Raw genomic sequence first — 56,873 nt, 5'->3', positions numbered from 1 at the left:
CGGCCATGGCGGGCTCGGACTCGATCCACCCTTCGAGGACCTCCTGGTCCGACTCGTCGTTGCAGGCCAGTGCCAGCGACGGTCCCGCCGCCGACCCGGCGGTGAACCGGTCCCACCGGCTGTGCCAGTACTGGCGCAGCTCCTCGTCGTCGAACCGCTCCAAGTCCCGCAGCACCACCGGGTGTTTGCGGCCGAGGCTGGACCAGGCCTTGCGGGTCCAGGGCTTCCACTCGTCGAAGTCCTGCTCCATGAGCTCCTGGGGGACGATCAGTTCGACCATCACCGGGTCGCCGCCCGACCGGCCCAGGAGGGCGAGCTGCTCCGGCAGCATGCTCCGGGCCCGCTCCAGCGCGTCCACGAGCGGGAGGGCGTCCGACTCGTGGCCGGCGGGCGAGATGGCGTCCGGACCCTCGTAGCGCCACATCGCCACCGTGTAGCGGGCCGGATCGACCGCGGAGGGCTTGAGGCGGATCATCACCGAACGCGGGACGGCGGGCTGCGCGGCGGCGGCCGGCAGGCTGTCGGTCAGGTCCTGGACGTCCAGTCCCAGCGCGTCACCCTGCGTGTCGATCCACCACCGCAGCTTCTCGGCGGCGCCGCCGGACGCCGTACGGGCGACGGCCGCCGCGTGCAGCAGGCCGCGGGGTACGCGTTGATCCGCCGCGCCGAGCGCCTCCAACTCGCTGACGACGTCGCGGTGTTCGTGCAGCGGCAAGGCGGGTGCGGCGGCATAGCGGCCGGCCGCGTCGTGGAAGGCCGGCAGCAGGCCGCCCGGCTCGGGCGAAGGGACGGCGGCCAGCAGGCCGAACAGCGTGCGGTGCCCGCGCGGGGACAGCAGCGGCCGCCCGAGCGGCGTCCCCGCGGGCGCCGGCGCGGTGGGCCACCGTACGTCCGTGGCGTGGAAGGCGTCATGGGCGCGGACCAGCGCCCGGTACGCCGTCGGGTCCAGGCAGCGCAACGCGCCGACCGGGGTGGCCAGACCGCCCATGTCGGTGCCGTCCATCCGGGTGGCCTTGACCACCGCGCAGATGCCGTGGGTGCCCAGATCCACCACCGGGCCGCCCGACATGCCGGGGGTGACCTCGTCGTGCTTGAGCCGGAACATCAGCCCGCCGTCGAAGAACTGGTCGCCCTGGTACGCGAAGACGGCGGTGACGATCTCGGGCTCGACGCGGTACTTGTCGGAGTAGCCGATGGCGGTCAACTGCTGCCCGCCCCGCGGGATCTGGTCGTGCCACCAGGCGCAGGGGTGGCCCTCGGGCGGGTCCTGGAGCGCCACGATCGCCAGGTCCGGAAACGGCCACAGGCCGCCGTGGGCCGGGGCCGCGGAGGCGGCCAGCACCGAGCCGCCCAGCTCGCGGCCCTGCCAGCTCACCGTGACCGGTCCGCCCCGCTCGCCCGCGACATGGGCGCAGGTGACCACGTAGCCCGGCGCGGCCAGGAACCCGCTGCCCGCCGTCCGGCCCCGCACCCGGACCAGGCACTGCTGCGCCGGCCCGGTCAACTGCGCTGTCCGCAAGGGCAGTTCGACCGCACCGGTAAGCGGGTCCCGGTCACTGCGGCGCCCCGGAGCCGGGCTGCTCGCCGCCCCACTCGAGCGTCACCTTGACCGCCGCGGTGCCGCTCGTCCCGGCCAGCGCGGCCACCAAGCCGTCCTTGCCGAGGGCGAGTTCGACGCCGAACTCCACGCTCACCTTGTCGGGGGCCGCCTGCGCCACGGCGTCGCGGACGTTGGTGGCCACCGTCCGCAGCGTCGTCTCGAACCCGCGGAGCGCTCGGGCGCCGCCGTCGAGGAGGCCGGAGTCCTGGGGTCCGCCGGGGGATTCGATCCGGGCCCAGATCGCCTGTCCGTCCGGGAGTTGAACCTCCACCAGCTGCCGCATGTCCCCCACCCGAACCGTGCCGACTCTCCAGGTTTCCACGATAGAGCCGCCGCGCGGCGCGGCGCAGGAGGTTCGTCCGTATGAGACTCCCGGCAGCCCTCCGCCCGGGGCCGGCGTGGCTTCGGCCGGGGTCGCCCTGGATCGCCCGGGATCGGCGGGGCGTTCGGCGCCCGCGGTCAGGCGCCCGCGGTCGAGCGGTGACGGTCAGGCGGTGACGGTCAGGCGGTGACGGTCACCAGGAGGCCGCCGCCGGGCGCGGGCCGCACGCTCACGTGCTCCAGGGAGGGGGCGTGCGCGCTGGGCTGGTGGGCGGCCGCGCGGGGGCCGACGCCGACGACCCGCATCCCCGCCGCGCGGGCCGCCGCGATGCCGACCTCGGCGTCCTCGAAGACCAGGCACTCCTCGGGGGCGAAACCGAGTTCGGCGGCGCCCTTCAGGAAACCCTCGGGGTCGGGCTTGCTGGCGCTCACGCACTCCGCGGTGACCCGGACCGCCGGCATCGGCAGTCCGGCGGCGTCCATGCGGGTCTGCGCGAGGCCGATGCTCGCGGAGGTGACGAGGGCGTGCGGGTGCCCCTGGAGCGCGGCGAGGAAGGCGGGCGCGCCGGGGACGGGCACCACGCCGTCGGTGTCGGCGGTCTCCTCGGCGAGCAACTCCGCGTTCTCGGCGAGGTTCTCGGCCACCGGCCGGTCCGGGAGGAGCACGGCCATCGTGGCGTGGCCCTGGCGGCCGTGCACGACCGAGAGCACGTGGACCGGGTCGAGCCCCTTGCGCTCGGCCCAGCGCCGCCAGCAGCGCTCCACGACCGCGTCGGAGTTCACCAGGGTGCCGTCCATGTCCAGCAGCAGCGCGCGAGCGCGGAACTCGGTGGAGGGGGCGGACGGCGTCATGGAAGTGCTCCCTGGGGTGCGAGACGGTGCGGGGGCGGCCGCCTCGTCTGGTGCCGCGGCGGCCGCCCCCGGCGGTAACTCCGTACTCCGTGGTCCCGCCCGCCGGTCAGGGGTAGCGGGCGGAACCACTTTGTTCCATCACGATACAAAAGATGTGGCCGCTGCGCCAGTCCCCGCCCCGACCGCCCTAGACTCGCCGCATGCCCACGGAACCCTTCGGGCCGCTCCAGTTCCAGCTCGTGCTGCTGCGGCGGATGGCCGACCACCAGCCGGGCCTGGTCGACGACGCGCTGCGCACGCTGGGCGTGAACCACACCGATCTGCGCGAGGCGAACCGCCGGTGGCAGGCGCGGCTGCACAGCCGCACGTTCCCGCGCGGCGAGGCCCGCTACCGTACGGCGCTCGGGCCGCCGGAGGACGTCAGGGAGCAGCGGGCCGGGGATCTGGAGCTGCGGGCGGCGCTGTGGCCCGTGCCGCTCTGGCCCGACCTGCGGTTCGAGGTGGTCACGCTGCCCGGCCCGGGGGGAGGCGGCGCCGGGGCGGTCGTCAACGAGTGGCTGGTGCGCGCGCCCGGGGCGGAGCCGCCGCGCCCGGCGGCCGTCGCGGACCTGGCGCCGTGGTCGTGCACCGTGGACGACGCGGCCCGCGCCTTCCCGCCGGCGGCGCCGTTGCCGCCCGACGCGCCGTCCCGGGCCCGGCTGGCGCTCACCGACCCGCTGACCGGGGGCCGGGTGATCGCGCACTTCACGTGGGGCCTGCTCCAGTACGTGGAGCCCGCGGGGACCGCGCCGGGGCGGCCGTAGCGCCGGAGGCCGGCCTGGCCCGCCGGCTGCCGGGTGCCCTCGTCCGAGCCCCGGGCCGGCGTTCGGCTCGTCCTACGAGTCGCCCTGCGTCTGGCGTTCGAGGGCGGCGCGGGTCTTGGGCCCGTACACGCCGTCGTGGCTGCCGTCGGCCGCGTCGGTGACCCAGTACCAGACCTGGAAGGTGGCCACCGCCAGCCGCGTCTGGCTGTTGAAGACGCCGTTGATCGGCCCCGCGTAGACCCACACCTCGCTCAGCCGGCGCTGGAGGTCGGCGACGGCCGGGCCGGAGTCGCCGAGCTGGAGCACCTGCGTGGCGGCGGACGAGGCGTCGCTCGCGGGCGGCGTGGAGGTGTCGGTGCCCGAGCTGGTGGCGGGGTCCGAGGGCGCCGCGGGGGTGCCCGGCGCGGCCGAGGTGGACCCGGCGACGTGGGCCGATGTGCCGCCCGAGCCGGCCGGAGTGGCGCTGTCGGTGGCCGGCGGCGTGGTGGCCGACGTCGAGGGGGTGGCCGACGGGCTCGCCGCGCGGGTCGTGGTGGTCGTGGCGCGCGGGGCACCGGGGTCGGCCATGGCCGGGGCCGACGACGCGGTGGACTGCGTGGCGTCCGTCGGCAGCACCACGTCCGGCATCGACGAGGACTGGTCGGGCAGCGCCCGGTCGGTGCTGCCCTGCTCCTGGCCGATCTGGCCGCTGACCGCCACGGCGCCCGCGGCCAGCGCGGACGCGGCGACCGCTGCCGCCGCCACCACGATGCCGCGCTTGCGCCGCCGGTGCCGGCCCCGGGCGGCCGCCACGGCGTGCGCGTGGGCCGCGTCGCGCCCCCCGTCGTGCGGGGCCTCGGCGTACTCCACACCCGCGTACCTGGCGGGGAACAGGCCCAGGTCGGCGACGGCGGGCCCGTCGTCGTCCACCGGGCCGGGCGGGTCGGTGTCGATCAGCCGCCGTACGGTGCTCTCGCCGGCCGCGTCGCCGTGCGGATCGGTGACGTAGGGGCGCAGCCGCAGCGGGTGGAAGCCCTCCACGGCCGCCACGGCCGCCGCGCGCTGCGCGGACCGCTCGGCGGCCCGTATCCCGCCCGCGTCGTCCTCGGCGGCCGGGCCGGGGCTGGTGGGCCCGGTGCCGTCGGCGGCGGTCGGGACGCCGTCCGCGCCGCCGCCCCCGATACGGTCCTCGGTCATGCCGTCACCCCTCGCGGCGCGGTCGCCCTGGGCGTACGCGTACGGCCGGTACGACGGGTCCGGCCGGTCGTCCCGGCCGTCCTGTCCGTTCGGCTGCTCCGGCGCCACTGGGTCCCCTCCCGCCGTTCGTACCCGGGTCCGCACGATCCGTTCACACGGTGCGCGCGAATTCTCCGGTGATTATGCCGATCCGACACGCCTCCGGCACAGCGCCCGGCGGTAGTGGTGACCGGTTCCGCAGGCCATAACCGTACAAAGGGTGGGAATATGAGTTTCTGGCCCTCGGGGAAGCGAGGCGAGGAGCTGCCACATGGCCCAGGACACCAGCACCGCCGCGGCACCGGCGGCGGCACCGGGCGAGCAGCAGGACAAGCGCGCGGTACGGATCGCGATCGGCGCGCTCGCCCTCGGGCTGCTGCTGGCCGCGCTCGACCAGACCATCGTGTCGACCGCACTGCCCACGATCGTCAGCGACCTCGGCGGCATCGACCACCTGTCATGGGTCGTGACCGCCTACCTGCTGGCGTCCACCGCGGCAACTCCACTGTGGGGCAAGCTCGGTGACATGTACGGCCGCAAGCGGCTGTTCCAGTCCGTGATCGTGATCTTCCTGATCGGCTCGGCGCTGTGCGGGATCTCGCAGAGCATGGGCGAGTTGATCGCGTTCCGGGCGTTGCAGGGGCTGGGCGGCGGCGGGTTGATCGCGCTGTCCATGGCGATCGTCGGCGACATCGTGCCGCCTCGCGACCGCGGCCGCTACCAGGGCGTGTTCGGCGGGGTGTTCGGCGCGGCGAGCGTGCTCGGGCCGCTGCTGGGCGGGGTGTTCACCGAACAGCTCTCCTGGCGCTGGGTGTTCTACATCAACCTGCCGATCGGCATCGTGGCGCTCGCCGTGATCGCCGCGGTGCTGCACATCCCGGTACGCCGCACCGCGCACCGCATCGACTACGCCGGCATGGCGGTGGTGGCCGCGGCCGCGACCTGCCTCGTGCTGGTCACCTCGCTCGGCGGCACCACCCTGGCGTGGAGCTCGCCCGGCATCATCGTGCTGGCGGTGGTCGGGGTCGCGCTGGTCGCGGTGTTCGTGATGATCGAGCGGCGCGCGCAGGAGCCGGTGCTGCCGCCGGGGCTGTTCAAGGTGCGCACCTTCGTCATCTGCTCGGGCATCTCCTTCATCATCGGCTTCGCGATGTTCGGCGCGATGACCTACCTGCCGACCTTCCTCCAGGTCGTGCACGGCTACTCGCCGACGCTCTCCGGCGTCCACATGATCCCGATGGTGGTCGGGCTGCTGCTCGCCTCCACCGGCTCCGGCCAGATCATCAGCCGCACCGGCCGCTACAAGGTCTTCCCGATCCTCGGCACCGCCGTCACCGCGGTCGGGCTGATCCTGCTGCACCAGCTCGACGAGTTCACCGCGACCTGGGTGATGAGCCTGTACTTCTTCGTCTTCGGGTTCGGCCTCGGCCTGGTGATGCAGGTGCTGGTGCTCGCGGTGCAGAACGCGGTCGGCTACGAGGACCTGGGTTCCGCCACCTCCGGCACCACCTTCTTCCGCTCCATCGGCGCGTCCTTCGGCGTCTCGGTGTTCGGCACCGTCTTCACCAACCAGCTCTCGGACAAGCTGGGTTCCGCGCTGCGCGGGGTGCGGGTGCCGGCCGGCTTCGATCCGGCCAGGCTCCAGGCCGACCCGACGGCCATCGCCGGACTGCCGAGTGCCATCAAGGCGCCGGTGCTGCACGCCTATTCGCAGTCGATCACCACCGTCTTCCTGTGGGCGGTGCCGGTCGCGCTGCTCGGCTTCGTGCTGGCCTGGCTGCTGAGGGAGCAGCCACTGCGCGGGTCGGTCACGGCGCCGGACGCCAACGAGACGTTCGGCACCAATCCGGTGGAGCGCTCCTCGCTCGACGAGATCGCCCGCTGCCTGTCGGTGCTGGGCAACCGGGAGACCAAACGGGACCTGTACATCCGCGTCACCGACAAGGCCGGCGCCGACATCCATCCGGCCACCAGCTGGCTGCTGCTGAGAATCGCCCACCAGGGCGAGGCCGACCCGGTGGAGCTGGCCGAGCACGCCACGGTGCCGAGCGCGATGATCGAACGGTCCGCGGTCGAGGCCGAGACCCGCGGGTTCGCCGTCCGCGACGGCAACCCCCTGCGGCTCACCGAGTCCGGGAAGGCCATGGCGGCGCGGCTCGGCGAGGCCCGCCGCAACGTCCTGGCCGACCTGCTCGGCGACTGGGACCCCTCCCGGCACAGCGAACTCGCGGCGCTGCTGACGAAGTTGAGCGGGGAGTTGTGCGGCGGCGACCATGACCGGCCGGAGCGGCCCGAACGGCCGGCGCACGCGCACCGGGTGCTCTGAATCCCCTTCCCGCGGCCCCCTTCCCTTCCTCCGTCCTTTCCTCCTTCCTTCCCCGCCGCCGGGCGGTCCGGGTTTGCGGGTGGTGACGCGGGCAAGGCGAGCCCGCGAGGGAAGGGAGGCCCGACATGTCGACAGGAGCCGTCATCGCGATCGTGGTGGCAGTCCTCGTAGTGATCGCTGTCGTCGTCGTATGGAGCATGTACGGCGGCACACCCGGCACCGGCCGTCTCAAGCACCGGTTCGGACCCGAGTACGACCGGGTGCTCGCCCGGCACGAGGGCGACACCAAGGCGACCGACAAGGAGTTGGCGGACCGCGTCAAGCGGTACGGCGACCTCGACCGGCGGCCGCTGTCCGAGGCCGACCGCGCGCAGTACGCGCAGCGCTGGCAGGCCGTGCAGGCACAGTTCGTCGAGGACCCCGCGGGGGCGCTGGGCGCGGCCGACCGGCTCGTCGGCCAGGTCGCCGCGAACCGGGGCTTCCCGGAGGCCGGTTCGCCCGAGCACTTCGACGCGCTGTCCGTCCACCACGGCACCCGGCTCCAGGGCTACCGCCGCGCCCACGCGCTGGCCGAGCACGCCAGTGCGGGCGGCGAGGGCGCCACGGAGGACCTGCGCCAGTCGCTGATCGGCGCACGGGAGCTCTTCGACGAGCTGACCGGAGCCGACGGCGGTACGTCCGCGGTCGCGCGGCCCGCGCAGGTGCCGGACGCACCCGAACCGACCGCGGAGCCCCGGGAACCCGCGGCGACCGCCGGCCCCGCCAGGACTGCTGAGTCCGCCGAGCCCGTCGAGCCCGCCGCGGGCGACGACGACGTACGCGAGGCCGACCGCGGGCACCACACGCTCGGGGGCCGCTTCGCCGCGCTCACCGGCAGTACCCGCAAGAGCGACGACCCCGGCCGCGGCGAGGCATGACCCCGCGACCGCCGGCACCCACGACCTTTCCGCACACCTGGAGGCGAAGACGATGACGCCGAACACCCCGCACGGCCGTACCGGGACCGAGACCGAGATCAGGACCGACGACGTGGACGAGACGAAGAGCGAGAGCGAGGGCAGGAACCCGACCGGGAAGTACGAGAAGCGCGACGCCGGGACGACGACCGGGACCGGGACGACGACCGGGACCACGACCGGGACCGTCACCGGTACGGGCGCAGAGCGGAGCGAGACCGTGCCCGACGAGGCCGGGCCGCCCCCCGCGAGCTCGTCGGCGGAGCCGACCGGGCGGACCGCGCCTGACCGGCCGACCGAGCCGAAGCACCCCGCGACCGCGACCACGGCCACTCCCGCTGCCCCCGCCACTCTCGATACCCCCGCCACTCCCGCCGGCGACGGCGGTCTGAGCGAGCGGATGGAGCACGCCGTGGGCGGCTTCGTGGACGACCCGAGGGGCGCCGTACGCGAGGCCGAGACCGTGCTCGACGAGGCGGCCCAGCGGCTCACCCGCATGCTGGAGCAGCGCCGCGAGTCGCTGCGGGCGAGCGTGCACGGCGGATCGGAGCCGGACACCGAGGAGTTGCGGGTCGCCCTCACCCACTACCGCGACATGACCCGCAAGTTGCTCGACTTCGCGTAGCCGCCCCGCCCCGCGCTCGGCGCGGCCCTTTCCCCGCACCCCGGTCAGGGGCGCGGGGAAACCGCGCGGGCGGCATCGCGCCCGCAGGCGGTCCTCACCCCACGGAACGCTGCACCCGGGCGGGTCCGGCCACCGAAGCCGTCGAGGTCGGCGCGGCTTTGAGGAAGCGCAGGAACCGTGCCAGGTCCTTGCGTGTGGTGGTCAGCACCACGGTCGGATTGTCGCTCTCGCGGAGGAGGACCGCGCCCCCGTGGGCGGTCAACTCGACACAGTCCCCGCTGTCTTGCGAGTACGTGGACTTCTGCCAAGCCAGGGGCGCGGTCATGGGATGAGGGCCCTTTCAGAGGTTCAGAGGTCTCGGGAGATGGAGTGCATGAAGTCGCGTGACTTTTCCCGGTCCAGCGCCACCTTCGTGAGGATCTCGAACCGGTTGAGGTAGTTGGCGAGTTGCGTGGCCGCGTGCAGCAGGATCACCCCGTGTGCGGAGTCGATCTGCACGGTGTCCAGCTGGGGGACGGTCCCGCTCGCGTAGAGCATCGCGTGACTGGAGCCGACGTGGCCCTCGGAGGCGAACGGAATGACCCGCACGCTTATCTGCGGCAGCCGGCTCAGCTCCTGGATGTGTTCCAGTTGGGCCTTCGCCACCTTCGCCCCGCCGAACCGCATCCGCAGCGCCGCCTCGTGGACCAGCGCTTCGTACGGCGGAGCGGCCTCGCGGTGCAGGACGTTGGCGCGTTCCATCCGGTGGGCGACCCACGCCTCCAACTCGTTGGCGGGCAGCGGGGGGACCGCGTGGCCGACCACGGCCCTGGCGTACGCCTCGGTCTGGAGCAGTCCGGGGATGTGGCTGACCTGGAGCGGGCGCAGGTGGACGGCGTAGTGCTCCATCTCGGAGATGTCGAGCATGCCGGCCGGCACCACCCCGCGGTACGCCTCCCACCAGCCCTTGCGGCCATGGCCGTTGGCCATGCCGACGAGGGCGTCGATCAGCGCGGCGTCTCCGCATTCGTAGAACGCGGCGAGACGTCGTAACCGCTCCTCGCTGACACCGAGCCGACCCGCCTCGATGTGACTGACTTTCGCCGGGTCGGTGCCGAGCAGCCGCGCGGTGTCGCGGGCGGTGATCCCCGCGGCTTCCCGCATCTTCCTCAGCTCCGCGCCTAGGCGCTCCTGACGGGCGGTCGCGGTGCTTCTGAGCGGCATGGTGTCCCTTCTTGGTGCTGGTTCCGAGTGTGCCGTTCCGCTCTCGCGGGGTCCAGATCGTTTCTGGAAATTTCGGCGACAATGTTGCAGTGGTGCACTATTGCCCCATAATGCCTCGGTGGTGTTGCTCCCGCACAGTCAACTCCCTTGCTGAAGTGCTGCGTTGGGCGGGTGTGCCGGTAACGGGAGCGATCCTGACGCCCCTGTGGCGGGGCTGATCAATGCGGCGGAAGGGTCGGACGAGAAGGCGCGTTCACGCTGGGCGAACACCGAGGGCGTCCGTGAGGGAACGCACGGTGGCGGCCGTATGTCATGTGATCCGGCTGTCCGACATATGCGTTCCGCATGGCGATGAGGTGACAACGGTGACTTCTCCCGATTCCGCTCCCGTGCCAATCTCGGTCCCGTCACCGCGAAAAGGGGGGATCGATGGACAACCGCTACGAGGTCTTCTGCCTCACCGACCCGCACTTCTACGAGAGCCTGGACCGGCTGTCCGCGACGACCGGAAACGGAAACGGGAACGGGGCCGCGAACGGGAACGAGTCCGGGAACGGGTCCGGGAACGGGTCCGGTTCCGCGAACGGCGCCGGCCCGGGCACCGCCGGCGTACCGCTCTTCGACACCGCGCGGCGCCCCGTCCCCGACGGCTGGCACACCCTCCGCAACGGCGACTGGCTGCACCTCGATCCGCCGGCCGGCGAGCGGGCCTACCCCGCGCAGGGCTGGAAGGTGCACGCCTCGGCCACCCTGGAGTGCGCCGACAAGGTGGCCGCGAAGGTCTGGGACTACTGCGTGCCGCGGAACATCCCGTTCAAGTTCGTGCCCGGGCCGCAGCTGCTGCATCTGCGCAACTCCAAGTACGCCGGCCGCGACACCTCCGGGAAGTTCGTCACGATCTACCCGGCCGACGAGGAAGCGCTGCGGGTGGTCCTCGACGAGCTCGGCGCGCTGCTCGACGGCGAACCGGGACCGTACATCCTCACCGATCTGCGCTGGCGGCAGGGCCCGCTCTACGTCCGCTACGGCGCCTTCGCCAAGCGGTACTGCGTCGGCGGGCGCGGCACGCTGGTGCCGGCGGTCGAGGACGGCGAGGGGCGGCTGGTGCCCGACGACCGGTCGCCGGCCTTCCACGTGCCCGACTGGATCACCCTGCCGGACTTCCTCGCCCCGGAGCTGGCCGCGCGCAACGCCACCACCGTCGGCGACCTGCCGTACCGCATCGAGAAGGCCCTGCACTTCTCCAACGGCGGCGGTGTCTACGCCGGCACCGACACCCGCACCGGCGAGAAGGTCGTGCTCAAGGAGGGCCGCCCGCACGCCGGGCTGGCCTCCGACGGTGCCGACGCCGTCACCCGGCTGCGCCGCGAACGCGACGCGCTGCGGCGGCTGTCCGGACTCGGCGTCGCCCCCGAGATGCGCGACTGGTTCACCGTCGGCGACCACCGCTTCCTGGTGATGGACTTCGTCGAGGGCAAGCCGCTCAACTCCTACTTCGCGCACCGCCATCCGCTGCTGCGCCCCGACCCCGACCCGGCCGACGTCGCCGACTTCACCCGCTGGGCGCTGCGCATCCACGCCGGCGTCGAGGAGGCGGTGGCCGCGGTGCACTCGCGCGGGGTCGTCTTCAACGACCTGCACATGTTCAACATCATGGTCGCGCCCGACGACGAGACGGTGTCCCTGCTGGACTTCGAGGCCGCCGCGCGCGCCACCGACAACGGCCGCCAGGCCGTGGCCCACCCCGGCTTCGTCGCGCCACCCGACCGCCGCGGCACCGCCGTCGACCACTACGCCCTCGCCTGCCTGCGGTTGGCCCTCTTCCTCCCGGTCACCACGCTGTTCGCCATCGACCGCGGCAAGGCCGCGCACCTGGCGGAGGTGATCGGCCGCGAGTTCCCGGTGCCGGACTGGTACCTGGAGGAGGCGGTGGCCGAGATCACGAGGACCGCCGACGACGCGGCGGGCACCCGGAGCGCCGCCGTGGACGGCGCGGGACCCGGCGGAGCGGCCGGCCTCGGGGGAGCGGTGGGCGCCCGGCCGGTCAACGGCACCGACCTCCGCGCGAGTTCACCCTCGCCCGACCTGCACGTGCAGGTGGGGGAGCCCGAGCGCGGCGCCGGCACCGGCCGCACGGAACCGTCCGGCGCCCCCGGCTCCCGGCGCGCCTCCGGCGACCTCGGCGGAAGCGGCCTGCCCGCGGGCACCCGCCCGGGACCGCCGCGCCGCTACCTGCCCGCCGAGCCGCGCGACTGGATCACCGCACGCGACTCCATGGCCGCGGCGATCCTCGGCTCCGCCACCCCCGACCGCGAGGACCGCCTCTTCCCGGGCGACATCGCGCAGTTCTCCGACGGCGGCGGCCTCGGCATCGCCCACGGCGCCGCCGGCGTGCTGCACGCCTTGGACCAGGTCGGCCTGCCCCGCTACGACGAGGGCGAGCAGTGGCTGCTGGCCCGCACCGCGCACCTGCCGAACGGCACCCCGCTGGGCCTGTACGACGGCGTCGCCGGCGTCGCGTACGTCCTCGAACAGCTCGGCCACACCGAACGCGCCCTCGCCCTGGTCCGCTCCCTGCTCGGCGAGAACTGGCAGCGCCTGTCGTCCGACCTCAGCGGCGGCCTGGCCGGAATCGGCCTGGTGCTCGACCACCTCGCCCATGCCACCGGCGAAACCGACCTGGGCGAGAGGGCGTTGGAGGCCGCCGGGATCGTCGCCGGACGGATCGCCGCCGAAGCCGAGCAGCTCGAACAGGCGCGACAGGCGCAGGGGTCCGGGTTGTTGCCGCACCAGGCCCAGCAGAGCCCGCAGGCCCAGCAGAGCCCGCAGGCCCAGCAGGGCTCGCAGCGCGGCGGCCCCCCGCGCCGGGCCGGCCTGATGCGCGGCGCCACCGGCCCCGCCCTGCTCTTCCTGCGGCTGTACGAGCGCACCGGCCTGCCCGCGCTGCTCGGCCACGCGGCCCGCGCGCTCGCGCTCGACCTCGACTCCTGCGTGGTCACCGCGAGCGGAAGCCTCGAAGTCGACGAGGGCTGGCGCACCATGCCCTACCTCGGCGGCGGCAGCGCCGGCATCGGACTGGTCCTCGACGACCTGCTCGGCCTGGCCGGTTCCGGTGACCTCGACGAGGCGGCCACCGCGCGCTTCGAGCAGGCCAGGACCGGCATCGTCCGGGCGGCCACCGCACGGCTGTACGCGCAGCCCGGGCTCTTCGTCGGCCGGGCCGGGATGATCCTGCACCTGGCCCGCACCACCGCACCGGGCGTCCCCGACGGCGCGCTCGCCGCGCAGATCGACGCGCTCGGCTGGTACGGCATGGCCTACCGCGGCGAACTCGCCTTCCCCGGCAACCAGATGATGCGGCTGTCCATGGACCTCGGCACCGGCACCGCGGGCTGCCTGCTCGCCCTCGGCGCCGCCAACGCGGGCCAGCACCCCACGCCCCGGCTGCCGTTCCTCCCCCCACCGCCCGCGTCCTGAACGCGGGCCCCACGAACCGGTCCGGGCAGCGACCCGGGCCGTGCCTCACCCTGCCGAATTCCTCGGCGACACCAATGGAAAGGAAACACCTGACATGGCCCTTCTCGACCTTCAGGACATGGAGCCCGCCGAGTACGGACACGGCGGCGAGAACGCCAGCTCGCTGAGCCTGCTGAGCTGCGTCAGCACGGTGAGCTTCCTCATCTGCCTGTGACGTCACGGCGGTTCGACCGGTGACCAAGCCCCGCCCCCCGCACCTGGGGGCGGGGCCCCGGCATGCCCGCCCCCGCGCCCGTCCCAGCCTTCGCCTTGGCACCCGTCTTCGGCCCCGCCTCGGCCCCCGCTCACCCGCACGCCGCCGCCCGCCGGAGGAGGAACGCATGGCCGACCCTGACGCGACGCCGCCGCCCCGCGTGGTGCGGCCCGCGACCCGCGGCAGCCGGGCCGCCGTCTGCGCGGTCGCGGTGCTCGCCGGGCTGTCCGTCGGGCTCGGCCTGCTGCTGCCCACCGCGCTCGGGCACGCCGTGGACCAGGTGCTGCGCGGGCGGGGCGGCGGGCGCTGGGTCTGGGGGTGCGCCGCGGTCGTCGCCGGTCAGGTGCTGGTCGGCGCCGCGAGCGACGTGCTCGCGGCCGTCTCCGGTGCCCGGGTCACCGCGGCGGTACGGCGCCGGGCGGTACGCCACGTGCTGGCCGCCCGGGTGACCGGAGGCGGCGACCTGGTGACCCGGCTGGTCGGCAACGCGGCCGACGCGGGCGGCGTGCCGGCCGCCGTCGCGACGTTGCCCGCCGCCATCGGCACCCCGCTCGGCGGCATCGTCGCCCTCTTCCTGACCGACCCGTGGCTGGCCGCGGCCTTCCTGCTCGGCGCCCCGCCCATGGCGCTGCTCGTCCACCGCTTCGCCCGTGCCTCCTCCGACAGCGTCGCCCGCTACCAGGACGCCCAGGGCCGGATCGCCGCCCGCCTGGTCGAGGCGATCGGCGGCGCCCGCACCATCGCCGCCGCCCGCACCGAGGAGCGCGAGGCCGCCCGGGTGCTGCGGCCGCTGCCCGAACTCAGCGCCCAGGGACACCGGATGTGGCGGGTCCAGGGCCGGGCCACCGCGCAGGCGGCCGTCCTCGTACCGCTGCTACAGATCCTCGTCCTCGCGGTCGGCGGACTGCGGCTGGCCCAGGGCGCGTTGACCGTCGGAGGGCTGCTCGCCGCATCCCGCTACGCGCTGCTCGCCACCGGAATCGGCTCGGTGGTCGGGCAGTTGGGCGCTCTCGTCCGCGGCCGGGCCGCCGCCCGCCGGATCGCCGGCGTGCTCGCGGTGCCCGCGCCCGCCCACGGCACGTCCCGGCTGCCGCAGGACGGCTCCGGCACGCTCGAAGTGCGGGGCGTCACCGTCACCCGCGGCGGCGAGACCGTCCTGGACCGGCTCGACCTCACCGTGCCCGGCGGCAGTTGCGTCGCCGTCGTCGGGCCGTCCGGCGCGGGCAAGTCCGTGCTGGCCGCACTCGCCGGACGGCTCACCGACCCCGACGAGGGCATCGTCCTGCTCGACGGCCGCCCGCTGTCCACCCTCAGCCGGCTCGAACTGCGCGACGCCGTCGGCTACGCCTTCGAGCGGCCGGTCCTGCTCGGCGACACCCTCGCCGACGCGATCGCCTTCGGGCCAGGGGAGTTGACGACCGAGACGGTCACCGGCGCTGCCCGCGCGGCCGGCGCCGACGGCTTCCTGCGGCGGCTGCCCGACGGTTACGCCACCCCGCGCGCCGCCGCCCCCCTGTCCGGCGGCGAGGTCCAACGCCTGGGCCTGGCACGGGCGTTCGCGCACGGCGGCCGGCTCCTCGTGCTCGACGACGCCACGTCGAGCCTCGACACCGTCACCGAACTCCACGTCGCCCACTCGCTGCTGCACGACCCGCTCGGCCGCACCCGCCTGCTCACCACCCACCGCGCCGCCACCGCCGCCCGCGCCGATCTCGTCGCCTGGCTCGACTCCGGCCGGCTGCGCGCCCTCGCCCCCCACCGCACCCTCTGGCAGGACCCGGCCTACCGCGCCCTGTTCGCGACGCCGTCCGACGACCCGGGTGGGTCGGTTGCCGCCGTGGCGGTTGGCGGGGAGGGGGAGTTGTGAGCGGGGACGGGGTGGTGCGGATGCGTGGGTATCTGCGGCGGCGGGCGTGGGGGCTGGGGGTGCTGGCCGGTTGGTCGGTGGTGGAGTCGGTGCAGACGTTCGTGGTGGGTTACGCCGTCGCGAAGGCGCTTGATGACGGGTTCCTGCGTGGGCGTGACGCGGCCGGGTTGTGGTGGCTCGCGCTGGCGGCGGTCGCGGTGCCGATCGGCGCGTACGGCACCGCGCGGGTCTTCCGCGGGCTGGCCGGACTGGTCGAGCCGCTGCGGGACACCCTCGTCACGCGGGTGGTGCGCGGCGGGCTGCGGGCCGCGGTGCGCGGGCGCGGCGCCGGAGACGGCGCCGTGGTCTCCCGGCTGACCCACCAGGTGGAGATCGCCAGGGACACGTTCGGCGGCCTGGTCCTGGTGCTGCGCTCGTTCGCCTTCACCGCGGCCGGCGCGCTCGCCGGGATGTGCGCGCTCGCCCCCGTGCTGCTGCTGATCGTGCTGCCGCCGCTGGCCGTCGGGGTCGCGCTGTTCGCGGCGGGCCTGCGCCCGCTGGCCCGACGGCAGCACGCCTACCTCGCCGCCGACGAGGCGCTCGCCGAGGAGTGCGGCGCCCTCGCCGGCGGCCTGCGCGACATCACCGCGTGCGGCGCGGAACCGCTGATGTCCGCCCGCGCCGACGCCCGCACGGCGACCGCGCTGGACACCGCCCGGGCGCTCGCCCGCTGGGGAGTGCTGCGCGCCGCCGCACTCGCCGTCGGCGGTCAACTTCCCGTGCTGCTCATGCTGGTGGCCGCGCCCTGGCTGATCCGCACCCACCGGCTCACCCCGGGCGACCTGCTGGGCGCGCTCACCTACCTCACCCAGTCCCTGCAACCGGCCCTCCAGAACCTCGTGCACACGCTGGGCGCGGCAGGCACCCGGCTCGGCGTCGTCCTGCGGCGGATCGGCGGCGACGCGGACCCGCTTCCCGCCACGGACCCGGTGGTGGAGCGCCCCGACGCACCCGGCTGCGTGCTGCACCTGCGCGAGGTGACCTTCGGCTACGGGCCCGGCGCGGAACCGGTCCTGCACGAACTGGAGTTGACGGTCGCGGCGGGCGAACACCTCGCCGTGGTCGGCCCGAGCGGCATCGGCAAGTCCACCCTGGCCGCCCTCGCGGCGGGCCTGCTGCGCCCCGACCGCGGCGACGTGCGGACCGCGGGCCGCCCCGCGCTCGTGCCGCAGGAGGCGTACGTCCTGACCGGGACGGTGCGGGAGAACCTGGCGTACCTGCGGCCCGGGCCGGGGGAGTCGGGGGACCCCGCGGAGCCGGATGCCCCGGGGGAGCCCGGGGACGGTGAACTGCTCGCCGCCGCGGACGTGGTGGGGGCCGGGCCGCTGGTGGCCGCGCTGGGCGGGCTGGACGCCGAGCTCGACCCGGCCCGGCTGTCCTCGGGCGAGCGGCAGTTGATCGCGCTGGCCCGAACGTATCTGTCCCCGGCGGGACTTGTGGTGCTGGACGAGGCGACCTGCCATCTCGACCCGGCCGCCGAGGCCGTCGCCGAGGAGGCGTTCGCCCGGCGGCCGGGCGGGACCCTGGTGGTGATCGCGCACCGGATCAGTTCGGCCCGGCGGGCCGGCCGGGTGCTCGTGCTGGACGGCACGCACGCGGTGTGCGGTACGCACGAGGACCTGCCGGCCCGCTCGGCGCTCTACCGGGACCTGGTGGGCGGCTGGTCCGAAGCCGAAGCCGAAGCCAACACCGAAGCCGAAGCCGACGCCGACGCCGAGCCCGAACGTGGCGTTGACGTCGAGTCCGACGCCGCCGCGGCGGCCGATCCCCAGGACGCGGCCGCCGCGGCCTCCTCACACCCAGCCGGCGACCTGCGAGATGCGGATCGCGTCCACCCGGTTGCGGGCCCCCGTCTTCCGGGTGATCGCGGCGAGGTAGTTGCGCACGGTGCCGTCGGACAGGTGCAGCCGGTGCGCGATCTCGGTGACCGGGGCGCCCTCGGCGCTCAGTGACAGCACGCTCAACTCCCGCCGGGTCAACGGCATCTCGGCCGCGTGCAGGAACTCCACCGCGAGCGACTCGTCGACGAACCGTTTCCCCTGGGCGGCCTGGCGGACGGCGGTGGGCAGCCGGTCGGCCGACCGGTCCTTGTTCACGAAGCCCAGGGCGTGTGCCTCATGGGCCCGGCGCAGGTCGCCCGGCTTTCCCGCCCCGGTGAGCACGACCAGCGCGCACCGGGCGCGGGCGAGCCCGCTGCCGGGGCCGACGGTGGCCGTGCCGTGCGTGGTGGGGTGGACCGGGCCGGACAGGCCGCTACCCCCGCTACTGGTGCCCCCGGCGCCGCTGTTCCCCGAACCGACCCCCGCACTACCGCCGTTCACCGGTCGGCCTCCTCCCCGCGCCCCCGACCCGCCGACGCCGCCCACCCCCGAGCCGCCGCCGGACCTGGACCCGAGGCCCGCCCCCGTTCCGGCGCCCGTGCCGAAGCCCGCGCCTCGCGCACCGCCCCTGCCGTGGACGGCGCTCGCGCCCGCGGTGGCGCGGCCCGGTCTGCCGAGCGCGCCGCTGAGCGGCCCGCCCGCTCCGCCGATGTGCCGCCGCCACCCCGTACAGTCCGCGTCGACCACGCAGACGTCCGGCCGTAAGTCCCGCGCGGACTCGGCCAGGCGCGGCCAGGCCGTGTCCGTCACCTCGAAGTCCGCCTCCCGGCCCAGCAGAGCCGCCAGTGCGGAGCGCAGCAGGCAGGTGTCATGGGCCACCAGTACACGTATCACCGGGCATTCCCCTCGCGTGGTCGCTTCGGTGCGCCGCCCTCGATCCCCCTGCGGGTGATGTCCGCGACCCCCGGGACGAACGCGAACCCATTCATACCCGGCGGATCACCCCGTGCGGGTGAACTTCACCTCCTGCCGGGTGCAGAGATGGAGTGGTGGGAGGCGCCAGGAGCGCGCGGTGCGCGGACGCGCGCCCTCCCATCGGAGTAATTCACCGTAGTCGAGCTGATACCGAACGTAGCGACGTGGTAGTGGTGCGCGCGGGGGCGTGGAGCGGTGGCCCGGAGCGGGGGCCCGGAGGTGTTGGCGCCCGCCCGCCGTCCGCCCCGGGGGCGCCGCCGTGCCGACCGTGCGGGAAGCCGCCGCGCGGTCGATCCGGGTCGCCGCGGTGCCGTCAGTTCGGCGTCGCCGCCATGTCGAGGAGGCCGCAGGCCGTGCGGATGTCCTCCGTCACCTCGGCGACCGAGGCACGGCCCGAGATCCAGCCGACCAGGGCCGCGTGCCAGGTGTGCTCGATCACCCGGACGGCCGAGAGCAGCTCGGCCGGGAGTTCGGCCGGAAGCCCGGCCGGAAGTCCGGCCGGGAGTCCGGACGCCGGGTGCGCCCCGCCCGTGCCGGGTTCCCCGGTGCCGTCCCCGCCCTGCTGCGGCGTCCCCGGTCGGCCCATCGCCTCCACGATGATCGAGGTGGTCAGCCGGGACACCGTGTCGACCTGGGCGCGTACCGAGCGGTCGGCGAAGATCATCGCCCGGAACATCGCGTCGGCGATCAGCGGCTCGCGCTGGAGCGCGCGGAAGGCCCGCAGCAGGGTGTCGGCGACGCGGTCGCCCGGAGCGGACGCGGACGGCGGGCGGGTGCGCAGCGCCGTCTGCAACTGGCCGAGCTGGTCCTCCATGACCGCCACCAACAGGTGGATCTTGGACGGGAAGTAGCGGTAGAGGGTGCCCAGGGCGACCTCGGACAGCTCGGCGACCTCCCGCATCTGCACCGCGTCGAAGCCGCCGCCGCAGGCCAGCTCGGTGCTGGCGGCGAGGATGCGGTTGCGCCGGGCCTCCTGCCGCGCGGTCAGAGCCGAGGCCGGTGGTCTGGGGTGTGCGCTCATCCGTACTGTCCTCTGCCGTGCCGGTGTCGTACCTGTGCCGTACCTCGGGGTGGTGCCTGCGGGGGTGCCGTCGGCCTGCCGGCGCGGGTCCGGGCGGGAGCCGGTTCGCGTGCCGCGCGCCCCGGCTCATGGTGTGTGCATGATGGCAGCCGGGTGCGAGGGGCCGAACCAGCCCCCTGTACGATCCAGTCTGAAACTTGTTCTAGATTAGCGCGACCGGTTACGCTCCGGCCCAATCGCAGCGAGAAGGGAGCCGGAGTGACCTCTCAGTCCGGGCCACTGCGGATCGCGCTGCTGAGCTACAAGGGCAATCCGTTCTGCGGCGGCCAGGGTGTGTACGTCCGGCACCTGTCCCGCGAACTGGCCGCGCTCGGCCACCGCGTCGAGGTGATCGGCGCGCAGCCCTATCCCGTACTGGACGCGCTCGGCGAGGGCGTCACCCTCACCGAGCTGCCCAGCCTGGACCTGTACCGGCAGCCCGATCCGTTCCGCACCCCGCGCCTGGCGGAGTACCGCGACTGGGTCGACGCGCTGGAGGTCGGCACGATGTGGACCGGCGGATTCCCGGAGCCGCTGACGTTCAGCCTGCGGGCACGGCGCCATCTCGCCGCCCGCCGGGCCGACTTCGACGTGGTGCACGACAACCAGACGCTCGGGTACGGCCTGCTCGGCCTCGGCCTGCCGCTGGTCACCACCATCCACCACCCCATCACCGTCGACCGCCGCCTGGAGTTGGCGGCCGCGGCCGACCGCCGCAAGCGGCTGTCGGTACGCCGCTGGTACGGCTTCACCCGCATGCAGAAGCGGGTGGCCCGGCGGCTGCCGTCCGTGCTGACCGTCTCCGGCTCCTCGCGCCAGGAGATCGTCGCCGACCTCGGGGTGCGGCCCGACCGGGTGCACACCGTGCCGATCGGCGCGGACGCCCGGCTGTTCGCCCCCGACCCGTCGGTGCCCGAGGTGCCCGGGCGGATCGTCACCACCTCCAGCGCGGACGTGCCGCTCAAGGGCCTGGTCTTCCTCGTCGAGGCGCTGGCGAAGGTCCGCACCCAGCGGCCCGAGGCGCATCTCGTGGTGGTCGGCAAACGGCCCGAACGGGGGCCGGTGGTCCGCGCGATCGCCGACTTCGGGCTCGCCGACGCGGTCGAGTTCGTGAAGGGGATCAGCGACGCCGAGCTGGTCGACCTGATCCGCGGCGCCGAGGTCGCCTGCGTGCCGTCGCTGTACGAGGGCTTCTCGCTGCCGGCCGCCGAAGCGATGGCCACGGGCACGCCGCTGGTGGCCACCACCGGCGGCGCGATACCGGAGGTGGCCGGACCGGACAACGAGACCTGCCTCGCGGTGCCGCCCGGCGACCCGGGCGCGCTCGCCGTCGCGCTCGAACGGCTGCTGGGCGACGCGGAGTTGCGGGCGCGGCTCGGCGCGGCGGGGCGGGCGCGGGTGCTCGCCCGGTTCACCTGGACGCGGGCGGCCGAGGCCACCGCCGAGCTGTACCGCGCGGCGATCGCGGCGCATCCCGGGCCGGTACGGGTACGCGCGCCGGGTACGGCCGGCGCCGGTACGGGCCTGACGGCCGCGGGTGCCGGCGGACACGGCGGTGGCGCGGGCACCGGACACCCCGACGCCCCCGAAGAACCTGAAGCCGTCACACCTGCCGGACCCGCCGGAGCCGACCAGGCACCGGGGGACGGCCACCCCAAGACCGCACATCCGGGAAACCCCGTGGGGAGCAATCGCTGATGCTGACCGTCGACTTCACCCGTTTCCCGCTCGCCGCGGGCGACCGCGTCCTCGACCTCGGGTGCGGGGCCGGGCGGCACGCCTTCGAGTGCTACCGGCGCGGCGCGCAGGTCGTCGCGCTGGACCGCAACGGCGAGGAGATCCGCGAGGTCGCCAAGTGGTTCGCGGCGATGCGGGAGGCCGGGGAGGCCCCGGCGGGCGCGTCGGCGCTGGCGATGGAGGGCGACGCGCTCCAACTCCCGTTCCCCGACGAGAGCTTCGACGTCGTGATCATCTCCGAGGTGATGGAGCACATCCCCGACGACAAGGGCGTGCTCGCCGAGATGGTCCGGGTGCTGCGGCCCGGCGGCCGGATCGCCGTCACGGTGCCGCGCTACGGCCCGGAGAAGATCTGCTGGGCGCTGTCCGACGCCTACCACGAGGTCGAGGGCGGCCACATCCGCATCTACAAGGGCGACCAACTCCTCGACCGGATGCGGGAGGCGGGCCTGAAACCGTACGGCACCCATCACGCGCACGGGCTGCACGCGCCGTACTGGTGGATCAAGTGCGCGGTCGGCGTGGACAACGACCAGGCGTTGCCGGTGAAGCTGTACCACAAGCTGCTGGTGTGGGACATCATGAAGAAGCCGCTGGCCACCCGGCTCGCGGACCAGGTGCTCAACCCGGTGGTCGGCAAGAGTTTCGTGGCCTACGCGACGAAGCCGCGGCTGCCCGAGCAGGCGGTGCGCCCGGCGCGGTCGGGCGCGGCCGGTGCGTCAGACGCGTCCGCTGGGTCCGGCGAGTCCGGGGAGTCCGGTGGGTCCGGTGGGTCCGGTGGGTCCGCCGAACTCGCGGGCGAGGCGGTCGGGTTCGCCGCGGACCGCGCCAAGTGACCTCGCCCAGCCTCGGGGGGCAGGGCCGCCGCACCGACCGCCTGGTGCTGCCCGGGGTCCTCACCGCCGAGCAGGCCGAGCAGACCGTCGCCGCCATGGCCGCGGCGCAGCGTGCGGACGGGGCGATCCCGTGGTTCCGCGGCCACCACCTCGACCCGTGGGACCACACCGAGGTGGCGATGGCCCTGGACGCGGCCGGCGAACACGACCGCGCGGAGGCCGCTTACGACTGGCTGGCCCGGCACCAGAACCCCGACGGCTCCTGGTACGCCGCCTACCACGACGGCAGCGCCGACCACCCCACCGACCTCGGCCGCGAGTCCAACTTCTGCGCCTACGTGGCCGTCGGCGCCTGGCACCACTACCTCGCCACCGGCGACGACGCGTTCATCGACCGGATCTGGCCGACCGTGCACGCGGCCGTCGAGTACGTCCTCGCGCTCCAGCGGCCCGGCGGCCAGATCGGCTGGAAGCGCGACCCCGACGGCACCGCCGTGAACGACGCGCTGCTCACCGGGAGTTCCTCGATCCACCAGGCGCTGCGCTGCGCCCTGGCCATCGCCGAGCACCGCGAAGAGCCGCAGCCGGACTGGGAGTTGTCGGCCGGCACGCTCGGCCACGCGGTGCGCCGGCACCCCGAGCGGTTCCTCGACAAGTCCCGCTACTCCATGGACTGGTACTACCCGGTCCTCACCGGCACCCTGCGCGGGCCCGCGGCCCTCGACCGTATCGACGCCGGCTGGTCCCGGTTCGTGGTGCCCGGGCTCGGTGTCCGCTGCGTCGACCCCAACCCGTGGGTCACCGGTGGCGAGTCCGCCGAACTGGCCCTCGCGCTCTGGGCGATCGGCCAGTCCGACCGTGCGATCGGGGTCCTCGCGGACATCCAGCACCTGCGCGCCGACGACGGCCTCTACTGGACCGGCTACGTCTTCGCCGACCGCGCGGTCTGGCCCGCCGAACGCACCACCTGGACCGCCGCGGCCCTCCTCCTCGCCGTCGCCGCGCTCTGCGGCGACACCGCGACCGCTGCCGTGTTCTCCACCGACGACCTCCCGACCACCCTCCCGTCCCCCTGCTGCTGAACCCCTCCGGGCGGCCACGCCCTAGGCTGGGCGGATGAGTGAAGCGAGCGGTGGGCGGGGGGAGCGGGGGGAGCAGCCCGTACGCGTGCTTCTCGCCGAGGACCAGGGGATGATGCGGGGGGCGCTGGCGCTGCTGCTGAACCTGGAGGACGACATCGAGGTCGTCGCGCAGGTGGAGGCGGGGGACCGGATCGTGGCCGAGGCGCTGGACGCGCGGCCGGACATCGCGCTGCTGGACATCGAGTTGCCCGGGCGCAGCGGGCTGGACGCGGCCGCGGAGTTGCGGGAGAAGCTGCCGTCGTGCCGGGTGCTGATCCTCACGACGTTCGGCCGCCCCGGTTACCTGCGGCGGGCGATGGAGGCGGGTGCGGCCGGGTTCCTCGTGAAGGACGGGCCGGTCGAGCAGCTCGCCGACGCGATCCGCAAGGTGCTGCGCGGGGAGCGGGTGATCGACCCCGCGCTGGCGGCGGCCGCGCTCAGCGCGGGGCCCAGCCCGCTGACCCCCCGCGAGCAGGACGTGCTCAACGCCGCGGCTGACGGTGCGACCGTCGCGGACATCGCCCAGCGCGTCTTCCTCTCCGAGTCCACCGTGCGGAATTACCTCTCCGCGGCCATCGGCAAGACGGGGACCCGCAACCGCATCGAAGCGGTGCGCTGCGCTCGGCAGAACGGTTGGCTCTAGCTAGCCCCTCCCCGGGCGGCGCCCCTCGCCCTCCCCGGAGCGGGGGCCCTTCGCGGGCGGCGGTTCCTTCCAGGGGCGCGGGGAACTGCGCGGCCAGCCGTATCGGTGGCGCGCTGGGCCCGCCGGCCCTGCCCCCGCGGCGGGTTTGCCGGACCACCGGCCGGTGGCCGGTTGCGCGCGCAGTTCCCCGCGCCCCTGGGGGTGATCGTCTTCCGTGGGGGTGCCCGCGTCGGCGGGGGTGGGCATCGCACCCACAGCGGTGGTGTGCTGGGCCCGCCGGCCCTGCCCCCGCGGCGGGTTTGCCGGACCACCGGCTGGTGGCCGGTTGCGCGCGCAGTTCCCCGCGCCCCTGGGGTGATCGTCTTCCGTGAGGGTGCCCGCGTCGGCGGGGGTGGGCATCGCACCCACAGCGGTGGTGCGCTGGGCCCGCCGGCCCTGCCCCCGCGGCGGGTTTGCCGGACCACCGGCTGGTGGTGGGTTGCGCGCGCAGTTCCCCGCGCCCCTGGGGGTGATCGTCTTCCGTGAAGGTGCCCGCGCTGGCGGGGGTGGGTGCCCCTGGGGGCGCGGGGAACTGCGCGGCCAGCCGTATCGGTGGTGTGCTGGGCCCGCTGGCCCTGCCCCTGCGGCGGGTTTGCCGGACCACCGGCCGGTGGTGGGTTGCGCGCGCAGTTCCCCGCGCCCCTGATGGTGAACGTGTTCCGTGGGGGTGACCGCGTCGGCGGGGGTGGGGAACGTGTTCCGTGGGGGTGACCGCGTCCGCGGGGGTGGGGGAACGTGGGCCGTGGGGGCACCCCGGGGCGGCTGGGCACTCCGCAGGAGCTACGCCGGTTTGGGGGTCGGGTTGGGGAGGAGGGCGATCAGGGCCGTGCCGACCGCGAGGAACCCCGCGGCGATGAGGAACGCGAGACCGTACCCCGCGGTGAGCGCGTGCGCGGCGTCCGCTCCGTGCTCGCCGCGGGTGGACGCGCGGTCGGCGGCGGCCGTCGCGAGGATGGTGAGCCCGAGCGCGCCGCCGAGTTGCCGCGAGGTGTTGAGCAGGCCGGAGACGATGCCCTGTTCGCTCATGGCGACCCCGGAGGTGGCCGCCGCGGCGATCGGCGTCATCAGCAGCCCCGCCCCGAACATCGTGACCACGCCCGGCCCGAGGATGGTCCCGGCGAAGCCGCCGTGCACGGTGAGCGTGCTCTGCCAGGCCAGACCGACCGCCGAGAGCGCGCCGCCGGCCGCGCCGACCAGTCGCGCGTCGACCCGTCCCATCAGACGAGGCGCGAGCTTGGAGCCGATGATGATGGCGACGGTGTGCGGGAGGAAGGACACCCCGGCCCGTACCGGGCTGTAGTGCAGCACGTTCTGCATGTAGAGGGAGAGGAAGTACCAGGTCCCGAAGGTCGCCGCGCCGCACCCGAGCAGCACGGTGTTCGCCGCGGACACCGACCGCACCCGGAACAGCCGCAGCGGCATGAGCGGCGCCGCCGTACGCGCCTCGACCAGCGTGAACGCCGCGAGCAGCACGGCGCCGGCGATCAGCGGCAGCAGCGAGCGCGTCGAGGTCCAGCCGTGCGACTCGCTCTGCGCGATGCCGTACGCCAGCCCGGCCACGCCCGCGGTGACCAGGACCGCGCCCGGGATGTCGAGCCGGCGGGCCCGGTCGGCGCGGCTCTCGGTCAGGCACAGCGCGGCGCCCACCAGCACCAGCGCACCCACCGGCACGTTGACCAGCAGCACCCAGCGCCAGGACAGGTAGTCGGTGAGCAGCCCGCCGACCAGGCCGCCGGCCGCCCCGCCGCCGGCGCCGACCGCCGTCCACGTGCCGATCGCCCGGGTGCGCTCGGAACCCTCGGGGAAGGACGTGGTGAGGATGGACAGCGTGGTCGGGGCGAGCACCGCCGCGCCGAGGCCCTGCACCGCGCGGGCGCTGATCAGCATCCAGCTGTCCTGCGCGAGGCCGCCGGCCAGGCTCGCCGCGGTGAACAGGCCCAGCCCGACCAGGAAGGTGCGCTTGCGGCCGAAGAGGTCGGCGGCCCGGCCGCCCAGCAGCAGGAAACCGGCGAAGGTCAGGGCGTACGCGTTCACCACCCACTGCTGGCCGCTGTCGCTGAGGCGCAGCGCCGTACGCATCGACGGCAGGGCCACGTTGACCACCGAGACGTCGAGCACGACCAGGAACTGGCCCGCGCAGACCGCCGCGAGCACCGCCCATGCGGGAGGCGCGGTACGGCGGGTGCGGGAGGCGGGCGCGCGCCGCCCCAGGAGTTCGCTCATACGACCATCCTCTCGGTTGACCCGCCGCCGGGCATCGGGATTTCGACCTACCCGGGACCTACGCCCCCGGTCGGCCCCGAGGCGGACCTCCGCCGTCGCCGTCGCCTCCGGCATCCGCCCGCCGTCGCCCCCAACACCCCACCCCCCAAAGGCCGCCGCGGGAATTCCCGCCCCGGAAATCCGCCCGGTCGCGATAATCACCACTCCGCGATAATCCGGAAGGCACAAGATCCGATCGGAGCCATCACCCCGCGCGGCTCTATCGCACCCCGCTGATATCCGGAGCTGCTTCACCGAAAACGTCGCCCGAACGAGCGACTTCCGGGCCGGAGTGGCAGTCACCGGAGGCCGGCGGACCATCATGTACGCTGGCCCACGCCGAAGTTAAGGTGCGCCCGGCGCGGGGTCGACCACGGATCAGCAATGGCATGGATCGTCCGGGAACCCTCATGCGAATACGGGCTTCGACGGGTGGGCGTCGTCACCGATTTCCCGCTCCGACCACTGATATCGCCCCCGAAAACCCGCGGGCGGTACGCAGATCGCCTCGGCCGGTCGCGGTGTCGGTGGATTACCGGCCCGCTTACCGGTCCGCACCGCGCATTCCGCTTCCCTGGCTCCTCGCCGTGCCTCCAACCGATCACGAGGACCGATAGATGTCAGATCGTTCACCCGCCGGCCGGCCGGCCGGCACGCGCTCGCTCCCCGGAACCCCGGCCCTCGCCCTCGGGGCGGTGGTGGTCTGCGGGCTGGCCTGTGCCGGACTCGCCCTGGGCGGCCCGCGGGACGCGCGGACCTGGGTGCAGGCGGTCGCGATCGGCTACGGCGTGCTGCTGGTGGCGGCCGTCACGTGGGCCGGGAGCATGACGCACCGCGGCCGGGCCGCGGCCGCCCGGCTCGCCGACGCCGACAGCAGGACCGCCGAACTGCGCCGCCGGATCGCCCAGTCGGACGCGTACATCGACGGGCACCAGCGGCGGGTGGCGCAGATGGCCGCCGAGGCGGACGCGGTGGGCGCCGAACTGATCGCGGCACGGGCGGAGTCGGAGCGGCTGCGGAGCCGCCTGGAGGAACTGGGCGCCGACGCGGCCGTGTTGGTGGAGCAGGCGATCCCGGAGATGGTCGGCCGGCTCGGCGCGGGCGCCTCCGCGGGCACCGCGCTGGCCGGCGCGCCCGCACTCGCCGACCCGCGGCACCGCCGGGTCCTGGAGGTCTTCACCGGCGAACTCGCCAACGGCTCACGGCTGCGCGCGGCCACCCTCGCGGCGTGCGCCAACGCCGCGAGCCGGGTCCAGGCGCTGACCACGACGATGATGGCCGACCTGCGCGAGATGGAGAACCGTTACGACCAGGAGGTTCTCGGTGATCTGCTCAAGCTGGACCACGCCACCGCCCAGACCGGACGGCTGGCCGACAGCATCGCGGTGCTCACCGGCGGCCGGTCCGGGCGGCGCTGGACGAAGCCGATCGTGATGGAGAGCATCCTGCGCGGCGCGATCGGCCGGATCAGCGCCTACCAGCGGGTCCGGCTGCACTCGACGAGCAAGGCCGCGGTCGTCGGCCACGCGGCCGAGGGCGTCATGCACGCGCTCGCCGAACTCGTCGACAACGCCACCCGGTTCTCGCCCCCGACCGAGACCGTGCACATCTACGTCGAGGAACTGACCACCGGCGTCGTGATCACCGTCGAGGACGCGGGCCTGGTGATGAGCCCGCCGGCGCTGCGCCGCGCGCAGCACGCCGTCTCGCACGACCCGCTGCGGCTCGGCACCCTGTCCGGCACCCGGCTCGGCCTCGCGGTGGTCGGCGGTGTGGCCGGGAAGTACGGGCTGACCGTCAACTTCCGGCCCTCCTCGCGGGGCGGCACCGGCGTGCTGCTGCTCATCCCGCAGCACCTGATCACGCGGCCGCGGGAGGACCCGGAGGGGTCCGCGGCGTCCCGGCAGTCGGGCGAGCCGCGGACGGGCGCGCCCGCCGGGAGCGGTCCTGCCGCGTCCGGCGAACCCGTGATCGGGCCCGGCGGGCTGCCGATGCGGCAGGCAGGGCAGGCCGCCCGGGGCACACGGACCGTGCCCGCGCCGGCCGCGCCCGCCGAGGGGAGCGCCTGGTCCGCCCCGCCGCCCGGCGCCACGGCAACCGGTTCCACGGCCAGGCCCGCACCCACGGTCTCGCCCGCATACGATCCCGCGCCCGCGCCCACGCCCACGCCCACGCCCACGCCCGCGTACGATCCCGCGCCCGCGTACGAGTCGAGGCCCGCGTCGGCCCCCGAGCCCGAGTCCGCGCCCGACCCCGCCCCCGACGCCCCGCCCCCCGCCGACGGCACCGGCGACGACCTGTTCGTCCTGCCCAAGCGGGTCCGCGGCCGTACCCTCGCCGACGCCGACCACCCCATGCCCGCGCAGGCGCCGTCGGCCGAACCCCGGCCCGCCACCGGCGACATGGGCGCCCGCTTCGGCGCGTTCGTCGCTGCGGGCAAGCGCCAGCGCGAGCAGGCCGCCCGTGGCCGCGCCGCCGCGCCCGAGGACGTACGGCCGCAGGCGCCGCGACCCGGCTCGCGTGACGCGCGGCGGGACACGCCGCAGGACGACGCCCCTTCGCCGTAAAGACGTGGCAGCCACGCCCGAACCCCCGTCAGGACGACAGATTGGAGGAAGGGGCCCGCGACCCGGAGCAGTGCCGGGCGGCCCCCACCGCGATGCAGACCACCGATCGCAACCTGGACTGGTTGCTGGACAGCCTCCTGGAGCGCACCCCCGGTAGCCGGTACGCCCTCGTGCTCTCCCGGGACGGCCTCAAGATGAGCCGCTCCGCGAGCCTGACCGTCGACCAGGCCGACCAGCTCGCCGCCATCGCGTCGGGCATCCAGAGCCTGTCGCACGGCGCGTCCGTGGAGTTCGGGGACGGCAGTGGCGGCGTGCGCCAGTCGATGACCGAGTTCCACGGCGGACTGCTGGTGATCGTGGAGGCCGGCGAGGGCGCACACCTCGCCGTGGTGGCCGCGCAGGACGCCGACGCCGGGATGATCGGCCACAACACCAGCGAGCTGGTGGAGCAGTTGGGCGACTACCTGACCGCGCCGCCGCGAAGGCCCGGTGAGGACTCCGTATGACGCGCGGGTCCGTCGCAGGCGAGAACCCGGACCGGCTCTACACCGTCACCGGGGGCCGCAGCCGTGCCGACGACGCGCGGCTGGACCTGGTCGCCCTCATCGTCAGCGAGTCGCAGCCGTCGGCCGGCATGCAGTCCGAGCACGTCGCCATCCTGCGGATCTGCCGCACGCCGACGGCGGTCGTGGAGCTCTCGGCCGACCTGCGGCTGCCGGTGAGCGTGGTGCGCATCCTGCTGGCCGACCTCCTCGACGCCGGCAAGGTCACCGCCCGCCACCCCCGCACGTCGGCGGGTGCCAAGCTGCCCGACTCCGCACTCCTGAAGGAGGTGCTCGTTGGACTCCGCAGGCTCTGAACCGTTCGCGCGTGCGCCGCTGGCCGACACCGCGGACGACGGACTGAAGATCGTCATCGTGGGCGGGTTCGGCGTCGGGAAGACCACCATGGTCCGCTCGGTCAGCGAGATCCGCCCGCTGAACACCGAGGAGACGATGACCCAGGCCGGCGTCGGCATCGACGAGACCACCGGTGTGGACGGCAAGGTCACCACCACGGTCGCGTTCGACTTCGGCCGGATCAGCCTCAACGAGCGGATGGTGCTGTACCTGTTCGGCGCCCCCGGCCAGGAGCGGTTCTGGTTCCTGTGGGACCGGCTCTTCTCCGGCACGCTCGGCGCCGTGGTGCTGGTGGACCCGCGCCGGGTCGCCGACTCCTGGTACGCCATCGACCGGTTGGAGCACCACGGCCTGCCGTTCGTGGTGGCCCGCAACAACTTCGGGCCGCCGCTGCACACCCTGGACCAGATACGGGACGCCCTCACCCTCGACGACGCCGTCCCGCTGATCGACTGCGACGCGCGCGACCGGGAGTCCGGCAAGACCGTCCTGATCACGCTCGTCGACCACCTCTACGCCCTGTCCCGTGCCCAGGAGATGGCCCTGTGACCGACCACGCCCCTGCGGGTCCCGTGCTGTCCGCACCGCCCGCGCACTGCCCGGCCCGACCCGGCGCGGTGGCGCTGGGCGGCCTGGAGTTCCAGCAGACCCCGGCCCAGCTCTACCTGCAACTGCGCCGCGCGCACGGCCCGGTGGCGCCCGTGCTGCTCGACGGCGGCGTGCCCGCCTGGCTGGTGCTCGGCTACCGCGAACTGCACTACGTCACCACCAACGACGAGCTGTTCGCCCGCGACTCGCGCCGCTGGAACCAGTGGGAGGCCATCCCGGCGGACTGGCCGCTGCTGCCCTACGTGGGCTACCAGCCGTCCGTGCTCTTCGCCGAGGGCGCCGAGCACCGGCGGCGGTCCGGGGTGATCAGCGACGCGCTCGCCGAGGTGGACCAGTTCGAGCTGAAACGCCACTGCGAGGAGGTCGCCGACCGGCTGATCAACGTCTTCGCCGGCCGCGGCCGCGCGGACCTGATGGCCGACTACGCCCACCGGCTGCCGCTGCTGGCGGCGATCTGGATGTGCGGGCTGCCCGAGTCCCAGACCGCCGACATGGTGCGCGACCTGACCCTGTCGCTGGACGCGGCCGAGGGCGAGGACCCGGTGGCGGCCTACCTGCGGGTCCAGCAGCGGGTCCAGGCCCTGCTGGACAGCAGGCGCGTGGTGCCGGGGCCGGACGTGACCTCCCGGATGCTCGCCCACCCGGCCGGGCTCGCGGACATGGAGATCGTCCAGGACCTGATCTCGGTGATCGCCGCCGCCCAGCAGCCGACCGCGAACTGGATCGGCAACACCCTGCGGCTGATGCTCACCGACGACCGGTTCGCCGTCACCCTGTCCGGCGGCCGCGGCAGCGCCGGCCAGGCGCTCAACGAGGTGCTGTGGGAGGACACCCCGACGCAGAACTTCATCGGCCGGTGGGCCACCCGGGACACGCAGTTGGGCGGCCGGCAGATCCGGCAGGGCGACTGCGTGGTGCTCGGGCTGGCCGCGGCCAACACCGACCCCGAGGTGCGCCCCGACGGGCACGCCGGCACCGGCGGCAACAGCGCGCACGTCTCCTTCAGCCACGGCGAGCACCGCTGCCCTTACCCGGCACCGGAGTTGGCCGAGGCGATCGCCGGCACCGCGGTGGAGGTGCTGCTCGACCGGCTGCCCGACGTGGAGTTGTCGGTGCGGCCGGAGGAGCTGGCCTGGCGGCCGTCGATCTGGATGCGCGGCCTGGACGTGCTGCCCGTCCACTTCACCTCGGCGTACGTCGGTTGAGCGGCGCACGCCGGACGAGCCGCTGATGTCGGCTGAGCCGCTGACGTCGCCAGGGCGGCCGGTGCCGGCTGAGCGGCCTATGTCGGACGAGCGGCCTATGCCGGACGAGCCGCCGGTGCCGGCCGGAGGTCACGCCGGGTCGAACTCCACCCGGACCGACGCCGGGCCGCGGGTGAACACGCCCCGCTCGACCGGGACTTCACCCGGCGCGAGCCTGACCCCCGGCATGGCGTCGAGCAACTGGTCCACCCCCACCTCCACTTCCGTCTTCGCCAGCAGCGCGCCGACGCAGAAGTGCCGGCCCAGCGCGAACGCCAGGTGGTCGGCGGCGGCCGAGAACGCGTTGGTGCTGTTCAGGTCGGCCCGGAAGATGTCGAACGTGTCCGGGTCGGCGTACCGCCGCTCGTCGCGGTTGGCCGAGCCGATCAGGCAGGTGACGGTGCTGCCCTTGCGGATGACGCCGCCTGCCACCGGCACGTCCTCGGCGGCCTGCCGCATGATCATGTGCACCGGGGGCGTGTAGCGCAGCGTCTCGGCGAACGCGCGGGGGATCAGGCTGCGGTCCTCCCGCACCGCCGCCAACTGGTCCGGGTGGCGCAGCAGGTTGGCGAAGACGCTCGCGATCGCCTTGTCGGTGGTCTCGCCGCCGGCCGCCAGCAGCAGGCTGCAGAACGCCTTGATGTCCTCGTCGTCCATCGCGGTGCTGTCGACCTCGGCGCGGCACAGCGCGGAGAGCAGGTCGTCGCCGAGGTGCTCCCTGCGGTGCCGGATCACCGGCAGCAGGTAGGCGGCGAACTCCACCCGGGTCCGCTCGCCGGCCGCGGTGACCTCCGGGTCCTGGGCGAGGTTGCCGAGGAAGGCGATCACCGAGGTGTACCAGCCGTGGAACTTGTCGTGGTCGGCCTGGTCCAGGCCGAGCATGTCGGCGATCACGTTCACCGGGAAGCGGGTGGCGTACTGCCCGACCAGTTCGGCCGAGCCCGACCCGCGGAAGCCGTCGATGAGCCGGCGGGAGTTGCGCTCGATCACCGGCAGGAACTTCTCCTGGAGTTCCCGGCCGCGGAAGGCGGGCGCGACCAGCGCGCGGCGCACCGAGTGCTCGCGGCCGCTCATCTGGAGGATGGTCCGCCCGTGCACGGGCTCGATCTGCCACCCGTAGTTGTCGGTGGTGAAGGTGCTGTCCTTGAAGGCGCGTTCGACGTCCTCGTAGCGCGACACGATGTAGCTCTGCATGGCCTCGTGCCAGACGAGCGGCGTCTCCCGCCGCATCACCCGGTAGCTGGCGTAGGGGTCCTCGGCGAACTCCGGCGACAGGATGTCATGGGCCTGACCAGGTGCGGACATGAGACTCCTCGGGCTTGGTGAACCTGCGGAACCTGCCGGAACGTACCCGGCCAGGGTAGGCACGAACTTCCCTCCAGGCCATACGAGTTGACCTGTCACTGCTGGTCACGGCCGGATGCGCGGAGCGGCCGCGGGGCGCCGGAGCGCCTACGCTGGCGGCATGCACAAGGACGTACTCGCCGCCTTCGAGGCCGCCAAGGGCTTCATGCCGCTCGACGAGGGCATGGCCCTGCACGCCGCCGCGAAGGAGGCCGCGGCCGGTCTCGGGCTGCCCCTGCTGGAGGTCGGCACGTACTGCGGCCGCTCCACGCTCCTGCTCGCGGAGGCCGCCGCCGCGGCCGGCACCGTCGTGGTGACCGTCGACCACCACCGCGGCAGCGAGGAGCAGCAGCCGGGCTGGGAGTACCACGACCCGGAGCTGGTGGACCCCGTACTCGGGCGGATGGACACCCTCCCGCACTTCCGCCGCACCCTGTACGCGGCCGGCCTGGAGGACCACGTGATCGCGGTGGTCGGTCGCTCGCCGCAGGTCGCGAAGGTGTGGCGGCAGCCGCTCGGCCTGGTCTTCATCGACGGCGGTCACACCGACGAGCACGCGAACGGCGACTACGAGGGCTGGGCGCCGCTGCTCGCCGAGGGCGGCCTGCTGGTGATCCACGACGTCTTCCCCGATCCGGCCGACGGCGGCCAGGCGCCCTACCGCGTCTACCGGCGGGCGCTGGCCTCCGGGGCGTTCACCGAGGTGTCGGTGACCCGCACGCTGCGGGTGCTGCGGCGGGGGAGCGGGAGCCTCGACGGGCCTGCCGGAGTCGCGGACGGCCGCAAATAGTAACGCAGGGTGCAAGGTGACAGCTCGGACCTATAGAGTCGCGGGCGTGTTCAGCAACGGGTCACACGGGGGCGGTCGTGGCGGCGGAATCGTCGCAGCGGCCGTGGTGGCGGCGGCGGTGCTTCTGAGCGGCTGCGGATCAGCGGCGGGCTCGGGCTCCGGTTCCGGCGGCACGCACAGCACCGGCAGCGCGCGAGCCGCCGACGGGAAGAACGCCGGCGCCGGCACGGCCGCGCCCGGCAGCACAGCCTCCGCTCCCTCCCCGGCGACGCCGTCTGCTGAAACGCTTCCCCTGGCCGGGAGGGTCGTCGTGCTCGACCCCGGGCACAACCCGACCAACTACCAGCACACCAAAGAGATCAACCGGCTGGTGAACATCGGGACGAACCGCAAGGAATGCGACACCACGGGCACCGAGACCAACGCCGGCTACCCGGAGGCGTCCTACACCCTGGACGTCTCCCGGCGGGTGCGGACGATCCTGGCCGCGCGCGGCGCGAAGGTCCTCCTGACCCAGAACGGCGACCGCCCGTACGGACCCTGCGTCGACGAGCGGGCCCGGATCGGCAACGCCGCGCACGCCGACGCCGCGCTGTCCATCCACGCGGACGGCGCGCCCGCCGGCGCGCACGGCTTCCATGTGATCGCGCCCAAGTCGCTGCACGCGGGCACCGCCGACACGCGTGCGATCGCCGCGCCGTCGCTGCGGCTGGCCACCACGCTGCGCGCGCACTTCAAGGCGGCGACCGGGGAGCCCTTCGCCAACTACCTCGGCGGCGGCAAGGGGTTGATGGTGCGCGACGACCTCGGCGGGCTCAACCTCTCCACCGTGCCGAAGGTGTTCATCGAGTGCGGCAACATGCGTGACAAGCAGGACGCCGCGTCGTTGACGAGCCCCGCCTGGCGGCAGCGCGCCGCCCAGGGGATCGCCGACGGCCTCACCGCCTTTCTCGAGGGGTCCCCCGCTGGGCCTGCCGACGGGAAGAGGTGACAGGGCTGTAGCAGTCCGGTATGGATCGTGCACCAAGACCCATACCTGACACCCGGCCAAAGATCACACCCGTACGATGGGGCACCGTTTCCCGCCCCGACGAACCGTTTCCCGCATCTCGCATCGCAAAGGACAGGACCCGACGTGAACATCCGCTCCCTGACCCGAGGAGACGGCCTGGTGATCGGCTCAGCGGCGCTGCTGCTGATCGCCTCCTTCCTGCCGTTCTACAGCTACCCCAGCGGCTACTCCATGGCCGGTGGCGTCTCCCACAGCTCGCAGAACCTGTGGCACTCGGCCACCTTCCCGATCCTGCCGTCGGTGACGCTGGCCGCGGTGATCGCCGCCGCCGCTCTGCTCCTCGCCCGGTCGGGGCAGCTCGCGGGCCGGCAGCTGCTGGGTCTGACCCTGGACCAGTGGACGATCGCGCTGTCGCTGTTCGTCGGCTGGACCGCGGTGTGGTCGACGCTCTTCAACAACCAGGACAGCGTCGACAAGAAGGTCGGCGCCTGGCTGACCCTCATCTTCGGCATCGTGATCGCCGTGGCCGCGGTGCTCAACAGCCGGCTGCCCGCGCTGAAGGCCCCGCTGGCCGGCGCCCCGCGCCAGCCGCAGCCGTACGGCGTCGGCGCCCCGCAGCAGCCCTACGGCATGACCCCGCCGCAGGCCGGCTACGGCTACCCGGGCGGCGCCCAGTCGGTCGACCCGGCCTACAGCGGCGCCCCGGCCCCGCAGCCGCCGTACGGTGGCGGCGCCCCGGCCCCCAACGTGCACTCGCAGCCGACCACCGCCGCCCCGACCCCGTCCGCGGACTTCACCGCGTTCTGGTTCGCGGTGCCGGTGCCGCGGCCGCTGTTCGCCGAGGACGGCAGCGGCGGGCAGATCGCCGAGCTGGCCCCGGGCACCTGGTACCTCGCGGTGGACCAGCGCGGCCAGGCGCTCATCGCGCAGACCCAGGACGGGCGCCGCGGCGTCCTCCAGGACAGCAGCGGCATCCAGCGCGGCTGACCCGCGGGCGTCCACGCGGGCGCCTTACGGTGTCGGGCCGGTTCGCCGGGCGGGCACGGTCTTCAGTACCTGGCACCACACGACGGCCGGCCGTCCCCCTTCGACGAGGGGGACGGCCGGCCGTCGGCGCGTCCAAGGGGCGCCGGAGCGCCGCAGCCCCCGGAGCCGCTGCCGCTGCCGCTGTCAGCTTCCCAGTTGGGACAGCGAGGGCACCTTCTCCTTCACGTCGGCGCCCGCGCTCTTCCCGGCGTCCTTGACCTCGTTGATCACGTCGTTGAAGCTGTTCACCGTCGAGTCCGGGTTCTCGCCCTTGCGCAGCTTGGACGGCAGGTCCTTGAGCGCGGTGATGCCCGCGGTCACCGGCGCCATCAGCCTGTTGAGCGTCGGGTCGCCCTTGGCGTTCACCGAGGCCGCCTTGAGCCGGTTGTAGGCGAAGGTGCCGGCCAGGCCCGCCTTGATCAGCGCGACGGTCCGCCCATGCGCGCCCTTCTTGAACTTGCCGGCCTTGTACGGCTTCACGATCCACTGGTAGGTCGCCCCGGCGGCGAGCCCCGCGTTCGCCACGAAACGGGTCTTCGCGAGCTTCTGCCGCTGCGCGCTCGTCGTCGGGCTCGGGCTGCTGCTCGACGCGTGCGAGGCGGTCGAGGCGGTGTCGCTGCCGCACGCGGGCAGTACCAGAAGGGCGGCGGCCAGGAGCAGGGCGGTCAGCGCCCGGCGCACGGGGAAGCCGGTCGGCACGGGTACCTCCGGAGCGTGGGGGTGTACGGGCGGTGCGCCCGCTCCCGCAGCATCACCCGGCCGCCACGGGGCCGCCAGCGGGGGACACCCGTACGGAGGGCCGCGGCGGGCGCCGGCCGGTCCGTCACCGGCCGAGGGCGCGGACCGTCACCGGCCGTGTGCCACCGGCCGTCGAGACCTCCGCCCGGGCAGACCTCTACATGCGGAATGTGCAGCTCAGAGAACGTGTGGCGGATTTTCCGCGTCCTACAGTCCGTGACAGTTCGTACAGACGTTCCCGGGCGACGCATGCCCGTATGGCCGCTACCGGTGCTGTGGATGCTGGCGCTGGGGTGGTGGGGGATCTCCCGGCAGGACAGCGTCTGGCGGGACGAGGCGGCGACCTGGCAGGCGGCCCAGCGGTCGCCCGCCGACATCATGCACATGCTGGGCAACATCGACGCCGTGCACGGCCTGTACTACCTGCTGATGCACGCGTGCTTCGTATGCTTCGGGGCGAGCACCACCACCCTGCGGCTGCCGTCGGTGCTGGCCATGGCGGTGGCGGCCGGCTGCGTGGCCGTCGTCGGGCACCGGCTGGCCGGCGTCTGGGCGGGCCGGGGTGCGGGGATGGTGTTCGGGCTGCTCCCGGCCGTGCAGTTCTACCTCCAGGAGGGCCGCCCGTACGCGATGGTCACGGCCGGCGCCGGGATCTCGACGCTCCTGCTGGTGACCCTCCTGCAGGAGCCCCCCGGGGCGGCGCGCCGGCGGCGCTGGGCGGCCTACGGTGCCGCGGTCCTGGCCTGCGGGCTGCTGAACTGGCTGTCGCTGCTGATCCTGCCCGCGCACCTGGCGACCCTGGCGTGGACGCGGGCCGGACGCGAGGTGTGGACACGCTGGCTGACGGCGGCCGTGGCCGCGACGGCGGGGGTGCTGCCGCTGATCCTCTTCAGCCGCCGCCAGGCCCAACAGGTGGCGTGGATACCGCCGTTGAGTTGGCAGATGCTGATCGGCCCGGTGGTGCTGATGGCGATCGGCGCCGTCGGGGCCGCTGTCGACCGGCCGCGGGCGGGCCGGCTGTCGGCGGCGGCGGTCGGGCTCCCGCTGCTCGCGGTGCCCCAACTCGGCCTGGTCGGCGTGTCCGTGGCCCATCCGCTGTACCTCGACCGGTATGTCGTCTTCAGCCTGCTCGGCCTGGCGCTGCTGGTCGGCGCGGGACTGGCCGCGGCGGTGCGCGCGGCCACTCCGCGCTTCCCGACGGCGGCGCCGCGGCTGGTCCCGGTCGCGCTCGCCCTGGCCACGCTGGCACTGCTCCCGCAGTCGCTGGCCGAACGCTCCCCGGCCAGCCGGGTGGACGACGTCGTGTCGGCCGCGGCGGACGTGGCACGGATGAAGTCGCCCGGGGACGGGGTGGTCTTCGTGCCCACCTGGCGGCGCGACTCGGCGTACGTCTGCCCCGGCGACTTCACCGGTCTGCGGGACGTCGCCCTGGAAGAAGGCCCCACGCGGTCCGGGACGTTGGAGGGCCGGGAGGCCACCCCCGCGCGGATCAGGGCCGCGATGCTGGCCCGGCCGCGCATCCTGCTGGTGACGGACGCGGCGCAGGCCGCGGGGCAGGCCCCCGGTGCACGGGACCGGGTGAAACTCGCCGTGCTCCGGGAGTACTTCACCCCGGTCGCGGACGTACGGGTCCGCGGCCGCCGGGTGACGGTCTACGAGCGGCGCGGACCGGTACGGGTCGACGGCGGGCGGACCTGATCCACCGACCGCCGCGGGTGGCAGGTCCACCACAACCACGGCCGTCCGTGCCAGGTTTCACCGACCCCAACCGGGCAATGCGACAGCCATGGCCAGACGGTATGGCGGCAACCCCGCCGCGGTGATCATCCTCATCGCCGCAGACATCGCTGCACTCATCCTGATCCTCTGGATCATCTTCTTCGTCCTGGACGCGAACCGCGCCAACGACCTCGTCAACTGGGTCCACCACGCGGCGAACTGGCTCGCGACCTGGTCGAAGGACCTGTTCACCGTCGACAACGCCAAGTGGCGCACTGTCCTCAACTACGGCCTGCCCGCGGCCGTCTACCTGGTCGTCGCCCATGCGATAGCCGGCCGCGTCAACCGCGCCTGACCCGGCACCCGCGCGCCGGTCGTCTACAACGGGGCCTCCTCCTCCACCGGGAGGACCGCGGCGACGCGGAAGCCGCCGCCGTGGGCCGGACCGGAGGCCAGGGAGCCGCCGGCCGCGGCGAGGCGCTCGGTCAGGCCGCGCAGGCCGGTGCCCCTACCGGTGGGCAGGTGGGGGTCGGGCGCGGTGGCCGCGGCGGGGCCGATCCCGTTGTCGGTGATGGTGAGGTGCGCGTGGCCCCCGCCGGTGCGCAGTTCGATGGTGGCCTGCGAGGCGCGGCTGTGCCGTACGACGTTGGTGACGCCCTCGCGGACCACCCAGCCGAGCAGCGCCTCGGTCTGCGGCGGCAGCGGCGGGCCCGACTCCTGGACCACCACCTCGATGTCGGAGGCGGTCAACGCCGAGCGGGCCCGGTCCAGTTCGGTGGACAGGCTGCCCTCGCGGTAGCCGGTGACCGCCTCGCGGATCTCGGTGAGCGCCTGCCGGCCGACCGCCTCGATGTCGGCGACCTGCGCGAGGGCCGCGTCCAGGTCGCGCGGGGCGAGCCGGCGGGCCGCCTCGGACTTCACCACGACCACCGACAGGGTGTGCCCCAGCAGGTCGTGCAGGTCGCGGGAGAACCGCAGCCGTTCCTGCGCGACCGCGGCCCGGGCCAACTCCTGCCGGGTGGAGCGAAGCTGGTCCACCGCCTGGAAGAGCGTGATGATCACCGACACCACCAGCCCGGACAGGAACGTCCCGTACGACAGGCTGGTGGTCGACCAGAAGCTCTCGTGGTGCAGGCCCGAGACGATCCCGGCCGCGGCGCTCGTCGGGATCAGCATCAGGCCCAGGACGCGGCGGCTGCTCGCCACGCTGCCCACGCACAGCGACACCAGCACGAACAGCAGCGCGAAGTTGCCGCCGTAGCCGATCGAGAGCGCCAGGGTGGTCGCGCCCAGGCAGGCCAGCAGGCGCAGCGGCACCGGCCCGGAGCCCAGGCGCGGGCTGAACGCGGAGCGCACGGTCAGCACGTACAGCACGCAGAACACGGCGAGCCCCGCGCCGGCCGGCCAGGGGTTGCCGACCCGGCCGTTGAACAGGTCGCTGGCCGGGCCGACCGCCATCAGCAGCCACGGGATCAGCGCCTTGCCGTCGGGCTTCCTGAGCTGGTCGATCTCGTCCTCGAACCGCTCGGACCGGCGCCACCACATCTTCCTGCGGCACTCCGTGTCCCGGACCGGTTCCGGGTCCGGGCCCGGGCCCGTGGTCATGGCCCGGCCGCCGGCCTGGCTCCGCTTCCGGTGCTGGTCCTGGTCCTGGTCCGGCACGGCGCCGTCCGCCGTGCCGGACGCCTGTCTCGCGTCCACCGCCATCCCCGTCCCCGTCCGGTGTCGCGCCGCGTCGGGTTCGCGCGGCGCCCGCACGTGCGGCGTGGTGGTGGTCATGCGGTACGCGCCCCGCGCCGGTAGGCGAACACCGCGTAACCGGCGAAGACCAGCAGCCAGCCGACGAGCACCGCCACCGTACCCAAACCGGGGCCATGGTGCTCCAGGACGCTCCAGCCCAGGTCGCCGAAGCGGGCGGTGGGCGTCCAGCGGGAGATCGCGCGCAGCCAGGGCGGGAAGGCGCCGGCCGGAATCCACAGCCCGCCGATCACCGAGAGACCCATCATGCAGGCCATGCTCACCACGCCGGTGGCCTGCCCGGTCAGCGCGTAGCCGTTGCCGAGGCCGAGCAGGGTGAAGGGGATGGTGCCCAGCCACAGCAGCACCCCGACCGCGAGCCACTGCCACACCGCCAGCCGCACGCCGTTGACCAGGCCGCCCGCGGCCAGCACCGCCGTGATCGCCGGCAGTACCGTGACGCCCGCGGTCAGCGCCCGACCGGCGACCACCTGCACCGGGTGCAGCGGCGTCACCCGCAACTGCCGCAGCCAGCCGCGCCCGCGGTCCTCCGCGACCCCCGACCCCACCGCGAGCGCCGCGCCCAGCGCCCCGTACGCGGCCATCCCGATCATCGAGTACTGCGCGTAGTCGCCCCTGAAGTCGGCGTCGCCGCCCACCCCGAGGTTGGTGAAGAGCAGGTACATCGCCACCGGCATCACCACGCCCATCACGGCGTACCCGCCGTCCCGCAGCGTGCGGCGCACCTCCAGCCGGACGTACTCCAGCAGCGGCCGCAGGTAGGAGGCGGGGCGGGGGAAGGGCGGACCGTACACCTCGGGCGCAGCCGCGCGCCCCGCAGGCTCGCGCCCCGCCTCCTCGCGCCCCGCCTCCTCGGGCGAGAGCACCCCGGGTACGGGCGCGAGGGCCTTGCCGGGGGCGCTCATCGGGTCACCGCCAGGGAGGTCCCGGAGCCGGCGGCGGAGTCCTTGGGCGTGGCCGGGGCGGCGCCCGAGCCCGAGCCCGAGCCCGGGTCCGGGTGGGCGGTCAGGCTGAGGAACGCCTCCTCCAGGCTCGCCGCCGCAACCTCCAACCGCCGTACCCGGCCCGCCGCGGCGAGCGCGAGCACCGTCGCGTCGGAGTCGGCGCTGCGCAGCACCGCGCGGTCGCCGCGCACCTCGAGCGAGGTCACCCCGGGCAGGTCGCGCAGCCCCGCGCTGCCCCGCCCGGCCAGGTCGAAGGAGACCAGGGTGCCGCCGACCGCCCGCTTGATCTGCTCGCCGCTGCCGTCGGCCACGGTACGGCCCCGGTCGATCACCAGCACCCGGTCCGCGTTCTCGTCCGCCTCCTCCAGGTAATGCGTCGAGAAGACCACGGTGTTGCCGCGCGCCGCGTACCCGCGCATCGAGCGCCAGAAGCCGCGCCGCGCCTCCACGTCCAGCGCGGCGGTCGGCTCGTCCAGCACGATCAGCGCCGGGTTGCCCGCGACGGCCAGCGCGAACCGCAGCCGCTGCGCCTGCCCGCCGGAGAGCTTGTCCACCCGCCGCCCGGCCAACTCCCCGATCCCGGCGAGCGCGAGGGCCTCGGCGACCGGCATCGGCCGCGGGTAGGTGGCGGCGACGAAGCCGACCCACTCGCGGACGGTCACCCGCGGGATCGGGGTGCCGTCCTGGAGCATCGCGCCCACCAGGCCGCCCCTGACCGCGTCCTGCGGCGCCCCGCCGAACAGCCGCACCTCGCCGCCTTCCGGCTGGTCGAGGCCGAGCATCAGCGAGATCGCGGTGGACTTCCCCGCGCCGTTGCGGCCGAGCAGCGCCAGGGTCTGGCCGCGGGCGATGTCCAGGTCGACACCGGCGATCGCGTGCACCGGGCCGAAGTGCTTGTGGACGGCCGAGAACCGTACCGCCGGGGGAGGGGTGGGCGCCGCGGCCGTGGGGCCCGCCGACCGCGCGAGTGAAGAGGTATCCGCCATGTCCATGAAGCTACGGCGGGGTGGCGGCGGCCCGGCAGACGCGAATGTGGTGGGGTGGCCGGGACAAATGTCCTGGGTGCGGCCCGCGCCGGATCAGTAGCCGCGGCGCGCGCGGCGCTTCGCCGCCCGCTCCTCGGCCTTCAACCGGGCCTTCACCTCGGCCTGGGCCCGCGCCTCGGCTTCGGCCACCCGCCGCGTGTCCTCGCTGTCGCGCAGCAACTCCGCGACGGTGAAGCGGCAGACGAAGGAGTAGCCGTTGTCGTACTCGCTCGGTGCGTCACCGCAGACCAGCAGGAAGCCGTCCGCCGTCCGGAACAGCCGGGTCCTGGGAGGGAACCGCATCCGGCGGGGCTGGTAGCTGGTGGCGTGGCTCTCCAGCCGGGCGAGGGCCTCCGCGCGGCTGCCGGTGAACACCTCCAGCACGGTGGTGAGCAGCTCGGTCAGCATGTTGTGGTAGCTCTTGATCCTCGATTCCTCGACGATCAGGCCCCAGCGCTCCGCCATCGCTTCCCCCCGGAATCCGGAATGCGGCATCCGACGGGCCCGCCGGGTGCCATGCCGCGCCGCGCCGGTCCGAGCGGCCGTGCGGACCGCCCGGTCCGCGCTTCGGCACGAGCCGTCGCCCCGCGCCGCCCGTCGAGACGGCGACGGGCGCGGGCGGCGTCAGTCCGACTGTTCGCGGCGGTGCTTGCCGTGCGGCGCCGCCGCCTCGCTGTCCTCCGCCGAGGCCTCACCGCGGTGGCGTCCCGACGTGTCCTCGTCCGTGCTCTGGTGCGCCTGGCTGCGCACGTGATCGGCCCTGGTCGCGTCCGACATCTTCGTGCTCTCCCCGTATACCCACATGACTACGTGCTCACTCGGGATGCTCACCCTGGGTGACCCGGCTGATTCTATCGAGCGTCACGCGACCGGGGTCAGCGGGGCCTTCTGCAGCGGCAGCACCGCGAGCGGGCGGCGGGCCGGCGGAAGGGCGCGGGCCCGCACCACCCGCGGCGCGGGCAGCGCGAGCGGCGCCGGGGCGGCCACCGGCGGCGGGTCGTACGGGTGCAGGGCGGTGGGCGTGGGCAGGTGGAGCGGGGAGCGCGGCAGCCAGCGGGCGGCCGGGCCGAGCCAGTCCGCGGGGGCCGGGCGCCAGTGCAGGCGGCGCTCGCCCGGCCGCCACAGCGCGAGCGACGAGCCGCCGCCGGGCACCGCCGAACGGAAGGCGACCACGCACACCTCGGGGGTGAGGATCTGCCCCGGCTGCGCGGCGACCGGGGAGAGCAGGGCGCCGGCGACCCGCAGGGTGTCGGGGAAGCGCACCGGATGGCGGCTGCCGAGCACGCCCCAGCCGAGCCGGGCCTCACCGGTGGCGTCGCTGCGTACGATCATCAGCCCGCTGTCCGGCTCGGCGAGCAGCAGCCGGTCGTCGCTGTCCTCGGTGAGCTGGAGCAACGGGCTGACCTGGCCGGCGTGCAGGTCGACCACGACCGCCTTCGTCCGCCCGTCCATCTCGCGGTCGAGCGCGAGCAGCCGCCCCGCGCGGTCCAGCCAGGCGCCGCCGGTGCAGCGGCCGGGCACCGTGACGAGGTGGACCGGGCCGCCCCCGCTCCCGCCGCCCGCGTCGCACAGCTGCCACAGCGAGGTCACCCCGCCGCCCGCGTCGTAGCAGGTGGCGAAGGCGCCGAACGGGGCCGGCGGGAGCAGGCGCACGTCGCTGCCGGCGAGCGCGCCGATCCGCTGGGCGCCGGTGCCGGTGCCGGACGGGTAGAGCAGGGACAGGTCGTGGCACACGGTGGCGGGGGTGCCGGGCCCGGCGGCGACGCCGGCGCCCGAGCCGCTGTCCGGGCCGCTGTCCGGGCCGCTGTCCGGGCCGGCGCCGGCCGCCGACGGCTCTTCGTCCGCGCCGCCGTCCCCGCCGCTGCCCCCGATGCCGTTCCCGGTGCGGTCCTTGGCGCCTCCCTCGGCGCCCGCTCCGGATTCCGCTCCGACCGCTGCCCTGCCGGCGATCCCGCCCCCGTTCCAGGCTCCGTTGCCGCCCCCGGTCGCGCCCCCGGTCGCGCCCCCGTTCGCGGCGCCGACCTCGCGCCGCACCAGCACCCGGCCGTCCGGCAGCGGCAGCACCTGCGTGCCCGGCTCCTCCGGCTGCGTGGCGGGCAGCGCCACCGCGTACGGCTCGGGCCCGTCCAGCGACCAGCGTTCGACGTACCAGCCGCCGCCGCCCTCGCCCTCCTCGCTCGGCACGGTCGCCTCCGCGAGGCAGGCCGCGTACGCCCCGTCCGCGCTGATCGTGAAGCCGGTACGGCGTGGCACGTGCGCGGTCGGTGCCGCAGTGGTCGTGGCGGGCGCAACCGGAAGGGCCGGGGCCTGCGGTGTGCCAGTGGTGTCGACGGTCATGTGGGTTCTCCACCTCCAGCTCAGGACCGTACTTTTCGTACTTCATGACGATCAACGTGGCTCAGGGTGTTTCACACGTAAGGGTGTCGCTCCGCGCGAATCGGCGCCGTCATCCGAGCCGTTGTGCTGCGCTGCCCGCTCGCATCCCGGCCGCCCGGCGCGGCGGGTAACCTTCGTAACGTGCCCGCACCCTCTCTCGCCGACGTCCTCGCCGCTCTCGACGCCCTCTGGCCGCCGGAGCTGGCCGAGTCGTGGGACGCCGTCGGCCTGGTCTGCGGAGATCCGTCCGCCGAGGTCACCCGCGTGCTGTTCGCCGTCGACCCGGTCCAGGAGGTCGTCGACGAGGCGGTACGGCTCGGCGCGGACCTGCTCGTCACCCACCACCCGCTGTACCTGCGCGGCACCACCACCGTCGCACCGGTCGGCCCGGCCGGTTTCAAGGGCCGGGTGGTGCACGACCTGATCCGCGGCGGCGTCGCGCTGCTGGTGGCGCACACCAACGCCGACCGGGCCGACCCCGGGGTCTCCGACGCGCTCGCCGCCGCCCTGGACCTGCGCGTCACCGGCCCGCTCGTCCCCGACCCGACCGACCCGGCCGGCCGCCGCGGCCTGGGCCGGCTGTGCGCACTCGACGCGCCGCTGACCCTCGCCGAGTTCGCCGCGCGGGCCGCGCGCGACCTGCCGGGCACCGCCGCCGGCGTGCGGGTGGCCGGCGACCCCGACAGCACCATCCGTACGGTCGCGGTCTGCGGCGGCTCGGGCGACAGCCTGTTCGCCGAGGTCCGCGCGGCCGGCGTCGACGCCTTCCTCACCGCCGACCTGCGGCACCACCCGGCCTCCGAGGCCCGGCAGGCCGGACCGCCCGCGCTGGTGGACGCCGCGCACTGGGCCACCGAGTGGCCCTGGTGCGAGCAGGCCGCCGGCCAGCTCGACGAGATCTCCGACCGGCACGGCTGGAACCTGCGCACCCATGTCTCGCGGGCGGTCACCGACCCGTGGACGATCCACGCGCCCTCCGCCCCGTTGAGCGACCAGGGCGTACCGGATGCCTCCGGTACGCCGGGTCCGGCCGGCCCGCCGAACTCGTCGCCGTCCCCGAATTTCCCTTCCAGCAGCACAGGAGCCCCCCGCTGAACGCCGCGCCCGCCGACCAGATCCGACTTCTCGAAGTCCAGGCCCTCGATGCGCGTATCGCGCAGCTCGACCACAAGCGCCGCAACCTGCCCGAGCACGCCGAGTTGGACCGGCTCGGCGCCGACCTCGCCCAACTCCGCGACCTGCTCGTCGCCGCCCGTACCGAGGAGAGCGACACCGCCCGCGAGCAGACCAAGGCGGAGCAGGACGTCGACCAGGTGCGGCAGCGCTCCGCCCGCGACCAGCAGCGGCTCGACTCCGGCGCGGTCACCTCCCCGAAGGACCTGGAGAACCTCCAGCGCGAGATCGCCTCGCTCGCCAAGCGCCAGTCCGACCTGGAGGACGTCGTGCTGGAGGTGATGGAGCGCCGCGAGAACGCGCAGGAGCGCGGCACCGAACTCGCCGGCCGGGTCGAGTCGTTGGAGGTGAAGGTCGCCGAGGCCGAGCAGCGCAAGACCGCCGCGCTGGAGGGCATCGACGCCGAGGGCTTCACCGTCGCCAAGGAGCGCGAGGTGCTGGCCGCCGCCGTCCCCGACGACCTGCTCAAGCTCTACGACAAGCTCCGCGCCCAGCAGGGCGGGATCGGTGCCGCCCGGCTCTACCAGAAGCGGTGCGAGGGCTGCCGGTTGGAGCTGAACATCACCGAGCTCAACGAAGTCCGGTCCGCTCCGTCCGACACGGTGGTGCGCTGCGAGAACTGCCGGCGGATTCTGGTGCGCACCGCCGACTCCGGTCTGTAGAGCGGTGGTTGCGGCCGAGCCCGACCCCTCGGCCGCGCCCGCGCGCCCGGTCCGGCCGGATCGGGGCGCCCCGGACCTGGGCGCCCCGACCACGTTCGTGCTGCTGCGGCACGGCGAGACGGCACTGACCGGGCAGCAGCGGTTCTCCGGCAGCGGGGGAGGGGACCCGCAGCTGTCGGAACGCGGGCGGGCGCAAGCCGAGCTGGCCGCACAGGAGTTGGCCGGGACGCCGCAGCCGCCGTCGCCGTACGGACCCGACCGCCAGGGCGCGTTCGGGGCGGATGAGCACGGCGCCGTGCGGGCCGTGGTCAGCTCGCCGCTGCTCCGCTGCCGGCAGACCGCCGCCCCGGCCGCCGCACGCCTCGGCCTGGACGTCACCGTCGAGGACGGCCTGCGCGAGACGGACTTCGGCGGCTGGGACGGCCTGACCTTCGCCGAGGCGCGGCAGCGCGACCCCGGCGCGATGACCGCGTGGCTCGCCGACCCGTCCGCCGCCCCGCCCGGCGGCGAGAGCTTCGAGCAGGTCGCCGCCCGGGTCGAGGCCGCCCGCGACGCCCTGCTCGCCGCCCACCGCGGCCGGACCGTCCTGCTGGTCAGCCATGTCACGCCGATCAAGACCCTGGTCCGGCTCGCCCTCGGCGCGCCGCCCGAGGCGCTCTTCCGTATGCACCTGTCCCCGGCGGCGCTGTGCGCGATCGACTACTACGCCGACGGCAACACCTCCGTGCGGTACGTCAACGCGACGGCGCACCTGCGCGGCCTCGACGCCGGGTGAACCGGCTGTGCCTTCACCCGGGCTGCTTCACCCGTGGGTGCTTCAGCCGGGGCTGCTTCACCCCGGGCTGCTTCACCCGTGGGTGCTTCAGCCGGCGAGTGCCGCGGCCTTACGGGCCAGCTCGGTGACCTCGTCCCACGCCTTCGTCCGCAGCGCTTCCTTCGGCAGCATCCACGTGCCGCCGACACAGGCGACGTTGGGCAGCGCGAGGTAGTCCGGTGCGCGGTCGGCGTCGATGCCGCCGGTCGGGCAGAAACGGGCCTGCGGCAGCGGCGACCACAGCGACTTCAGATACGGCGCGCCGCCGGCCGCCTCCGCCGGGAAGAACTTCATGTCGGTCACCCCGCGCTCCAGCAGCCGCAGCACCTCCGAGACCGTGGAGACGCCGGGCAGGTAGGGCAGGCCCGAGCCGCGCATCGCGTCCACCAGCCGCTCGGTCCAGCCCGGGCTGACCAGGAACCGCGCGCCCGCCGCTTCCGCGGCCGCGACCTGGTCCGGGTCGCGCAGGGTGCCCGCGCCGACCACCGCGTCCGGGACTTCGTGGGCGATCGCGGCGATCGAGTCCAGCGCGGCAGGGGTGCGCAGGGTCACCTCGATCGCCCGCAGGCCCCCGGCCACCAGCGCGCGTGCGAGCGGCACGGCGTCCCGTGCGTCCTCCAGCACGACCACGGGGATGACGGGAGCGAGGTCGAGAACGGTATCCATGCGGTCATCCTGGACCGGGGCGACCAGCTCGTGCAACGGCCGTTGCACGCGTTGCAACGGTGCCGCATCCGCCCGGGCGGCCCGGCGCCGTCGGCTCCCGGACCACGAGGGCGCGGCACGCGGGCGCGGACCGTGGCTCCAACGGCGAGGCGCCGTAAGGGGTCAGCGGAGGAGGACGTCCAGTTGGGGGCCGTTGCCCGGGTGTTCGACCTCGAACCCGAGGCCGCGGAGTGCGGCCGCGAGGGCGGAGGGCGTTTTCGGGTCGGCCCCTTCCGTGAGGAGGGCGCGCAGCAAGGTGCCCTTGGTCGCCTTGTTGAAGTGGCTGACCACGGACCGTTTCTCCACGCCGGCCACGACCGTCACCTGGAGCACGCGGACCGTCGCCGTACGGCTCGCCAGGGCGGCCGGGGGCTTCCAGGCGGCCGCGTAAGCGGAGGAGCGCAGGTCGAGGACGAGCCCGCGGCCCGCCACCTCGGGCAGGACGTCGTCGAGGTGCGGCCGCCAGTACCCGGCGAGCCCGCCCGTACCCGGCAGCCGTACTCCCATGGAGCAGCGGTAGGAGGGCACGCGGTCGGCGAGCCGCAGGGCGCCCCACAACCCGGAGAAGACCAGCACCGAGCGCCGGGCCCGCCGCAGCGCCGCCGGATCGAGGGTGGCCAGGCCGAGCGCGTCGTACAGCACCCCGGTGTAGAGGTCGGCGGCGGGCAGCGTGGGCGCGGTGCGCAGCCGTGCGTTCTTGGCGATCTCGCCGTGCAGCCCGGGAGTGAGCCCGAGCACCTCGGCCGCCTTGCCGCCGTCCTCGCCGGCCCCCTCGCACAGGCGCACCAGCTCGTCGAGCACGGCCGCGCGCGCGTCGGTCAGCGCGGGCAGCGACAGCCGGTCGAGCGCGAGTGGCCGCCCCCGTACGGCGGTTGCCTTCCCCTCGGACGGCGGCAGCAGGACGAGCACGGCTTCTCCCTACACGTTCACGACACGTTCCCAGTGATGTTCGCCCGGCCGCCGCGGGCGGCCGACCCGCAGCAGCCTACGGCCCCGGTGAGCGGCTAGGATGAGCCGTACGGCAGACGAGCCGGGCGGACGGTCGCGTCGGATCACCTGTGATCCGCCGAGGAAGGTCCGGGCTCCACAGGGCAAGGTGGTGGCTAACGGCCACCCGGGGTGACCCGCGGGACAGTGCCACAGAAAACAGACCGCCGGGGATCTCGGTCCCCGGTAAGGGTGAAACGGTGGTGTAAGAGACCACCAGTGCCCAGGGTGACCTGGGCAGCTAGGTAAACCCCACCTGGAGCAAGGTCAAGAGGGCGCCATAGGAATATGGCCCCGCGCGGACGTTCGAGGGCTGCCCGCCCGAGTTCGCGGGTAGACCGCACGAGGCTGTCGGCAACGGCAGCCCTAGATGGATGGCCGTCTCCCGGCCGGCCGCGAGGCTGTCCGGCGACAGAACCCGGCCTAGAGCCCGACTCGTCTGCCGCTCCCCCTCCAGCTCAGGCCCCGGCCCGGGGCGCGTCGAGCCGGCCGGCCGTCGTACGGGCCGCCGCGCACCCGAGCCCCGAACGCGCCGAGCTTCCGCCGCGAACGGACGCGCGGCGGAAGCTCAGCGGTCGTGCCTACCTGCCGGCGCACCAGGGCCGAGCAGGATTCCGGGTGCGGCTCAGGGCACCACGACGATCTTCTTGCCGGGCGAGGACGCCTGTGCCTCCCACGCCTGGGTGGCTTCCGCCAGCGGATACGTGGCGGTCGGCAGCTCGAACGAGCCCGCCGCGGCCAGGGCCGCGACGCGGTTGTAGGCGGCGAACGCGTCGGCCGGTTTCGCCGTCGTGCCGCTGAAGCCGATGAGGGTCAACTGCGCGGAGCGGAGCATCTCGACGCGGAAGGCGGTCTCGTCACCGGCCGCCGCGCCCACGTTCAGGTAGCGCCCGCCCGGTTGCAGGCAGGCCAGTGCCGGCACTCCCCAAGGACCCCACAGCGGGTCGACGACCAGGTCCACCGGGCCGCCGAGTGCGGCCAACTGCTCGGACAGCGGCTGGTCGCCGAGGACCACCACACCGTCGGCGTCGCGGACCTGGGCAAGGCGCTCGGGGTTCCGGCCGGCCGCGATGACGCGCTTGGCACCGGCCAGCTTCGCGAGCTGGACGAAGGACGCCCCGAAGGGACCGGTCGCTCCCAGGACCAGGACGCTCTCGCCCGCCTGGAGGTCCGCCTTGCGCAGCGACAGATCCGCGCCGGCGCCCACCGCGCCGATCGCCGCGGCGGGGACGCTGTCCAGCCCGTCCGGGACCGGGATGCAGGCCGCGCGCTCGGTCACCAGGAGTTCGGCCAGACCGCCGTTGACGCCCGGCGCGAGGCCGGCGGGAACGGTGGCGTGCACGCGAAGGCCCTGGTCGGGTCCGGCCACGATCGTGCCGACCACCTCGAAGCCGGGAACGTAGGGGACCTTCGGCGGCCCGGCGCGGTGGTGCCCCTCCGCGACGTGCAGGTCGATCGAGTTCAGAGCCGTCGCCTCGACCTGGACGACCACCTGCGTCTCGGTGGCCGGCGACGGGTCGTCGAGGGAGGTGGCATGCGGCGCGGCGCCGACCTTGTCAATTACTGCCGCTTTCATCGCTGCAGCTCCTTCCCGGCGGTGGCGACGTAAGGGGTGTCAAAACTGCGGCTGCCGTTGTCATACGCGATCAGTTGAGTAGATCTCGGGATCGTGGGCATGAGCGGGAGCGTAGCACGTGACCGACCGGTCGGTCACTGATATGACCGGAAACGGCCCCTGGTGACCGGCGGGCTTATACTCCGAGGTTATGGCAGCAGGAGTGCAGATGCCCGGAGCGTTGCAGACACGTGAGGCGTTGCTCGACGCCGGCGCGGCGCTGGCGGAGGAGCACGGCCTGGCGGGCGTCAGCGTGAACATGGTGGTCGCGCGGGCGGGGGTGGCCAAGGGCACCTTCTACGTGCACTTCAAGGACCGCTCGTCGTTCGTCGACGCCATGCACGAACGTTTCCACGCACGGGTGCAGGCCGCTGTCGACGAGGCGATCGCGGGGCTGGCGCCCGGCGCCGAGCGGATCTTCCGCAGTACCGAGGCGTATCTCGACGTCTCGCTCGCGAACCGGGGTGTCAAGGCCCTGGCGCTCGAAGCCCGTTCGGACCCCAACGTGCAGGGTTCGATGGCGGCCCGCCGCGAGCGGCTGGCGGCGGCGGGAGTGGCCGACCTGAGGGTCATGGGCTGGGACGACGCCGAAGCCGCGGCCCAACTGCTCGCGGCGATGACCCGGGAGATCTCGGTGCTGGAGTTCGACGCCGGACGTCCGCTGTCGGCGTCGCGGCGCGTGCTTAAACGGTTCCTCGGGATCTGACACCGGGCCGGCGTTCGCACCGGCCCGCACCCGGCCGGGCGGGCAACCGACCTGCCGTGCCTTCGCGTTCACCCCCGCGCCCCGCCGGTGCACCTCCGCGCCGCTATTGTCGAACAACAATTCGGCAGGAAAACGGAAGGCAAAGTTCCGGAATAGCAATGGGCGAAAAAGGGAAAAGTAATGGTCAATCACGAGGGGTTTCCCGCGCTATCACGACGGCCTCACCGAACCTGCCGAAAGTGGACGAAAGCTCAAGGTCTTGCTCTCCGGTGTCTGGATACATGGCGTAGCGAATGCTACGGACGGTGATTTCCGTCCGGCCTGTCTCCTATCGGTCGGGATGCCGTAAAGCGACCAGGTCGGTGGCGGGGTGTCCTGCGACGCAACCGAGGATAGGGATGGCGCCCAATCCGCCTGCGCGTGGCAAGCATGCCACCTTGGCCGATGCCAGTACCTGCGGGGGTCCATTAGTTTACACATCGGTTACAGAAATATTCGCCGACGGTCGCCGGCGGGGTGAACAGGAAAAACCCTAGACTTACGCCGGCGTCGGAAAGTCGGTTTGAGGCAGGGCTGGTTTTCGCGCTTTTCGTATGGGAGGCTGGGGCGATAAGCGACGGAACCTTAGCTCAGCGCGCGGGGAGGCGAAATCGTGTCGGCAAGACAAGATGCGCTCACTGAGACGAGTTCTTGCTCATTTGAGCAGGCTGACGACGCATACACGCTCTGGTCGCTGTTCGACAACTCGTCCGCACGCATTGCGCACTTGGATCTTGAGCTACGTCTGATGGGGAGCAATGCCGGCTTCGCCGACGTGTTCGGGCTGTCGGTCGAGGAGCTCCCGGGCGTTCCCCTCGTCGACCTGGTGCACGCGCGTGTCAAGGACACCCTGACGCGGCGACTGCTCTCGCTGGCGCGTGGTGAGCGGAGCCGGTTCAGCGACCGGATCGCGACCTTGACCAGCACCGGTAGGACCTGCACCGAGCTGACCGGGATCGCGGTGACGGACGACGCGGGGCGTATCGACTCGCTGGTCGTCCTGCTGGAGTTGGAGCCGGAGGCCGCGGCCGACGCGGCCGAGCCCGCTCCGACCGATGCGAGAAAGCCGCTGACCAGAATGGAAGCCCAGGTGCTGGAGGGCGTGGCAGCCGGGATGTCCACTGTGCAGCTCGCTTCGAAGCTTTTTCTGAGCCGGGGCGGAGTCGAGTATCACGTCAGCGCGCTGATGAAGAACCTCGAAGCGGCCAATCGGTCGGAACTGGTATCCCGAGCCTATTCGATCGGGCTGTTCAGTGCGGGCAGTTGGCCGCCGCAAGTCCTGGATTTCGTCGAGTAGCGCCTCCGGGCCAGGGCGGAAATCCGTCGCCCCGCGTTCCCCGAAAGGGTCGGTGGCCTGGCCACTTGCCGGTGGCAGCGGAGCGCGGCGAGAGCGGGATCGCGCCAGGCGTCCGCGGTCGGTCCGGCGAGGGCGAACGGGCACGGCTTCGGGCCGAGCGGGCGCCGTGATCACGCTGGGGCACGATGAGTTCGTCGTCACGGGCAGTGCCACTTGCGGCCGGTGCGAACCCGATCCACTCTCTTCGCAGGCGGGCTGGACAACTGCTGGAGGGTAATCATCCTGAAGGAATGCATCCGATCCATGACGGTGTATGAAACCTGCGGGCCGGCCGGCCGTGCCGATCGGGGGCGGCGTCCGCGGCGTGCCGGCGAAGGCGCGACGGACAGCCTCGAAGGCTCCGATGTCGGGCCGATAGGTGGAGCCGGGACGGGAGCGCGCCGCGAGCCGGCCCGGCACACCGTGAAGGAACGCGGACGAGGCCATCAAAAGCGCGCCCCCCGGCTCGCTTTCGGCATTCTTTCCCGCGCGAACCCCGCCGATCCGGCCCATTCGCCAGGCCGGCCTGGCCGGAATTCGACGAATCCGCGTGCGGCCCCCGACCGCCCGGGGACGCGCGGAGTCCGGCTCGACCGATTTCCCGTGACGAGGGAACCGGGACCGATGCACCAGACGTCACCCAAAGGGACATGTCGGGTGAGATCGACGTCGCGGCCGGGCCGGCGAGGAAAGCCCCCCGACGGGATCTCGCGCACCCCGGAAGAGGTCACGAGACACCGCAACGCCACGACAGTCATCGCGTCACCTTCGTTCATTGAGCCAGTACGGGGAGAAGCAATGAGAGAGGCAGTCGTCTCCGGGGTCGGCACGGGGAGCCAACGGGAGGTTCTCAGGTCGCTGTTCGAGCGGTCCGGCATGTGTCTGGCGAGGTTAGACAGTGGCTTCCGGTTAGTGGAGGTCAACGCGGACTTCTCCCGCCAGTTCGGCTGCCTGCCCGCGGAGCTCGGCGGGCGCAGCTTCTCCGACCTGCTGCACGCCGACGTCCGCACCCAGGTCAGCCAGCAGTTCGCCAGGCTGCTCGCTGCCCAGGGGTCCCGTTTCACCGAGCCGACGATCGAGTTCCACCAGAAGGACTCGACCGTCTTCAGCGCCGAGTTGACCGGCTTCGCCGTCCGCAGCGAGAGCAGCCGTACCGACGGCCTGATGGCCCTGGTATGTCCTCAGGGAGGCAGCAGGACGGCCCGGTCGCCCGCGAGCCACCGGCCGGTGCTGACCGACATCGAGGCGCGCATCCTGGAGGGTGTGGCCCTCGGTGTGTCGACGGTGAACCTGGCCTCCATGCTCTATCTGAGCCGGGGCGGCATCGGATACCACATCGACAACCTGATGCGTAAGCTCAAGGTCAAGAACCGGCCGGCGGTGGTCTCGAAGGCGTACGCCATGGGCTTGATCCGCCCGGGCTGGCCGCCCCGCGTCTACCTCGACTGACTGCCTGCTCACAGCCGGGTCAGCTCAGTTGGGCCGGGATCGCGTTCTTGCTCGGGCGCAGCATCACGTAGGTGAAGAAGATGCCCACCGCGACGAGGGCGGTCGCCACCCACAGGCCGATGTGGTAGCCGCTGAGGAACGCGTGCGACGGGGACGAGCCGGACCGCAGCTCGGAGTTCTGCTTGGACCGCAGTGTCGCACCGATGATCGTGATGCCGAGCAGCCCGGCCACCTCGCGGGCGTCGTTGAGCAGTGCCGAGGCGACGCCTGCTTGTGCCTCCGGGGTGTTCTGCATCACGGCGTTGGTCATGGGCACGTTCATGATGCCCATGCCGCCGCCGAGCACGATGAGGCAGGGCAGCAGCGAGGCGAAGGTCGCGTGCTCGTTGTGCATGTTGAGCATGATGAGGCCGACCGTCATCATCACCATGCCGAGCGAGACGGTGCGGAAGCCGCCGATCCAGCCCTCCATCAGCGTGGAGAAGCCGGCGAACGCGGCCAGCGCGAACGCCATCGGGACGAACAGCAGGCCCGCCTTCGACGGGGAGAAGCCGAGGACGTTCTGCAGGTACATCGAGGTGAAGAAGTAGATGGCCAGGCCGCCGAACGCCCAGATCATCTGGGTGCTGATGCCGCCGGTGAACTGGCGGATGCGGAACAGCCGCAGGTTCACCATGGGTTCCACGGCGCGCGCCTCGATCGCGAAGAAGACCACGGTGGCGATCGCGGCGACGACGAACGCGGTGACGATCTTCGCCGAGCTCCAGCCCGCGTCGTTGCCCTCGATCAGCGCGTAGGTGATGGTGAACAGGGCGATCGCGGACGTGACCAGGCCACCGACGTCCAGGCTCAGTTTCGACTCGGACGCCCTGGACTCGCGGACCGTCTTGACGCTCATCGCGAGCGTCACCACGCCGATCGGGACGTTGATCAGGAAGATCCAGCCCCAGCGGATGTTCTGGGTGATCAGGCCGCCGGTCACCGGGCCGAGGGCGAGGCCGACGGCGGCGCTCACGGTCCACAGGCCGATCGCGCTGGTGCGCTCCTTCAGATCGGTGAAGGTGGAGGTGATGATGGCCAGGGTGGCCGGCGTCAACAGGGCCGCGCCGACGCCCTGTACGGCCCGGCTCCCGATGAGGACGCCGCCGTTGCCGGCCAGGCCCGCCGACAGCGAGGAGAGCGTGAAGATGATCAGGCCGATCATGTACAGCCGGCGGCGGCCGAAGGCGTCGGCGAGGCGGCCGCCGGCCAGCAGCAGTCCGGCCAGGGTGAGCAGGTAGCTGCTCACGATCCACTCCAGGCCGGCTTCCGACAGGTGCAGGCTGCGCTGGATCGTGGGAATCGCGACGTTGATGACGTTCAGGTCCAGATAGGTCATGAACGTCGCCAGGCTGACCGCCAGCAAGGACCACCAGCGCAGCGGGTCAGGGGGTTCTTGGAGTGCTCCAGTGTCTTCTACCTGGTCGCTTGCCGACTCCATGCTTGATGTCACAGCGCCTGCCCCTTCTGTGTCGAGTCTTCGCTGCTCTTGCGCTGTTCTCGTCTTTTATTTTTTGAGTATTTATCGCGACCCAAAGGCCCTGACGGGCCGATATCCTTGGGCGCGTTTCTCCTTGGCGGCCCCACGGACTATACCATGTGACCGACCGGTCGGTCACAGTGTGTAGAGCACGGATACCGCGTCCGCCGGGACGACTTCGCGCCCGGCGCCGGATGAGAGCACCGAACCCCACGGGCTTCTCCAAGCCCGTGGGGTTCGACCTCGATGAATAACCTCGGCTGTTTCGTTTGTCAGATGGGCAGGAAGCGGCCGGTACGGGCGATGTACTCGCGGTACTCGCCACCGAACTCGGAGGCGGACAGCCGCTTCTCCTCCCGCATCGCGGTCGCGGTCAGCCGGCCGATCGCGTAGAGCAGCGGCAGCAGGGTGCCGAGGTGCGGGAACATCGCGAAGGCGCCGAGGAACCCGAGCAGGAACGACGAGTAGAAGGGGTGCCGGATCTTCGAGTACGCGCCGTACGTCACGATCGACACCGGCGCGTCGTCCTCCTGGTGCCACAACGCGAGCGGTACGCGGTGGGTGCCGAGCGTGAAGAACATCAGCGCGATCGAGCCGCCGGCGAGCACGGCGCCGATCGCGGTGAGCGTCGTCACCGCCTTGCCCATGCTGATCCACGAGTGCCAGTGGGCCAGCCGCGCGGCTATCAGGAACGGGGGGACGACGAAGAAGGGGGCCCCGGTCAGCCACCAACCGAGGTTGAAGCTGCCGCCCTTGAAGAAGATCCGGGGCAGCACTCCGATGACCACGAAGTCGGCGAGCACCAGGACCATGACAGGAACGTTCACTGACTATCAGCCTCCGAGATCGAACGGGTACCGGCCGGCGCGGCGGCCGGCCGGGGTGGGGTGGTCATGCGGCGGATTCCTGCAGCAGCTTGACGAGTTCGTCGAGGCTGTCGATCTCGCGGAGGCGGGCCTGGGTGAAGACGGCGTCGAACTCCTCCTGGAGGTCGACGATCATCTCGACCAGCATGAAGCTGTCGGCTGCCAGGTCCTTGATCAGGGTCTGCGGGGTGAGGTCGCTCTCGGGTACGCGCAGTACCCCGGCGACGCGGGTGGCCACGGTCTCGAAGCTGATCGTGTTGGCGGGCATGGGCTCCCTCGAAAGGCTGGCGGCGACTGTGAGCCAGCCGCCGAGGTGTCGGGCCGAAACGTGGTGGTAAGCCGGGTCGTCTGCCCGGTAGTCGCGGAGCATCCGGGTCGCGTTGGCCGGGTCGGCCTTGAACATGGCCTCCTTGACCGTCCACAGCCGCAGCAGGTCGTCGTGGGGCTCGTCGTCCCGCAGGTAGAACCGCGCCGTCGCCGGGCGGACCGGCTGGTCGTGTTCGAGGTCGACGCCGACGCCGGCGGCCGAGCCGCCGACGAGGACCGCGGCCACCCCGGCGCGATCGGTGTGCGTGACCGAGGCGCGCGGGTGCGGGAAGCGGTAGCCGGCCGGGTCACCGGGCAGGCCGGCCACCGCCGCCGCGATCCGCAGCGCCTGCCGGCCGGCGCGGGGCCGGTTCACCGTCGCGACCAGTACCCGGATCACTGGTTGGCGAAGCGTTCTTCGAATTCGGCCATGGCCTTGCCGTAGATCTCGACGTCGGCGGCGGTGTAGCGGGCGAGGGTGTCCTCGATCTCCTGCTTGCCGTAGCGTTCTTCCATGCTTTGCAGGGCTTCGCGGACGTAGCGCACGTGCCAGCGTTCGTCGAGCATGATCTTCTCGATGGTGGCGCGGACGGGTGCGGGGGTGTTCTCCTCGCG

General features: G+C 73.5%; 50 protein-coding genes, 1 other RNA gene and 2 pseudogenes (1 of these 53 running past the window's edge). 29 read left to right on the top strand and 24 right to left on the bottom strand.

Annotation, left to right across the window (positions count from 1 at the left end; all coding sequences use genetic code 11):
• The 3 genes from AB0399_RS18625 to AB0399_RS18615 form a co-directional block, all read right to left on the bottom strand.
• Nucleotides 1-1,519, bottom strand: the 5' portion of a protein-coding gene (locus tag AB0399_RS18625; RefSeq protein ID WP_366412043.1) for a trypsin-like peptidase domain-containing protein. 383 nt of this gene lie to the left of the window's left edge; only the first 1,519 of its 1,902 coding nucleotides appear in the window; its start codon is at nt 1,517-1,519; its stop codon lies off the left edge, out of view.
• A gap of 34 nt (nt 1,520-1,553) precedes the next feature.
• On the bottom strand, nt 1,554-1,883 hold the full coding sequence (locus AB0399_RS18620; protein WP_366412042.1) for a CU044_2847 family protein: 330 nt from the start codon (nt 1,881-1,883) through the stop codon (nt 1,554-1,556).
• 218 nt (nt 1,884-2,101) lie between these two features.
• Entirely contained in the window at nt 2,102-2,773 is a 672-nt protein-coding gene (locus AB0399_RS18615) for an HAD-IA family hydrolase (RefSeq protein WP_366412041.1), read from the bottom strand.
• Nucleotides 2,774-2,973: 200 nt separating this feature from the next.
• On the opposite strand from AB0399_RS18615, the gene AB0399_RS18610 reads away from it, so the two are divergent.
• The gene (locus AB0399_RS18610) at nt 2,974-3,576 is read left to right on the top strand and encodes a hypothetical protein (RefSeq protein WP_329369826.1); all 603 of its coding nucleotides are present in this window, start codon (nt 2,974-2,976) and stop codon (nt 3,574-3,576) included.
• A 72-nt stretch (nt 3,577-3,648) separates the two neighbouring features.
• On the opposite strand, the gene AB0399_RS18605 is transcribed toward AB0399_RS18610, so the two are convergent.
• Nucleotides 3,649-4,860 (bottom strand): peptidoglycan-binding protein, encoded by a 1,212-nt coding sequence (locus AB0399_RS18605; RefSeq protein WP_366412040.1) that lies wholly within the window; start codon nt 4,858-4,860, stop codon nt 3,649-3,651.
• Nucleotides 4,861-5,062: 202 nt separating this feature from the next.
• Between AB0399_RS18605 and AB0399_RS18600 the strand changes: the two genes are divergently transcribed.
• The 3 genes from AB0399_RS18600 (at nt 5,063) to AB0399_RS18590 (ending at nt 8,698) form a co-directional block, all read left to right on the top strand.
• Nucleotides 5,063-7,117 carry an MFS transporter gene (locus AB0399_RS18600; protein WP_329369828.1) on the top strand — a complete coding sequence of 685 codons (2,055 nt, stop codon included), beginning with the start codon at nt 5,063-5,065 and terminating at the stop codon, nt 7,115-7,117.
• A gap of 125 nt (nt 7,118-7,242) precedes the next feature.
• Complete coding sequence (locus tag AB0399_RS18595) at nt 7,243-8,034, top strand: hypothetical protein (protein ID WP_366412039.1); 792 nt, start codon at nt 7,243-7,245, stop codon at nt 8,032-8,034.
• Between the two features lie 52 nt (nt 8,035-8,086).
• The gene (locus AB0399_RS18590; protein WP_366412038.1) at nt 8,087-8,698 is read left to right on the top strand and encodes a hypothetical protein; all 612 of its coding nucleotides are present in this window, start codon (nt 8,087-8,089) and stop codon (nt 8,696-8,698) included.
• A 94-nt stretch (nt 8,699-8,792) separates the two neighbouring features.
• Here AB0399_RS18590 and AB0399_RS18585 read toward each other — a convergent pair whose 3' ends face one another.
• Nucleotides 8,793-9,023, bottom strand: a complete 231-nt coding sequence (locus AB0399_RS18585; protein ID WP_329369833.1) for a DUF397 domain-containing protein — start codon at nt 9,021-9,023, stop codon at nt 8,793-8,795.
• A gap of 23 nt (nt 9,024-9,046) precedes the next feature.
• Complete coding sequence (locus tag AB0399_RS18580) at nt 9,047-9,901, bottom strand: helix-turn-helix transcriptional regulator (protein ID WP_328463581.1); 855 nt, start codon at nt 9,899-9,901, stop codon at nt 9,047-9,049.
• A 429-nt stretch (nt 9,902-10,330) separates the two neighbouring features.
• Here AB0399_RS18580 and lanKC point away from each other — a divergent pair, with 429 nt between their 5' ends.
• The 4 genes and pseudogenes from lanKC to AB0399_RS18560 form a co-directional block, all read left to right on the top strand.
• On the top strand, nt 10,331-13,378 hold the full coding sequence (lanKC, locus tag AB0399_RS18575) for a class III lanthionine synthetase LanKC (protein ID WP_366412037.1): 3,048 nt from the start codon (nt 10,331-10,333) through the stop codon (nt 13,376-13,378).
• A 94-nt stretch (nt 13,379-13,472) separates the two neighbouring features.
• Nucleotides 13,473-13,592, top strand: a complete 120-nt coding sequence (locus AB0399_RS18570; RefSeq protein WP_366412036.1) for a SapB/AmfS family lanthipeptide — start codon at nt 13,473-13,475, stop codon at nt 13,590-13,592.
• 166 nt (nt 13,593-13,758) lie between these two features.
• The gene (locus tag AB0399_RS18565) at nt 13,759-15,498 is read left to right on the top strand and encodes an ABC transporter ATP-binding protein (RefSeq protein WP_366412035.1); all 1,740 of its coding nucleotides are present in this window, start codon (nt 13,759-13,761) and stop codon (nt 15,496-15,498) included.
• A gap of 20 nt (nt 15,499-15,518) precedes the next feature.
• A pseudogene (locus tag AB0399_RS18560) lies at nt 15,519-16,982 on the top strand (ABC transporter ATP-binding protein); the annotation flags it as partial.
• Between the two features lie 348 nt (nt 16,983-17,330).
• On the opposite strand, the gene AB0399_RS18555 reads toward AB0399_RS18560, so the two are convergent.
• Nucleotides 17,331-18,251, bottom strand: coding sequence for a response regulator transcription factor (locus tag AB0399_RS18555; protein ID WP_366412034.1), 921 nt, complete (start codon nt 18,249-18,251; stop codon nt 17,331-17,333).
• A gap of 394 nt (nt 18,252-18,645) precedes the next feature.
• Nucleotides 18,646-19,353, bottom strand: coding sequence for a TetR family transcriptional regulator (locus tag AB0399_RS18550; RefSeq protein WP_366412033.1), 708 nt, complete (start codon nt 19,351-19,353; stop codon nt 18,646-18,648).
• 258 nt (nt 19,354-19,611) lie between these two features.
• On the opposite strand from AB0399_RS18550, the gene AB0399_RS18545 reads away from it, so the two are divergent.
• The 4 genes from AB0399_RS18545 to AB0399_RS18530 are packed head-to-tail and all read left to right on the top strand — an operon-like array spanning nt 19,612 to nt 23,729.
• Nucleotides 19,612-21,090 carry a glycosyltransferase family 4 protein gene (locus tag AB0399_RS18545; RefSeq protein WP_366412032.1) on the top strand — a complete coding sequence of 493 codons (1,479 nt, stop codon included), beginning with the start codon at nt 19,612-19,614 and terminating at the stop codon, nt 21,088-21,090.
• On the top strand, nt 21,090-21,965 hold the full coding sequence (locus AB0399_RS18540; RefSeq protein ID WP_366412031.1) for a class I SAM-dependent methyltransferase: 876 nt from the start codon (nt 21,090-21,092) through the stop codon (nt 21,963-21,965). Before AB0399_RS18545 ends, AB0399_RS18540 begins: the two co-directional genes overlap by 1 nt.
• On the top strand, nt 21,962-23,047 hold the full coding sequence (locus AB0399_RS18535; RefSeq protein WP_366412030.1) for a prenyltransferase: 1,086 nt from the start codon (nt 21,962-21,964) through the stop codon (nt 23,045-23,047). Before AB0399_RS18540 ends, AB0399_RS18535 begins: the two co-directional genes overlap by 4 nt.
• A 34-nt stretch (nt 23,048-23,081) precedes the next feature.
• Nucleotides 23,082-23,729 (top strand): response regulator transcription factor, encoded by a 648-nt coding sequence (locus AB0399_RS18530; protein WP_329369847.1) that lies wholly within the window; start codon nt 23,082-23,084, stop codon nt 23,727-23,729.
• Nucleotides 23,730-24,548: 819 nt separating this feature from the next.
• Here AB0399_RS18530 and AB0399_RS18525 read toward each other — a convergent pair.
• On the bottom strand, nt 24,549-25,991 hold the full coding sequence (locus AB0399_RS18525) for an MFS transporter (protein WP_366412029.1): 1,443 nt from the start codon (nt 25,989-25,991) through the stop codon (nt 24,549-24,551).
• A gap of 656 nt (nt 25,992-26,647) precedes the next feature.
• Here AB0399_RS18525 and AB0399_RS18520 point away from each other — a divergent pair.
• From AB0399_RS18520 to AB0399_RS18500, 5 genes are all read left to right on the top strand, one after another.
• Nucleotides 26,648-28,597, top strand: coding sequence for an ATP-binding protein (locus tag AB0399_RS18520; protein ID WP_366412028.1), 1,950 nt, complete (start codon nt 26,648-26,650; stop codon nt 28,595-28,597).
• A gap of 92 nt (nt 28,598-28,689) precedes the next feature.
• Complete coding sequence (locus AB0399_RS18515; protein WP_328463557.1) at nt 28,690-29,103, top strand: roadblock/LC7 domain-containing protein; 414 nt, start codon at nt 28,690-28,692, stop codon at nt 29,101-29,103.
• Nucleotides 29,100-29,456 (top strand): DUF742 domain-containing protein, encoded by a 357-nt coding sequence (locus tag AB0399_RS18510; protein ID WP_328463555.1) that lies wholly within the window; start codon nt 29,100-29,102, stop codon nt 29,454-29,456. The genes AB0399_RS18515 and AB0399_RS18510 overlap by 4 nt, the downstream gene beginning before the upstream one ends.
• Nucleotides 29,437-30,045: an ATP/GTP-binding protein gene (locus AB0399_RS18505; RefSeq protein ID WP_328463554.1), complete on the top strand. Its 609-nt coding sequence runs from the start codon at nt 29,437-29,439 to the stop codon at nt 30,043-30,045. The genes AB0399_RS18510 and AB0399_RS18505 overlap by 20 nt, the downstream gene beginning before the upstream one ends.
• Nucleotides 30,042-31,310, top strand: a complete 1,269-nt coding sequence (locus tag AB0399_RS18500; protein ID WP_366412027.1) for a cytochrome P450 — start codon at nt 30,042-30,044, stop codon at nt 31,308-31,310. The genes AB0399_RS18505 and AB0399_RS18500 overlap by 4 nt, the downstream gene beginning before the upstream one ends.
• Before the next feature lie 129 nt (nt 31,311-31,439).
• Here AB0399_RS18500 and AB0399_RS18495 read toward each other — a convergent pair whose 3' ends face one another.
• Nucleotides 31,440-32,654 (bottom strand): cytochrome P450, encoded by a 1,215-nt coding sequence (locus tag AB0399_RS18495; protein ID WP_366412026.1) that lies wholly within the window; start codon nt 32,652-32,654, stop codon nt 31,440-31,442.
• A gap of 160 nt (nt 32,655-32,814) precedes the next feature.
• Here AB0399_RS18495 and AB0399_RS18490 point away from each other — a divergent pair, with 160 nt between their 5' ends.
• From AB0399_RS18490 to AB0399_RS18480, 3 genes are all read left to right on the top strand, one after another.
• Nucleotides 32,815-33,483 (top strand): class I SAM-dependent methyltransferase, encoded by a 669-nt coding sequence (locus AB0399_RS18490; protein WP_328463551.1) that lies wholly within the window; start codon nt 32,815-32,817, stop codon nt 33,481-33,483.
• Nucleotides 33,484-33,529: 46 nt separating this feature from the next.
• On the top strand, nt 33,530-34,474 hold the full coding sequence (locus AB0399_RS18485) for an N-acetylmuramoyl-L-alanine amidase (protein ID WP_366412025.1): 945 nt from the start codon (nt 33,530-33,532) through the stop codon (nt 34,472-34,474).
• Nucleotides 34,475-34,618: 144 nt separating this feature from the next.
• Nucleotides 34,619-35,482, top strand: a complete 864-nt coding sequence (locus tag AB0399_RS18480) for a hypothetical protein (RefSeq protein WP_366412024.1) — start codon at nt 34,619-34,621, stop codon at nt 35,480-35,482.
• A gap of 183 nt (nt 35,483-35,665) precedes the next feature.
• Here AB0399_RS18480 and AB0399_RS18475 read toward each other — a convergent pair whose 3' ends face one another.
• The gene (locus AB0399_RS18475; protein WP_329369860.1) at nt 35,666-36,220 is read right to left on the bottom strand and encodes a hypothetical protein; all 555 of its coding nucleotides are present in this window, start codon (nt 36,218-36,220) and stop codon (nt 35,666-35,668) included.
• A gap of 288 nt (nt 36,221-36,508) precedes the next feature.
• Here AB0399_RS18475 and AB0399_RS18470 point away from each other — a divergent pair, with 288 nt between their 5' ends.
• Nucleotides 36,509-37,957 (top strand): hypothetical protein, encoded by a 1,449-nt coding sequence (locus AB0399_RS18470; RefSeq protein ID WP_366412023.1) that lies wholly within the window; start codon nt 36,509-36,511, stop codon nt 37,955-37,957.
• 88 nt (nt 37,958-38,045) lie between these two features.
• Nucleotides 38,046-38,333, top strand: coding sequence for a hypothetical protein (locus AB0399_RS18465; protein ID WP_329369864.1), 288 nt, complete (start codon nt 38,046-38,048; stop codon nt 38,331-38,333).
• Between the two features lie 23 nt (nt 38,334-38,356).
• Here AB0399_RS18465 and AB0399_RS18460 read toward each other — a convergent pair whose 3' ends face one another.
• From AB0399_RS18460 to AB0399_RS18435, 6 genes are all read right to left on the bottom strand, one after another.
• Nucleotides 38,357-39,757: a sensor histidine kinase gene (locus tag AB0399_RS18460; protein WP_366412022.1), complete on the bottom strand. Its 1,401-nt coding sequence runs from the start codon at nt 39,755-39,757 to the stop codon at nt 38,357-38,359.
• Nucleotides 39,754-40,485: an ABC transporter permease gene (locus tag AB0399_RS18455; protein WP_329374338.1), complete on the bottom strand. Its 732-nt coding sequence runs from the start codon at nt 40,483-40,485 to the stop codon at nt 39,754-39,756. Before AB0399_RS18455 ends, AB0399_RS18460 begins: the two co-directional genes overlap by 4 nt.
• A 152-nt stretch (nt 40,486-40,637) precedes the next feature.
• On the bottom strand, nt 40,638-41,666 hold the full coding sequence (locus tag AB0399_RS18450; protein ID WP_366412021.1) for an ABC transporter ATP-binding protein: 1,029 nt from the start codon (nt 41,664-41,666) through the stop codon (nt 40,638-40,640).
• 93 nt (nt 41,667-41,759) lie between these two features.
• A complete protein-coding gene (locus tag AB0399_RS18445) occupies nt 41,760-42,170 on the bottom strand; it encodes a hypothetical protein (RefSeq protein ID WP_366412020.1) in 411 nt (136 codons plus the stop codon).
• Between the two features lie 159 nt (nt 42,171-42,329).
• Nucleotides 42,330-42,482, bottom strand: a complete 153-nt coding sequence (locus tag AB0399_RS18440; RefSeq protein ID WP_366412019.1) for a hypothetical protein — start codon at nt 42,480-42,482, stop codon at nt 42,330-42,332.
• Nucleotides 42,483-42,566: 84 nt separating this feature from the next.
• Nucleotides 42,567-44,042 carry a hypothetical protein gene (locus AB0399_RS18435; RefSeq protein ID WP_366412018.1) on the bottom strand — a complete coding sequence of 492 codons (1,476 nt, stop codon included), beginning with the start codon at nt 44,040-44,042 and terminating at the stop codon, nt 42,567-42,569.
• Nucleotides 44,043-44,222: 180 nt separating this feature from the next.
• On the opposite strand from AB0399_RS18435, the gene AB0399_RS18430 reads away from it, so the two are divergent.
• The 3 genes and pseudogenes from AB0399_RS18430 to AB0399_RS18420 form a co-directional block, all read left to right on the top strand.
• Nucleotides 44,223-45,176 carry a Nif3-like dinuclear metal center hexameric protein gene (locus tag AB0399_RS18430; protein WP_366412017.1) on the top strand — a complete coding sequence of 318 codons (954 nt, stop codon included), beginning with the start codon at nt 44,223-44,225 and terminating at the stop codon, nt 45,174-45,176.
• Complete coding sequence (locus tag AB0399_RS18425) at nt 45,173-45,916, top strand: C4-type zinc ribbon domain-containing protein (protein WP_328474038.1); 744 nt, start codon at nt 45,173-45,175, stop codon at nt 45,914-45,916. The genes AB0399_RS18430 and AB0399_RS18425 overlap by 4 nt, the downstream gene beginning before the upstream one ends.
• A 67-nt stretch (nt 45,917-45,983) precedes the next feature.
• Nucleotides 45,984-46,691 (top strand): annotated as a pseudogene (locus AB0399_RS18420) (histidine phosphatase family protein); the annotation flags it as partial.
• Between the two features lie 87 nt (nt 46,692-46,778).
• Here AB0399_RS18420 and eda read toward each other — a convergent pair.
• A complete protein-coding gene (eda, locus tag AB0399_RS18415) occupies nt 46,779-47,396 on the bottom strand; it encodes a bifunctional 4-hydroxy-2-oxoglutarate aldolase/2-dehydro-3-deoxy-phosphogluconate aldolase (RefSeq protein WP_366412016.1) in 618 nt (205 codons plus the stop codon).
• A 162-nt stretch (nt 47,397-47,558) separates the two neighbouring features.
• Nucleotides 47,559-48,344, bottom strand: a complete 786-nt coding sequence (gene yaaA, locus AB0399_RS18410) for a peroxide stress protein YaaA (RefSeq protein ID WP_366412015.1) — start codon at nt 48,342-48,344, stop codon at nt 47,559-47,561.
• 117 nt (nt 48,345-48,461) lie between these two features.
• Here yaaA and rnpB point away from each other — a divergent pair.
• Nucleotides 48,462-48,864: RNase P RNA component class A (gene rnpB / locus AB0399_RS18405), an RNA gene on the top strand.
• 183 nt (nt 48,865-49,047) lie between these two features.
• Here rnpB and AB0399_RS18400 read toward each other — a convergent pair.
• On the bottom strand, nt 49,048-49,998 hold the full coding sequence (locus AB0399_RS18400) for a zinc-binding dehydrogenase (protein ID WP_329369882.1): 951 nt from the start codon (nt 49,996-49,998) through the stop codon (nt 49,048-49,050).
• A gap of 190 nt (nt 49,999-50,188) precedes the next feature.
• Here AB0399_RS18400 and AB0399_RS18395 point away from each other — a divergent pair, with 190 nt between their 5' ends.
• From AB0399_RS18395 to AB0399_RS18385, 3 genes are all read left to right on the top strand, one after another.
• Complete coding sequence (locus AB0399_RS18395; protein ID WP_328463525.1) at nt 50,189-50,743, top strand: TetR/AcrR family transcriptional regulator; 555 nt, start codon at nt 50,189-50,191, stop codon at nt 50,741-50,743.
• A gap of 652 nt (nt 50,744-51,395) precedes the next feature.
• On the top strand, nt 51,396-52,079 hold the full coding sequence (locus AB0399_RS18390; RefSeq protein WP_329369884.1) for a LuxR C-terminal-related transcriptional regulator: 684 nt from the start codon (nt 51,396-51,398) through the stop codon (nt 52,077-52,079).
• Nucleotides 52,080-52,382: 303 nt separating this feature from the next.
• Nucleotides 52,383-53,567: a PAS domain S-box protein gene (locus AB0399_RS18385; protein ID WP_366412014.1), complete on the top strand. Its 1,185-nt coding sequence runs from the start codon at nt 52,383-52,385 to the stop codon at nt 53,565-53,567.
• A gap of 19 nt (nt 53,568-53,586) precedes the next feature.
• Here AB0399_RS18385 and AB0399_RS18380 read toward each other — a convergent pair whose 3' ends face one another.
• The 4 genes from AB0399_RS18380 to AB0399_RS18365 all read right to left on the bottom strand — a co-directional run.
• Nucleotides 53,587-55,059, bottom strand: coding sequence for an MFS transporter (locus tag AB0399_RS18380; protein WP_329369888.1), 1,473 nt, complete (start codon nt 55,057-55,059; stop codon nt 53,587-53,589).
• Nucleotides 55,060-55,358: 299 nt separating this feature from the next.
• On the bottom strand, nt 55,359-55,913 hold the full coding sequence (locus AB0399_RS18375) for an isoprenylcysteine carboxylmethyltransferase family protein (protein ID WP_329369890.1): 555 nt from the start codon (nt 55,911-55,913) through the stop codon (nt 55,359-55,361).
• 64 nt (nt 55,914-55,977) lie between these two features.
• Entirely contained in the window at nt 55,978-56,658 is a 681-nt protein-coding gene (locus AB0399_RS18370; RefSeq protein ID WP_329369892.1) for a phosphopantetheine-binding protein, read from the bottom strand.
• On the bottom strand, nt 56,655-56,873 hold a 219-nt coding region (locus AB0399_RS18365; protein ID WP_366412013.1), incomplete at its 5' end, for a hypothetical protein. The genes AB0399_RS18365 and AB0399_RS18370, both read right to left, overlap by 4 nt.

It is taken from the genome of Streptomyces sp. NPDC088194, assembly GCF_040702025.1.
Taxonomy (GTDB): Bacteria; Actinomycetota; Actinomycetes; order Streptomycetales; family Streptomycetaceae; genus Actinacidiphila.
The sequence above is the reverse complement of the archived record's forward strand: the minus strand, read 5'-3'. Positions and strand labels throughout refer to the sequence as shown.

Bases quoted from the DNA above. Each gene is read 5' to 3' on its own strand.
- AB0399_RS18620 (WP_366412042.1), bottom strand. From the start codon at position 1,883: ATGCGGCAGCTGGTGGAGGTTCAACTCCCGGACGGACAGGCGATCTGG.
- AB0399_RS18615 (WP_366412041.1), bottom strand. From the start codon at position 2,773: ATGACGCCGTCCGCCCCCTCCACCGAGTTCCGCGCTCGCGCGCTGCTG.
- AB0399_RS18610 (WP_329369826.1), top strand. From the start codon at position 2,974: ATGCCCACGGAACCCTTCGGGCCGCTCCAGTTCCAGCTCGTGCTGCTG.
- AB0399_RS18600 (WP_329369828.1), top strand. From the start codon at position 5,063: ATGGCCCAGGACACCAGCACCGCCGCGGCACCGGCGGCGGCACCGGGC.
- AB0399_RS18595 (WP_366412039.1), top strand. From the start codon at position 7,243: ATGTCGACAGGAGCCGTCATCGCGATCGTGGTGGCAGTCCTCGTAGTG.
- AB0399_RS18590 (WP_366412038.1), top strand. From the start codon at position 8,087: ATGACGCCGAACACCCCGCACGGCCGTACCGGGACCGAGACCGAGATC.
- AB0399_RS18585 (WP_329369833.1), bottom strand. From the start codon at position 9,023: ATGACCGCGCCCCTGGCTTGGCAGAAGTCCACGTACTCGCAAGACAGC.
- AB0399_RS18580 (WP_328463581.1), bottom strand. From the start codon at position 9,901: ATGCCGCTCAGAAGCACCGCGACCGCCCGTCAGGAGCGCCTAGGCGCG.
- lanKC (WP_366412037.1), top strand. From the start codon at position 10,331: ATGGACAACCGCTACGAGGTCTTCTGCCTCACCGACCCGCACTTCTAC.
- AB0399_RS18570 (WP_366412036.1), top strand. From the start codon at position 13,473: ATGGCCCTTCTCGACCTTCAGGACATGGAGCCCGCCGAGTACGGACAC.
- AB0399_RS18565 (WP_366412035.1), top strand. From the start codon at position 13,759: ATGGCCGACCCTGACGCGACGCCGCCGCCCCGCGTGGTGCGGCCCGCG.
- AB0399_RS18550 (WP_366412033.1), bottom strand. From the start codon at position 19,353: ATGAGCGCACACCCCAGACCACCGGCCTCGGCTCTGACCGCGCGGCAG.
- AB0399_RS18540 (WP_366412031.1), top strand. From the start codon at position 21,090: ATGCTGACCGTCGACTTCACCCGTTTCCCGCTCGCCGCGGGCGACCGC.
- AB0399_RS18530 (WP_329369847.1), top strand. From the start codon at position 23,082: ATGAGTGAAGCGAGCGGTGGGCGGGGGGAGCGGGGGGAGCAGCCCGTA.
- AB0399_RS18525 (WP_366412029.1), bottom strand. From the start codon at position 25,991: ATGAGCGAACTCCTGGGGCGGCGCGCGCCCGCCTCCCGCACCCGCCGT.
- AB0399_RS18520 (WP_366412028.1), top strand. From the start codon at position 26,648: ATGTCAGATCGTTCACCCGCCGGCCGGCCGGCCGGCACGCGCTCGCTC.
- AB0399_RS18515 (WP_328463557.1), top strand. From the start codon at position 28,690: ATGCAGACCACCGATCGCAACCTGGACTGGTTGCTGGACAGCCTCCTG.
- AB0399_RS18510 (WP_328463555.1), top strand. From the start codon at position 29,100: ATGACGCGCGGGTCCGTCGCAGGCGAGAACCCGGACCGGCTCTACACC.
- AB0399_RS18495 (WP_366412026.1), bottom strand. From the start codon at position 32,654: ATGTCCGCACCTGGTCAGGCCCATGACATCCTGTCGCCGGAGTTCGCC.
- AB0399_RS18490 (WP_328463551.1), top strand. From the start codon at position 32,815: ATGCACAAGGACGTACTCGCCGCCTTCGAGGCCGCCAAGGGCTTCATG.
- AB0399_RS18470 (WP_366412023.1), top strand. From the start codon at position 36,509: ATGCCCGTATGGCCGCTACCGGTGCTGTGGATGCTGGCGCTGGGGTGG.
- AB0399_RS18465 (WP_329369864.1), top strand. From the start codon at position 38,046: ATGGCCAGACGGTATGGCGGCAACCCCGCCGCGGTGATCATCCTCATC.
- AB0399_RS18460 (WP_366412022.1), bottom strand. From the start codon at position 39,757: ATGACCACCACCACGCCGCACGTGCGGGCGCCGCGCGAACCCGACGCG.
- AB0399_RS18450 (WP_366412021.1), bottom strand. From the start codon at position 41,666: ATGGCGGATACCTCTTCACTCGCGCGGTCGGCGGGCCCCACGGCCGCG.
- AB0399_RS18445 (WP_366412020.1), bottom strand. From the start codon at position 42,170: ATGGCGGAGCGCTGGGGCCTGATCGTCGAGGAATCGAGGATCAAGAGC.
- AB0399_RS18440 (WP_366412019.1), bottom strand. From the start codon at position 42,482: ATGTCGGACGCGACCAGGGCCGATCACGTGCGCAGCCAGGCGCACCAG.
- AB0399_RS18435 (WP_366412018.1), bottom strand. From the start codon at position 44,042: ATGACCGTCGACACCACTGGCACACCGCAGGCCCCGGCCCTTCCGGTT.
- eda (WP_366412016.1), bottom strand. From the start codon at position 47,396: ATGGATACCGTTCTCGACCTCGCTCCCGTCATCCCCGTGGTCGTGCTG.
- AB0399_RS18400 (WP_329369882.1), bottom strand. From the start codon at position 49,998: ATGAAAGCGGCAGTAATTGACAAGGTCGGCGCCGCGCCGCATGCCACC.
- AB0399_RS18395 (WP_328463525.1), top strand. From the start codon at position 50,189: ATGGCAGCAGGAGTGCAGATGCCCGGAGCGTTGCAGACACGTGAGGCG.
- AB0399_RS18385 (WP_366412014.1), top strand. From the start codon at position 52,383: ATGACGGTGTATGAAACCTGCGGGCCGGCCGGCCGTGCCGATCGGGGG.